The sequence below is a fragment of the Paraburkholderia sp. SIMBA_054 genome, assembly GCF_046534875.1.
Classification (GTDB): Bacteria; Pseudomonadota; Gammaproteobacteria; order Burkholderiales; family Burkholderiaceae; genus Paraburkholderia; species Paraburkholderia hospita.
Window position 1 is genome coordinate 1 of record NZ_JAWRXV010000031.1, and the last position, 56,307, is coordinate 56,307.

Consider the following 56,307-nt stretch of genomic DNA (forward strand, 5'->3'; position numbering starts at 1 on the left):
TTGCCTACTTTTCTTTGCGGCGGCAAAGAAAAGTAGGTGCCGCCCCGCACAGGGGCGACGCATGAAGCACGAAGGCATAACGCGGATGCCAGCGTAAAGAACAAAAACCCAAACGCCACCACAACCCGGAACACACACTCACAGCGAAGTATCGACCCCCATCGCCTCCACAGCCTTCCGCCGATAACCCCCCGTCGCGAGCAGCAGACTGCGCGAATATTCACTCTCAACCTGCTGCGCGCGAACGCGCTCGATATCGAGTTCTTCGACGATCTCGCCATTACGCATAATCGCGACGCGCGAACACAAGAAGCCGACCACGGCCAGATTGTGACTAACAAGAATCATCGTCAGATTGCGCTCTTGATGCAGGCGCTTGAGCAGGTTCAATATTTCGGCCTGCACGGAGACATCGAGCGCCGAGGTCGGCTCGTCTAGCAGCAGCACACGCGGCTCCACGATCAATGCACGCGCAATCGCAACCCGTTGCCTTTGCCCGCCCGACAACTGATGCGGATAGCGAAACCGGAACGACGCATTCAGTCCCACTTCGCGCAGCGCATTGACAATGCGCTCTTCATGCCGATCGATGCCATTGATGCGCAACGGCTCGCGCAACGTCTGATCGACGGTGAAGCGCGGATGCAGCGAGCCATACGGGTCCTGAAACACCATTTGCACATCGCGCTTTTGCGTCGCTTGCTCGTGCTGTGCGATACGCATCGTGCCTTGCGCGATCGGCGTGAGCCCACTCAATGCACGCAAGATCGTCGACTTGCCGGAACCCGACTCGCCGACAAGACCGAACACTTCGCCTTGCGCGACATGAAAGCTCACATTGCGCACCGCGTCGACAGCGCCTGCGGCCGTCTTGAAGCGAACGGTCACTGCATCGACGTCGATCATGCGGATGCTCCTTGCACATCGTTAAGCCATGCGGGATCGCGCGAGAGAACGGGCAACTCGGCGGGCGGATTCGCAAGCGGCGGATTCGCCGCCAACAAGCCGCGCGTATAGGGATGTTGCGCATGAACGAGATCGCGCGCCGCGCAGGTTTCGACGACGCGCCCCGCGTACATCACCACGACGCGGTCGCAGAACGACATCACGAGTGGTAGATCGTGGCTGATGAAGATGAGGCCAGTATCATGTTTCGCGATCATTTCATCGAGCACGGCGAGTACCTGCATCGATACCAGCACGTCGAGCGCGCTGGTCGGTTCGTCGGCGATCAACAGACGTGGCCCCGTCGATACCATCATCGCGATCATCACGCGCTGCCCCATGCCGCCCGAGAGTTCATGCGGATACGAATCAACCACGCGCTCCGGGTTGCGGATATGCACGGCTTCGAGCGCGGCGATGATCTTCTCGCGCATCGCGCGCCGGCCGAGCTTCGGCTCATGCAGCGCGAACGCTTCGCGCATCTGCTGCGCCACGGTCATCACCGGGTTCAGCGAGTATTTCGGGTCTTGCAGGATCATGCCCATCTGCTGGCCACACAACTTCCGGCGCTTGTCGGCGCGCATGTCGAGCAGATCGCTTCCGTCGAAGCGCATCGTCTTTGCCGTGCAATGCGCGGCGGGCGGCAACAATCCCAGCAGAGCGCGACCCGTCAACGATTTACCCGACCCGGACTCGCCGACAATGCCGAGCCGCTCGCCCTTGTTCAGCGTCAGCGAGAGACCACGCACCGCTTCGTTCATCGTGCCGTCGTGCGTGCGGAACGCGATGCGCAGATCGTCGATTTCGCACAATGCAGGCGTCGTGTTGGGCGTGCTCATGTCAGTCTCCATGACGCGGATCGAAAACGTCGCGCAATCCATCGCCGAGCAGATTGAACGCGAGGCTCACGAGCAGAATCGCGAAGCCCGGAATGGTCGCGACCCACCACGAATCGAGTAGCACGTTGCGGCCCGATGCGACCATGAAGCCCCATTCGGGACTCGGCGGTTGTGCGCCGAGTCCGAGAAAGCCGAGGCCCGCGACGGTCAGAATGATGCCCGCCATATCGAGGGTCGCGCGCACGATCACCGACGACGAACAAAGCGGCACGATATAGCGCAGCAGAATGCGCAGGTTAGACGCGCCTTGCAACCGCGCAACGTGAATAAAGTCGGTCTGCACCAGGCGCAATGTCTCGGCGCGCGCGAGCCGCGCGTACGCGGGCCATGCGGTAATCGAAATGGCGATCACGGCATTGAACACACCCGGCCCCAAAGCAGCCGCGAAGGCGAGCGCGAGCACGATCTTCGGAAACGCGAGTGCGATGTCGGTCACGCGCATCAGCACGTTGTCGACCCAGCCGCCGAAGAAGCCCGCCGTCGTGCCGATCAAAAGACCGATGGGCACGACGACCACCACGACGAGTATCGCGATAGAAAGCGTCAGCCGCGACCCGTAAATGACGCGCGAAAGAATATCGCGGCCGAGCTGATCGGTGCCGAACCAGTGAGACGCCGAGCCGGGCGGCAACAGCCGGTCGGACAGCACCTGTATCAACGGGTCGTGCGGCGCGATCCACGGCCCGATGATCGCGACGATCACGAGCAGCACGAGGATCGAGAAGCCGAACACCGACAGCGGATTGCCCCTGAAGCGCCGCCAGCGCCGGTATGCAAGGCCGAGCGCGGCTTGCCGGCGCGATGCGGGCGTGTCCGTCAGCAGCCATTCCTTCCAGGTCGGACGGGGCGCGTTCATCGGCCAGTCCGATGTAGAACGGTCAACAGGAGGTCGCACGTCGAAAGTCTCCGTTGCATCAGCGGGCGCGCGGATCGAACACGCGATAGAGCGCGTCGGTCAGCAGATTCAACGCGATGAAGGTGATACCGATCACGAGCGTGCTGCCAAGCACGGCATTCATGTCGGCGTTGAGCAACGCACCCGTCAGATACGAGCCAATGCCCGGCCACGCAAAGACGATCTCCGTCAAGACCGAGCCTTCGAGCAGAAAGCTGTACGAGAGCGCGATCACCGTGAGCAGCGGCACCGCGATATTGCCGAACGCATGCACCCAGATCACGCGCCGCTCGGACAGACCTTTGGCGCGTGCCGTGGTGATGTACTCCTGATTCAACTGGTCGAGCATGAACGAGCGCGTCATCCGGCTCAGGTACGCGACCGAGTAGTAGCCGAGTATCGCGGCGGGCAAGGCGATATGCGACAGCGCATTGAAGAACACATCCCATTCGCCCGCGATCAGTGAATCGATCAGCAGGCTGCCCGTGCGCGTATCGACCATGCCGTCGAATACCGGGTCGAGCCTGCCCGGTCCCGATACCCAATGCAGCTTCGCATAGAACAGCAGCAGTCCCATCAGGCCGAGCCAGAACACCGGCACCGAACTGCCGATCAAGCCGATGAAGCGCGCCACGTGGTCGATCCAGCGGTTATGCCGGACAGCCGCAATCACGCCGAGCGGCACGCCGACCAGCACGCCGATGATCGTCGACAGTGTCGCGAGTTCGAGCGTCGCGGGGAACACGCGCTTGATATCGTCGATCACCGGGTTGGCTGTCAGCAGCGATACGCCTAGATCGCCGTGCAGCACCGCGCTCACATAGAGGAAGAACTGCTCGGCGAGCGGCTTGTCGAGACCGAGCTGGATGCGCGCGGCCGCATAGGCGCTCGCCGACGCGCGGTCACCGAGTATCGCGAGCACGGGGTCGATCGGCACCTTGCGGCCGATCACGAAAGTCACGGCCAGCAGGCCCGTGAACGTGATGGCGAGCGTGAGCACCCAGCGCAGCACGCGCAACGTCCAGCGCAAGCCCGCGCTGCGCGCGGACGCAGCGCGGATCTGGTCGATGGGAGTGAGCGGTGTCGACATATCGGCCGCGTACCTATTGCTTCTTTACGTGCAGATACGACACGAGATCGTTGATCGGACCGACTTCGAGTCCCGACACCCCCGGACGCATCGCCACTTGCGACACCTGCTGGAACATGATGACGAACGGCGACTTCGCGAGCATTTCCTTCTGCATCGTTTGATAGAGCTGCGCGCGTTTGGCCGGCGACGATTCGGCGAGTGCCGCGTTGGTCTCTTTCGTGAGATCCGGAATGTCCCACGAATTACGCCATGCGAGCATCTTGTACGAAGACTTGTCGGAGTTGTCGGGATTCCACGCATAGCCTTGCGCATTGCTGTGCGGGTCGATGTAATCCGCCGACCATTCGCCGATATAAATATCGTGCTGGCGCGCGCGGTACTTTGCGAGCGTCTGCTTGTTGTCACCGGGAATGATCTCGACCTTGATGCCGCCTTGCGCGAGATTGGCCTGTACGGCCTGCGCAATTTCGTTGTACGGATACGCGCTCCGCACGTCCATCGTCACTTTGAACCCGTTCGGCAAGCCGGCTTTCGCAAGCAGCGCCTTCGCTTTAGCCACGTCCTGATGATACGGATTGGTGTTCAGCGCACCGAGAAAGCCTTCCGGCAGGAACGTCTGATGAACCTGGAAGGTGTTCTTCGTCACGTTCTTCTGGATGCCGTCGTAATCGATCAGCCATTTCATCGCTTCCTGCACTTCGGGCTTCGCGAGATTCGGGTTCTTCACGTTGAGGCCGAGATAGAGCAGCGTGGCCTGCGGCACGGACGTCACGGTCACCTTATTGCCCTTGGTGAGCGTGGCGAGATCGTCGGGGCTGAGATTGCGCGCGACGTCCGCGTCGCCGTTTTCGAGCAGCAGGCGCTGGCTCGAGGCCTCCGGCACATGGCGCATCACGATGCGTTTCATTGCCAGTGGCATGCGGTAGCCGTCGTACTTCTGCAGGATGATGCTGTCGTTCGCCGTCCATTTGACGAGCTTGTATGCGCCGGAGCCGGCCTCGTTCGTGCGCAGCCATTCGTTGCCGAAATCATTGCCTTTCTGGTGCGACAGCAGCAGCTTCTTGTCGAGCACGGATGCAGGCCACGCGCCCAGCACGTTGAGCACGAACGTGGGCGCGTATTTCTGGTCGGTCGTGATACTGACGGTCGAGTCGTCGATCTTCTTGACGTTTTGCAGCGCGTTGTCCTTCGTCAAGCCGATGCCCTGCAGCACCGCGGCCGCGCCCTTGTCGAGCAGCACGCAGCGCTGGATCGACCATGCAACGTCGTCGGCCGTGAGCGGGTTGCCGGAATGGAACTTGAGATCCGGCCGAATCTTGAACGTGAACGTCAAACCGTCCGGGCTGACCGTCCACGACTGCGCGACGTCGCCGTTGAATTTCGACGGGTCTTTCAGATCGACGCGCACGAGGCGGTCGTATGTGTTCGCGACATATTCCTCGGGCACCAGTTCGTACACTTCGCCCGGATCGAGCGTCGAGAACTCGTCGAGTGTGGTGGCGATCACCAGCATGTCTTTCGGCGTGGCCGCCAATGCGGTGCTTGTTGTCGTCATCGTAAGCGTCAGTGCCGAGACGACGGCCACTGCCGCTAGCGCATTGCGCAGAACCAGATTCATACTCGCTCCGTATCGAGAGGGAACATGCGTGGGAAGGCTGCTAAAAAAGCGTGGATTACATCAGCTTCAACGGGCCGCTTTCGCTGTTGTCGATGATGGGCAGCGCGCGCGAGCCGGGTATTTCGTAATGCCACCACTCGCTGGCAATATGCGTGAAGCCGGACGCGTGCATGATGCCGAGCAGCAGCAAGCGGTTGCGCTGCACATGCTGCGGCAGCCCTTTGTGAAAATGCTCGGACTCCTTGACCATCGCGTCGAAGCCGGTGCCCATGTCGAGCGCTTCGCCATGGCTGTCGATCAAGGTCAGATCGAGCGCCGTACCGCGGCTATGATTCGATCCGCGCCCGAGTTCCGCGATATAGGTCGGATCGGGCAAGAAGTCCCACAGAACTTTTTGCGCCTGCGGCGGACGGTACGCATCGAAAATGCGCAGCTTCATGCCGATGCTGGCCGCGAGTTCGACCGCCTTGCGCAAGCCCGTTTCGGCGGGCGCGAGCAAAAGGCAGTGCGCTTCCTTGTAGATCGGCTTGCCGGTGAAGTTATTGGCGGTCGCATAGGCGAGGTCGAGTTCGACGCCATGCGTTTCCGGCGTGACATGTATGAGTTGTGGGGTATCGGTCATGAGAATCAGAGGTCGAATTGATCGAGTTCGCGCTGCAACTCTCGGTTGCGCGCAACACGTTGGTCGATAGCCGGACCCAATCGTTCAACAATCGATGTCAATAGCAGATTGAACAGGCACGTAAGGGGCGCAAGCGAATCCCAGAACTGGCCAACGTCCGTCTTCACCTGAATCAGGTCGCTGGGAAATTCGCGCGCCCACGGGCAATAGAGATCGGTGACGAGTGCAAACGGCAATTCGCGCCGCGTCGCCGCTTCGCAATAGCGCCGCGCGATGCGCGAATAGGCACGCGTGTCGGTGACGATCAGATACGGCGACGCGAACTCCGAATTGAGCGAGTCGACGTACGAGCCGGACATGCCGTCGGAATAGAACACGCGCGGGCGCAGGTACTCCAGGTAGCTGTAGAACGCGTTGGAGATGCCGCGCGTCGATTGAATGCCGAGAATGAAGACGGCATCCGCTTCGGCAATGCGCTGCGCAATGCGCGCGAAGGTCTCGCCTTGCGCCAGTTGATAAACATAACGGATGGCATCGACTTCGAGATCGAGCGAGCGCACGGTGGTGGCGTCGCCCGCATCGCCCGCATTGCCCACGTCGCCCGCATCCACGCCGTTCGCGCTGCTGTCGCTACTGTCATCGCGCTCGCTGCGGTAAGCGTCGAGCCGGTCGGTGATGAACCACGGACGCGATTGTGCGCCGCGCAACTCGCGCTTCAGGTCGTCGAGATTGCGATAGCCGACGCTGCGCAGAAAGCGCCCGACCGATATCCCGCTCGTGCCCGTCTGATGCGCGATCTGGTCCGCCGTTTCGAGGCCGAGGCGTTCGAGATTCGCCAGCATGTAGCTGGCGATGCGCTTGGCCGTGGGCGTGAGCGTCGCGAAGCTTGCTTCGACTGTGTGGGCGAATGCGGTGGACATCGAGTGTCGTTTGGCGTCTTATTCGTTAGTTATCTGTCAAAGTCCGGCAATCTGGTACGTATATGACAGGGACAATAAAGCGAGCGCTAACTTAAAATTTTTATCGGATTCCGCAAACTCATAGCACTTTGACCCGGAGCGCATTGAACGTCATTCATCCGTCATCCGCTTCCGGCAGCACTTCTTGCATGCGCTGCATGTGGTGCAATTCAAGGCTCACCCCTTCTCTGCTCGCTTGTTCGAATGGCGCTAAGATCGCTCCCGCAGCAACCGGTCCGCGCGTTGTGAGCAGTGCGCAGACCGACATGACGACGGCATGACCGTCCCCGATTTCGCCTCCAGAGACAGCGGTTGCCGATCTGCCATGGCGGCTGCAGTCGCTGGAAATCCCACAGTACGATCCGGTGGCGCGTCCCCGGAGCTTTCTATAAGTGTTGGAGGGCTAGACGTGAACAAGCTGACGACTGCTTTTGGCGCACCCGTTGTAGACAATCAGAACACCCAGACGGCGGGCCCGCGCGGCCCGGCATTGCTGCAGGACGTGTGGTTCCTCGAGAAACTCGCGCACTTCGACCGCGAAGTGATTCCCGAGCGCCGCATGCATGCGAAAGGCTCGGGTGCGTTCGGCACATTCACGGTCACGCATGACATTTCGAAGTACACGCGCGCCAAGATCTTTTCGCAGATCGGCAAGAAGACGGAACTGTTCGCGCGTTTCTCGACGGTAGCGGGCGAGCGCGGCGCAGCCGATGCCGAGCGCGATATCCGCGGCTTCGCCGTGAAGTTCTATACGGACGAAGGCAACTGGGATCTCGTCGGCAACAACACGCCCGTGTTCTTCCTGCGCGACCCGCTGAAATTTCCGGACCTGAACCACGCGATCAAGCGCGACCCGCGCTCGGGCCTGCGCAGCGCCGAAAGCAACTGGGACTTCTGGACGCAATTGCCCGAAGCGCTGCATCAGATCACGATCGTGATGAGCGATCGCGGCATTCCGAAGTCGTTCCGTCATATGCACGGTTTCGGCAGTCATACGTTCAGCTTCATCAACGCTGACAAGGAACGCTTCTGGGTGAAGTTCCATCTGCATACGCAGCAGGGCATCGAGAACCTGTCGGATGCGGAAGCCACGGCGCTCGTCGGCGCGGACCGCGAGAGCTCGCATCGCGATCTGTACGAATCGATCGAAGCCAACGAATTCCCGAAGTGGACGATGTACGTGCAGGTGATGCCGGAAGCGGATGCGTCGAAGACCTCGTACAACCCGTTCGATCTGACCAAGATCTGGCCGAAGAAGGATTACCCGCTGATCGAAGTAGGCGTGATGGAATTGAATCGCAACGCGGACAATCATTTCGCCGATGTCGAGCAGTCCGCGTTCAATCCCGCCAACGTGGTGCCGGGCATCAGCTTCTCGCCGGACAAGATGCTGCAAGGGCGCCTCTTCTCGTACGGCGACGCGCAGCGCTACCGCCTGGGCGTGAATCACAGCCTGATTCCCGTGAACGCGCCGAGGTGCCCGGTGCATAGCTATCACCGCGACGGCTCGATGCGCGTCGACGGCAACATGGGCGGCGCGACGCCATATAACCCGAATACGCGCGGCGAATGGCTCGATCAGCCGGACTTCAGCGAGCCGCCGCTGTCGATCGAAGGCGCCGCCGACCACTGGAACCACCGCACCGACGATGACTACTTTTCGCAGCCGGGCAATCTGTTCCGCCTGATGTCGCCGGCGCAGCAGCAGACGTTGTTCGACAACACCGCGCGTGCCCTGACGGGCGTGTCGGAGCCGATCCGGAAGCTGCATATCGAGCACTGCACGAAGGCTGATCCCGCGTATGGGCAAGGCGTGGCGGCTGCGCTCGAATCGGCGGGCAAGGCGCTGTGAGATGCGCTCCGCATAGCATCTGACGGCTGTCGCCGCTCGCGCTGAACCGCCCCGAAGGTCGAACGGCCTTCGGGGTTTTTATTTCGACTGCGCGAGAGAATCGGACGGGGACGCTTCCTGTAAGGCAGATTTCCATTCGATCGCGCATTGATCCACGAACCACGCAATGCGCGACTGACAGAACTCGAGATACGTTCGCACGATGGCGGAAGGATGCCGATGCGACGGATACAGCAGATTGACCTGCTGATCCGGCAACGGATACGACGGCAGAAGCGGGACGAGCCGTCCTTGCCGGATCGGCTCGGCGGCGAGAAAGGGCGGAATCTCAGTGACGAACTCGCTGTTCAGCGCGCGATAACGAAGCTGTGCGTAGTCGTTGGTCGTCAGCACGATGTGCGGTTCGACCGTCGTCTTGCCTAGCTGCCATGTGTTGGCGTCATTGGGCGCGCGGTTCCAGAGCGCGCAGGGCAGACGGGTGAGCGCGGACGGTTCGTGCGGCATGCCGAAGCGCTCGATCAGTTGAGGACTCGCGACCAGCACGTGACGATACGACAGCATGCGCCGCGCGACCATCGCTTCATGCGCAATCGCGCCGACGCGCAACGCCACGTCGATCCCTTCCTCGATCAGATCGACGCGCCGTTCGGTCGTGTACACATGCACGCGGATGTCAGGGTAGCGGCGCTGAAAGTCGTGCAGGAGATCCCACCAGATATCGAACGCGGGCGGCAGCGACAGGCGCAGCCGCCCTTTGAGCATGGCCTGATCGGAGGCGACGGCTTCTTCGCCGTCTTTCAGAATCTCGACGCCGAGACTCGCATGCTGGTAGAGCCGCGCGCCGGCATCGGTGAGCCGGGTGCCGCGCGCCGAACGCTCCAGCAGTTGCACGTTCAGCTCTTTTTCCAGCGCGCGAATGCGCCGGCTGATGGTGGCCAGCGGCACGCCCATCCGACTGGCCGCGTTCATGAGACTGCCAGTCTGGACGACGCTGACAAAGATGCGGACGTCGTTGAGATCCACCGCGTTTCACCCGGAAGAGACGATGTGATCGCGATCTTAGTGCAAATGCTTCATGCTGGGGAAGAGGTGGAACCCGTCAGGTGTCCAGTTTTTCAGCGCAGCGACGCGACGAAAATCCGCGCGACTTCTTCCAGCCCACGGCGGTCTTCGTCGTCGAAGCGCGCCAGCACAGGGCTGTCGATATCGAGCACGCCGAACAGTTCGCCATTCGCCTTTTGCAGCGGAATTACGATCTCGGAGCGCGACGCCGAATCGCACGCGATATGCCCTGGAAACGCATCGACATCCGGCACGACCTGCGTCTCACGCGTTTCGGCTGCGCGGCCGCATACGCCACGGCCCATCGGAATACGCACGCAGGCGGGCTTGCCCTGGAACGGACCGACGACCAGCTCGCCGTCGAGCGCGAAATAAAAACCTGCCCAGTTCAACTCCGGCAGGCTGTGAAAGATCAGCGCCGACAGATTGGCCGCATTGGCGATCTGATTGGATTCGCCTTCGAGCAGCGAGCGCGCTTGCGACGCCAGTTCCTGATAGAACTCGGCCTTGGGCAGCGCGGTATTGATGGTGGCTTCGAACATCGGATGCACTCGTGTTGGCTTCAGGAAACCATGATTTTCGCATCAAAGCGCGAAACGCGACGGCAGCCTGCTTTTCTGCATGCGCTTTCATCGATCGCGGTACGGAATACGGTTTCCGGATCTCCGAAAGTCGTAGCAGTCGTATTGGCAACATGAGCGGCCCGGCGTGGGCCACAAGGAAAGCTGATGCGTACACTGTCGTTCAACTTCATGCCCGCGATGGGGTCGTGACGATTTTCTGCTGATCGTCAGACGCCGATGAACTGCGCGAATTCGTCCAGCGGCGTGCGCTGCGAGCGCCACTGGTTGATCGCGGCATCCGTATCTTCGTAGCCGATCGCCATGCCGCTGAACAGCATGCGGTCGGCGGGCAGGTCGAGAAACGCGCCGATCGTTTGCGGATACTGCGCCCAGCATTCCTGCGGGCAGCTATGCAGCCCTTCTTCGCGCAACAGCAGCATGACCGTCTGCATGAACATACCGAGATCGGCCCATTGCGGCGGGCCCATGCGCCGGTCGACGGTGCAAAAGAGCGCGAGCGGCGCATCGAAGAAAGTGAAGTTGCGCGCGAACTGCGCGAGGCGCGCGGGCCGGTTTTCACGCGCAACACCGATGCTGCGGTAAAGATCTTCGCCCACCTGAAAGCGCCGCTCGCGATACGGCGAGTGAAGGCCAGGCGGATAGACGTCGTACTCCATCTCTTCGCCGCCAGGCGCATCCGTGACGCGTTCGCGCATGATGTGCTTGAGGCGCGCGAGCGCGTCGCCGCCTACCACGTGGATATGCCAGGGCTGCAGATTGCCGCCCGACGGCGAGCGCGCGGCGGTGGCGAGCACGCGGCGGATTGCGTCGGGTGGCACGGGCGTCGAAAGAAACTGGCGGACGGATTTGCGGCTGGTGACGGCTTCACTGACGTTCACGCGGTGCTCCTCGAAGGCATTGCGTTGTGCTCGTGCGGGGTGTCGCAGATCGACACAGGCCGATGATACAGGCGGCGGCCATGCGGCCATCTACCTGTCGCGCTAAAGCTTCTGTAAGACTTTGCCGTTAATGCGGGCGAATCAGAACGACCACATAAAACGGGGAGCCGCATTTGAACACGATGAAGCTGGCCACATCTTTCGCGGCGGTTGCCGCATTCGCGACGTTAGCCGGTTGCGTCACCAGCGAGCAGCAGATCTCCGCAGCGCCCGCGCGGCCAAGGCCGCAGCCCGCTGTCGTTGCCGTTCAGGCGCCGCCGCCACCGCCGCCCGCTGTTGTGGTGCGCGCGCCTGCGCAGCCTGTTTATGTGTCTGCGCCGAGCGATGTCTATATTGCGGGCGTTATCGATCGCGACGTGGTGTTCGTGGGTGGCAGCACGTATTTGTGGGTGGTGGGCCCGGATGGCAAGCGTCATCGACATTTCTATGCGCGCGGCGACCGCCGTGCCGAAGTGTTCCGCCGACGTGAGCATTTGCGCGTCGAGATGGCGCATCGTGGCGGGCGTCCGCCCGTGCATGCGGCAATGCCGCCGCGTCGGGACGAGCATCGTCCGCATTCGCATGGCGAGCGTTCCGCGTATGTGCGTGACACGCATCGGCCGGATCGTCACGATGGTGCGCCTGCGCGGCACGCGGAGCATCGTTCGCAGTCGGGACCGGCAAGGGTGGCCGGGCAGAGTGGACACGACGTGGGCCCGCGCGATCACAAACGTTCGCCGCACGTAGACGAGGCGCAGCAGCCGCCGCATCGGCAGGGGCATGCGGGGTGAGCGAGCGGCGCGGCCGGTTTGGTTGTTCTAGCCTTTGCGCTGGCATCCGCGTTATGCCTCCGTGCTTCATGCGCCGCCGTTCGGTGTTGCCTTTGCGCTGGCATCCGTGTTTTGTCTTCGTGGCGCGGGCGGTTTGGTTTGCTTGTGTTTGCGCTGGCATCCGCGTGATGGTGTTTGCCGTTCAAGCGTCGCCCCTGTGCGGGGCGGCACCTACTTTTCTTTGCCGCCGCAAAGAAAAGTAGGCAAAAGAAAGCGGCTAACACCGTCAGTTCTAGTTCTTGCCTGAGGGCCCCCAAATGGTCCCACGCTTCACACGGCAACCACGTGACGCATGTTCGTTGCCAGCGCTCTTGCGGTGCGCCTCACCCGCTTCACGCTCCTGCATTGCAGCATGCCGTGCCAGATAGTCCACCGCCGCCCAGGTGGCAAACTGTGTGTTGGCCCTAGGTGCTCCGCACGCCTCACTCCGGACCGACAGGGCAAGCGTCCCACCATGTAAGAGCGCCGAGCTATACGCCGCGACAACCTACACACAGTTTGCCACCTGGGCGGCGCAAACCATTCGCTGCCGCTAGCGCTTGTTCGGGTGTTTGAAGTGGGTGAGGCGCTCATTCGAAGCGTTGGCAACGAACGTGAACAAGGACGTTGCCGTGTGAAGCGTAAGACCCTTTGGGGGCCCTCAGGCAAGAAGAAATGTTGGCGGTGTGAGCCGCTTTCTTTTGCCTACTTTTCTTTGCGGCGGCAAAGAAAAGTAGGTGCCGCCCCGCACAGGGGCGACGCATGAACATCAAACACCATCACGCGGATGCCAGCGCAAACACCAAAAAACCAAACCGGCCGCGCTACGAAGGCAAAACGCGGATGCCAGCGCAAAGCCGAACCGCCCACATGGACACAAACTACAACCCCTTCTTAGAACCTTATCGTGCTCACCGCGCCCACGCCGCGGATCGCCGCCGAAGTCATCTTCCCGATCCATACGCACGCACAAAAAACGCAATCGTAATGCAAGCCGTAACGACCAACGTGCCATAGCGTATAACTGGCGCGGACGCACGACGCCCCACCATTGCGCCGCCATATCCCCCAATCAACGCCCCGATCAGCATAACGATCGTCTCCGGCCAATACACCGCCCGCGCGACGATGAAAGCGACGACGGCCATCGTATTGGCCGCACTCACCAGCAGCGTGCGCGGCGCGTTGAGCAGCTTTAGCTCGCGGCTATCGAGCAGTCCCCACACAGCCATCATCATGATGCCGACCGCGCCGCCGAAATAGCCGCCATACACACCCAGCGCAAACTGCACGACGAGCACGGCCGCTCGCCCGATGTGCCAGCGCGCGCGCATCCATTCGCCGAAGCGCCGGCCGAACGCGAGCGCGACGGTCGCGACGAGCAACAGCCACGGCACGACGATATCGAAGGTCTTCGACGGCGTGAGCAGCAACAGCAATGCGCCGCATATCCCGCCGACGAGCGTCGTGAACAGCAGCGCGCGCAACGACACGGCGCCGATCGGCCCGAGCCCATCGCGATACGCCCACGCGCTCGCAAGCCCGCCCGGAAAGAGCGCGACGGTGCTCGATGCGTTCGCCTGAACCGAAGGCACGCCGGCCGCGATCAGCGCCGGCAGCGTGACGAAAGAGCCGCCGCCTGCCAGCGCATTCATGCCGCCCGCAAGCAGCCCGGCGCCCGCTACGAGGAATAGATTGTTCATCCGACGGATCATAGCGGCGCGCGCTTCGCGGATACAATCGGGATTCTCCGATGCCAGAGTTCGCCTTAGACGAAGATGACGACCACGTCGCGTTTCGACCTCACCGACCTGCGGCTATTCCTGATGGTCGTCGAGCATGGCAGCCTCACGCGCGGCGCGCAGGCGATGCATCTCGCACTCGCTTCCGCGAGCGAGCGCATCTCCGGCATGGAGTCCGCGCTGGGCGCGCCGCTGCTCGAACGCATGCGGCGCGGCGTGCGCGCGACGCCCGCCGGCGAGGCGCTTGTGCGTCACGCGCGGCTGATCGTCGGGCAGATCGAGCAGATGCGCGGCGAACTGCGCAACTACGCGAAGGGCCTCAAGGGCCGCGTGCATCTGATGTCGAACACGGCGGCGCTCGCGTCGTTCCTGCCCGAACAGCTTTGCCGCTTCCTCACCGCGCACCCCGATCTTTCCGTCGATATCGACGAGCGTCCGAGCGCGGACATCGTGCGGGCCGTCGCCGAAGGGCGCGCGGATCTCGGCATCGTCGCGGATATCGCCGATCTTGCTGCGCTGCAGACGCATGTGATCGCTGACGATCAACTGGTGGTGGCCGCGAGCCGCGCGCATCGCGTGGCGAACGACGAACGGGTTGCGTTTGCCGATATCGTCGATGAAGCGTTCGTGGGCTTGTCCGATGCGGCGCTGGAGCGTCATCTGGCGGATCGCGCGTCGCGGCTCGGACGACAGCTACAGTACCGCGTGCGCTTGCGCAATGTCGCGGATCTGGGCCGCCTGATCGCGGCGGGCGTGGGCATCGCGATTCTGCCTGCGGCCTGCACGCAGTCGCTGGGCGATGCGGATATCGTCGTGTTGCCCTTGTCGGAGGCGTGGACGACGCGGCGTCTGCATCTGTGTGCGCGGGATTTTTCCGCGCTCACGCCGCACGCGCATGCGCTCGCCCGGCAGTTGATGACGCTGGAGGGGTGAGGTCAGGGTAGCGTGTCCGCGGATACCTTCACGACCGGCTGCGCGTTGCTGCTCAACACCGCACTGAACCGCCGCATATGCACCGCCACACGGCGCGCATACCCTTTCCCGCCGCCGCTATAGCGCCACAGCGCGGCATCGATATCGCCGCCGGCAGCATCCAGATAGCCGCGCAGAATCGACGAGCCGATGCGCACGTTGATGGCGGGATCGTCGAGCTCTTTCACGTTGGAGAACGCACGCGGATGCGCGGCGGGCAGCACCTGCATTAGCCCGCGCGCACCGAGCGTGCTCACGGCGCGCGGATCGAAGCCCGATTCGACCGCCATCACCGACAACAGCAGCACGGGCGACATCGAATAGCGGTTGGCTTCCGTGAGAACGGCTTGCGCGATCGTCAGCGCATCGGCGGCTGAGACGCGGAATTGAGCGCGCAAGGTGGCGACGATATCGGCGGGAGAGGGAAGAACGGGCGTGTCGGCGGCCTGAGGTGCTAGAGGCGCTGGAGACGCTTGAGATACCTGAGACGTGGTTTCCGCTTGCGCATGGCCGAACGGCAGCGCGGTGCATAGCGCGAGGCTCGCCGCCATCAATGCGAGCCTGATAAGCGTGTACCGCCACCGTCCTTTGGCTAGATTGTGTTGTTCCTGCATATCGTCTGGTACGAGCCCGGATGCAAGCACTCTACGGACATCGCCGTCGAGATTTTCAAAAGAAACGCACGGTGCGCGTAAAGACCGCGTAAAGACAGCGCCGTCGCGCAGACTCCGCTATAGCTGCGATTCGATCGGCAAAATGCTCAGAAACCAGATACCCGCCTTGCGCATTGCCGATACTTCCGGCTCGCTATCGAGTACTTTGACGGTGCCATCGGGCGCCGTGTCGATCCAGACGATACTGCTCGTGCCGTTCGCATTCGCGCGCAATTCGAGCCGCCATGCGATGCGATCGAAGTTCGGCTCGAGCGTATCGACAACCTGCGCGGCGGCTGGCGCGCTTTCGCAGTACACGCCGATCTCCGTGTTGAGTTCGACCGAACGCGGATCGAGATTCATCGAGCCGATAAAGATGCTGTTGCGGTCGAACACATAAGTCTTCGCATGCAGCGATGCCTTCGACGAGCCGAACAGATGCTTCTTGTCTTCCGTTTTGTCCGCCGTCTTGTCCGCCGTCTTGTCCGCCGTCTTGTCTTCCGCGACGGGCTTCAGTTCGTAGAGACGCACGCCCGCTTCGAGCAGCGCCTTGCGGTAGCGCTGATAGCCGGCATGGACGGCGGCGACGTCGGTGGCGGCTAGCGAGTTGGTCAGCACGGTGACGCGCACCTGCTTTTGCGTCAGTCCCGAAAGCCACGCGACGCCTTCCTTTCCGGGCACGAAATACGGCGAGACGACGAGCATCTGTTGCGTCGGCTGCAGTTCGAGCGCCTTGAGTTGCGTCATCAGATGCCCCTGCGAGTCGCCCGGCGCGCGCGTGATTTTCGCGGGATCGTCGTAGAGCAAAGTGGCTTTGCCCCATGAAAACACGGCATCCTGCGAATGAATGACCTGCGTGAGCCGTGCGCGCGCGTTCACGACGTAGGGGTTGTTTTCCTCGGAAGCCAGATACGCGTCGAGCTGTTTGCGTACGTCGGCCAGCGCCGCAGGGTCCGCCTTGCGGCCCATCAGCCCGTCGATCGGATACGCAGCCTCGGAGTTCCAGAAAAGGTCGAATGCCGACGACACTTCGTGCACGACAGGCCCATGCACGAGCACATCGAGATCGCCGAAAGCGACATCGTTCGAAGCGCCGAAGTATTCGTCGCCGATATTGCGCCCGCCGAGTATCGCGCCCTGGTTGTCCGCGATCATCGACTTGTTGTGCATGCGCCGGTTCACGCGAAAGAAGTCGGTGGCCATGCTGAGCTTCTTGAAGGTGCGGTTGGCGACGGGGTTGAAGAGGCGAATCTGTACGTTCGGATGCGCGTCGAGCGCGAGCAGCAGATTGTCGTCGGCATTGGTGCCGAGATCGTCGAGCAGGATCCGTACGCGCACGCCGCGATCGGCCGCGCGCATCACGGCAGACGCCAGTGCGCGGCCTGTCAGATCGTCATGCCAGATGTAGTACTGCAAGTCGAGCGTGCGGTCCGCCGCTTCCGCGAGCACAAGGCGCGCGACGAGCGCATCGACGGCATCGGGCAGCAGGTGGAACGCGGTCTCGTCGGGATGTTGCTGTTCCTGCGGTGTGAACGCGATGGCGAGCCGCGTGTTCTGCGTGTCGGTGACGGCATGGGTCTGGATGCGATCTGCCTGCGGCGGCAGACTCGCGCACGAAGTCAGCAGGGCGACGGTGAAAGCCGCGAGAAGACTTCGTAGTGTGATCATGGGCGCGCTCCGCAACGGCGATGCGCGTCAGATTAACGGGACGGAACGCCCCTTACAAGTGGAGTCGCGCGGGAGTCCATCACGAGTGATAGTCGTACCCGCGCTTCAACGCGGGCATGGCCAGCAGCGTCGTGAGGATGCCGACGACCATCAGCGGATCGATAGGCTTCGCGCAGACGCCGTCGAAGCCGCCCGCGCGCAACTCGGCGTAGTTGTCGCCCGCTTCGTAGGCGGTGTAGGCGAGCAGCGGCACGCAAGCCGTCCCGGGCGACTCTCGCAGCGTACGCGCCACCGCAAGCCCCGACACGCCCGGCATCGCGATGTCGAGCACGACGCTGTCGGGGCGCCATTCATTGGCGATCTTCAACGCGTCGCAGCCGTTGTACGCGACACGTGTGTCGAAACCGCTGTTGGCGAGAAACGCGGCGAGTGCATCGGCTGAGTCGATGTAGTCGTCGACGACGAGTACGCGCGGCGGCATCGAATGCGCGGCAAAGCGCGCCGCCGTCCAGACGCGACTTCGGGTTGGTGTGAAGGTTCTGTCGTGCATGTTGTGCCCCCTGTTCGTCTGACGCTGTTATCGGATGTCCTGTCATTGAAGGCAGCAACGGGCATTCCACGCCGGCAAGGTATCCCGTTTGCATTGCGCACGACGGTTGCAACGGCTGAAATGGTGGCCGCTAGCGTGCAATGCAACGCAAAAGGAAAACCGAGCACGCGATTTGCCATGCTACGATTGATTCATCCGCCGGGAGAAACCCAAGCCCGGATTGCATCGCACTTTCTTCGCTACAGGAGGTTTGCCATGCATTTCGACTACAAGGGATTTCACATCGACTGCCGGGCCAGGCACGACGAAGACGGCCACTATGTCGCCCAAGCCAAGCTCACTCGCGGGGCGACGGCGAATACGCCCGCCGAAGTGCATCAATCGGGCGATATTGATTCGTTCGTCGACGAATCCGACGCCATGATTTGCGCACGCACGTGGGCGATCGAATGGATCGACGAAAACTGGGATTGATCCTTCCCTTTCACCAAAACCTACACGGTGTACGTTTTGCTGCCGCAGCCGGTGGCGCATCGGCGCTGCCCACTTCTCCCATCATTTTTTGCGCATTGAGTACATTGGTCGGGAAATCCTGCCGATTGCCACTCGACGACGACCGAATACCTTCGTGAAAACCCGAAAATGTTAAATATTGGTGAGGTGAAAGCCGATATCCAGTAAGTCGAAGCGAATCCGCGCGCAGAACCCGTAGGCAGCGCAGACGCTGCACGAACAACGCCTGAAACCTGAGAGCAGGCGTTTTTTTCGCATAAAAAGATTCATCGCGAATGCAGATTTTCTTGGTAAAACCCGGGGGCCAGTAGTGAAAAAGAACTTGACCATCAAGACGAGGCTGTTCGTCGGTTTCCTGTCGATGGCGGCCATAGCAGTCGTTATTTCCGTTGTTTCGCTTTTCAGTCTTGCCAACACGACGCAAGCGTTCGGCCAGTATGTGCATGGCATCAACGCGCGCGCGCAGGTGGCGGCCGAGCTGCGCGCGGCCGTCGATCGCCGCGCGATCGCTGCGCGCAATCTCGTGCTCGTCACGACCCAGGCGGATCTCGACCTCGAGACGGCTGCGGTGAAGCGCGCACATGAAGATGTCGGCATCAAGCTCAAGCAGCTCAACGACATGATCAACAGCGCGAGCGACACAAGCGAAACCGCTCGTTCGCTGGTGGCCGAGATGAATCGCGTCGAAGGGCTCTATGGGCCTGTTGCGCTCAACATCGTGGGCCTCGCGCTCAGCAACCATCACGACGAGGCCATCAAGGAAATGGACGACCATTGCCGTCCGCTGCTGGCCGCGCTCGTCAAGGCAACCGACGACTACGCGACCTACACGAAGACGCGCCAGGGCGAGATCGTGCAGAACTTCGAGGAACGTTATGCGATGTTGCGCAACGCCATTCTCGGCGTGAGCGTGCTGGCGATACTCGCATCGCTCGTGCTGGCCGTGCGCATGGTGCGCTCGATCACGCAACCTATCACGCGTGCCGTCGAAGTCGCACGCACCGTTGCGACGGGCGATCTGACCAGCCATATCGTCGTCGATCGCGATGACGAAGCGGGCGAACTGCTGAAGGCGCTGCGCGACATGAACGACCGGCTCACCGAAACGGTCGGCCGTGTGCGATCGAGCAGCGCGAACGTCTCCACGGCGACGAATGAGATCGCCACGGGCAACAGCGACCTGAGCCGCCGCACGGAAGCGCAGGCTGCATCGTTGCAGGAAACGGCGGCGAGCATGGAGCAGCTGACTTCGACCGTGAAGCAGAACGCCGATAGCGCGCAGCTTGCGAAGTCGCTGGCATCGAATGCGTCGGAGATTTCCCAGCGCGGCAGCCACACCGTCGAACGCGTGGTGACGACGATGGAAGCAATCAGTTCTAGCTCGGGCAAGATCGCCGAGATCACCGGGATCATCGAAGGCATTTCGTTCCAGACGAACATTCTCGCGCTGAACGCCGCAGTCGAGGCGGCGCGCGCAGGCGAGGAAGGCCGCGGCTTCGCGGTGGTCGCGGGCGAAGTGCGCAGTCTCGCGCAGCGCTCGGCGCAAGCGGCGAAGGAGATCAAGGAGCTGATTGCGCGCTCGGTGCAAGAGATCCAGAGCGGTACTTCTCTCGCCGATGACGCGGGCCGTACTATGGCCGATGTGAACCAGGCCGTCGCGCGCGTTTCCGAAATCATCGAGGAGATCGCTGCGGCTTCCGAAGAGCAGGGGCGCGGCATCGAACAGATCAACCAGGCGATCTCGCAGATGGACACGGTGACGCAGCAGAACGCGGCGCTGGTCGAACAGGCTTCGGCTGCCTCGCAATCGCTGCGGCATCAGGGCCGCGAGCTGGACGATACCGTTTCTTCGTTCAAGCTCGCTGCGGCCTGAACGCGGCCTGAACGTGGCTTGAGAGCGACCTGTGCGCGACGTTGCAAGCGGCGTGATTCATTCGCGCCGCGTTGCGTATTCGCGCACGTATCGCATCGCTAAACGACGAATGATTTTCCGGCTTTATTTTTGTGCCCACGCGACAACCGGTAAATCATTAAGTCATATATGCACTTCGCTTTTCATTTGATGTGAAAACGAAATGACCAGCGTATCTGCATTGCAAACAGGTTGCAGTGCGGTATAAACCTACTATGATAAGAAGAACGCGCGGGTCTTGATCCCAATGATCGTGAATGCCTTGTATTGCGGCGTTTCAAGCGGTTTTGCGTTGTTAAGGCCCGCGTGTCAAAGGCTGTTGGGCCGCATCATGTGTGTGGCTTATCGGCGAATCAAGCGGCATTATCCTGGCGTAGACATTGCGCGATGAAAATCGCGTTGTCATATTTTGCGTCGAGAAAACATGCGCGGCCGTTTGATGCACTCAATTCAATCGCGCTTAACAGATGTGCACGGATGCACCGCTTTGCAGTGCAATCCGATTGCACGCGGAACCTGAGAGAGCAAACGCCGCAGCGGCGTGGTCGAGCCATGGCGTTTAAGTGGAGAGGGCACGATGAACGCGGCATTGACTATTGAATCGTTCTGGAAAGCATTTTGCGCGCGTCAGATTTCGCGTGGCGTGTCGCAGGCGCAGCTTCGCGAGTCGGAGACGGCGTTCTATTCGGGCGCGGTGACCATGTACGACATCATGATGATCGTCACCGATCCCAACCTCGATCCCATGGAAGCACACTCGATACTCGCCACGCTTTACGACGAGCGGGAAGACTTCCTGCGCATTCACGATATGGCGGCCATCGACCGCTAGCCGTCAGGCATGCCGCGCGGCATCGCGCCGCGCAATGATGGAAAGCACTATTGCGCCGTTTGCTGGCGCTGGTACTCGTTCTTCTTCATCTGCAGGTACTCTTGCCGGTCGAGTTCGTGCAACTGACGCGAATATTGCTCGGTCGCATCGAACCATGTGGCGAAACGCTGATCGACGCGCTTGTCGGCGGGAAGCGCAAGCGAAGCAAGGTACGCGTCGATGGCGAGGTAATAGCGCATCGTGTTGCGTTCCACCAGCCCGCGCACACCACCTACATAGTCGCCCGACGCTTTGGTGAATCCCACTTTCGCACTGCCTATCGTCGCGAGATACGTCTTCATCGCGATGCGGCCTGCCGTGCCGAATCCATATGAATATGTGAGATGCAGGAACGTGTGTCCTTTGCCGATATCGACGGCTTCGAGCACGATGCGATAGTCCTTCGTGCTGAGCGGTCCCGTTGCTGCGCTCAGATCGACCTGGAAATAATCCGGGTTCGTCGCCACGGAGCGGTAATTGAATTGCACGCGGTATGTGTCGCTGAGTTCCTGCTCTGTCTTTTTTCCCACGTTCATGCTGATGGTCGCACCGTTGCCGCCGGCGGACGCACGGCAGTACTTCGTGTTCAGATGCAGGATCAGTACTTCGCACCAGTTCGCAGGGCCTTGCTGCGGGTCGTTGAACGCGCGGTTGACAGTGGCGAACGGATAATCGACGACGGCATAGATGTCGCCTTTCAACGTGTTCGACGTCTCTTCCGAATCCAGATGGATCGGCCGGTTGAATACGTTCGACTTGAGCTGCGGCGCGAGCGCGTCGTATTTGTCCTTGAGGGCCGCCGCGTTGTCGTCGGCCCAGCTCAGGGCGCCGAGCGTGAGACCCAATAGCGCGAACACAACCAGTACGAATCGTTTTGTTATCCGCATGATCCCGTGAGTGCTCATGGCACGCGCTCCCGCTGACGGCGCTGTTATTGGGCAAACGTCGCACGAATATAGCAGAGACAGCGCACCACGCCGATCAGCCGATGAGCCGTTCGAGCATAAACGTGATTTGAACCAGCATTCACCGTAGCAACGCGCGTTCCTAGAATGACTTCCATGCGCTGACCCAGTCGCGCAACGCAAAGATCTCATCAACATATGGAGAACATCATGGAACGTCTGAATCGCCAACCCGTCAGCGAAGCCACCGGCCAGGCAGCGGAACTCTTTACAGGCATCAAGCGCGCGGTCGGCATGGTGCCGAATGCTTATGCGGCCATCGGCTCGAACAGTCCGGCTGCGCTGCAGATCGTGCTCGCAACGGGCGATGCGCTTGGCAAGGGCGCGCTGTCGCGCAAGGAAGTCGAAGCGATCAAGCTCGCGATCAGCGGCGTCGCGGAGTGTGACTACTGTCTTGCGGCTCACTCGCTGGCAGCGAAGAAAGTGGGCATCGCGGCTGACGACCTCGTCGCGTTGCGTGAAGGGCGCGATTCGGCCGACGCGCATCTGAATGCGATCGCCACCTTCGCGCGGACCGTGTTCGCGTCGCGCGGCACGGTGCCCGCGGCAGTCGTGGATGCTGTGAAGGCGGCGGGTTATAGCGACCAGCAGATTACGGAGACGCTGCTCGCGATCGCCGATATCACGTTCACCAACCTGTTCAATCGGGTCAACGACACGGTCGTCGATTTTCCGAAGATCTGAACGGGCAGCACATGGGCCGCTTCGAATGGCGGCTTTTTCCCGCGGCGGGTCTTGGCCCGTCGCGGGCGTAGCCGTTCCAGGTGCACAGCGACTGGAACCGCGCAATGGCGTAACGCGCGCGTATTTGTAGCAAGTTGATTCAGGTCTCCTGCCGCGAACGGGCGATCCGCTAGAATGAGGGTCGCCATTCACACCAAGGAGATACGCGTGAAATCAGTTGTTGCCCTGCTCGCTGCGGCCGCGCTCGCATCGGTGTCGCTCACCGCAAACGCTGCATCGACGGAGAAATTGCCCTCCGGCGTCGTCGTCGAACACCTGACGCAGGGAAGCGGCCCGCAACCCACGGCGTCCGACGTCGTGCGCGTCAACTACCGCGGCACGCTCGCGAACGGCACTGAGTTCGACAACTCGGCCAAGCATGGCGGCGCCGCAGAGTTTCCGCTCGGCCGTGTGATCCCCTGCTGGACGCAAGGCGTCGCGACGATGAAAGTGGGCGAGAAAGCCAAGCTGACCTGCCCGGCTGCGACCGCGTATGGTTCGCGTGGCGTCGGCGTGATCCCGCCGAACAGCGATCTGACGTTCGAAGTCGAACTGCTCGCGATCGTCAAGTAACGCTTCAAAAAAGCCGGTCTTTCAGACCGCGTAACCCCACGGGCAACCCGGCCTCCGAACGGCCGGGTTGCCCCGCCCAGCGCGCCACACCCGGCGCCCGTCATGCTCGCCCAACCCGACAATTGGGATTTTGCGCTTCACTATCGTTAACGCTGGCTGGCTGAACGCAAATTGGCGTGATACCTAAACGGTCTTGCGGCGAATCGGTTGGATGATTGGGATTCTGTCACCAATATGAAAAACTGTGCGCTCAGAATCCCGCAAAAAATAAAATCTGCATGACGGGGTGTAGGGTGACCAGAAAACAAAGAGTGCTGTTCCTTTGCAGGGACAACGCGGCGCTTAGCATTTTGGCGGAAGCCTTGCTACGCGAGCTGGACGGATTGCATTTCGACGCATTTAGCGCAGGTCTCGAACCCGCCGACAAGGTTCACACGGCGGCCATGGGAGAGTTGCGCCATGGCTTTTCCAGTCTGGAACTGCTGAATCCGAAGAGCTGGCTGGAATTCACGAGCGAATGGGCGCCGCAGATGGATTTCGTAGTGACGTTGTGCGACGAGTCGGCGCGCGTCGACATGCGCGCGTTCCATGGCGCGCCCACGCTTCGTCATTGGACGCTCACGCCGTCCGCGTATGCCGCTGCGGGTGCCGTCGAAAACGCGTTCTGGCAGATATTGAAGCGCGTCGAAGACTTCATCGCGGCCGAGCGCCGCCCGTGGCCGTCGCTGAAGCTGCCCGCCGTGGCGAGCTGCACATCGGACGCCTGCGACCTGCTGCTCAGCGGTCAGTGAGTCGCCAATGAGTGGCAACGCCCGTGCAGCATCGTGCGCCGCAACGGACGTGACGTGCGGAATGCAGGAACCTGAATTGCTTACTCGATCATTACAGACACACCGGGTCAGCAACCCATTCAGGGAGCACCATGAAAGACGACACACCGACCGCGCTGCCGCACGATGGCAACGCGCAAGCCCATTTCTCGCACTATGCCGCGCCGCTGATCGACAATGCGCTCGCGTGCGCAGCCGCATTGCGCGCGGATCCCGACGCCGAAGTCCTGCACAAGCTGCGCGTCTCGCTGCGGCGCCTGCGCACGTTGCTGTGGGCGTATCGGCCGCTGCTGAACGAACAGTTCGACAACCAGCAACGCGCGCTTTTCAAGTTCTACGCGAGCGCTGCGGGCAAGACGCGCGACTGGGACATCCTGATCGCGTTGCTCGATGAAACGAAAGACGCCGCGGAGCAACCGCGCGATGCGATGCGCGCCGCCCGCTCGAAGTCGCTCGATTCGAGCCGCGAGACCCTCGAACAGGCCGACGTGAAAGGCGCGTTGCGTGACACGCTCAAGGAAGCGAACCGCGAGCTGAACACCGCGCACGTACGCACGCCGCTGCCGAAATTCGCGCGCAAGCGTCTCGGGGAGGCGCAAAAGTCGATGGCGAAGCGCATGAAGCGTGCCGCACGAGCCCGGCGCTCGGACTATGCGTCGTATCACGAGGTCCGCAAGGCGGGCAAGAAACTGCGCTACCTGACCGAGTTCTTCGAGCCGATGCTGGCCAAAAAACAGCTGAAGGCCATCAAGCCGCTCAAGAAACTACAGAAGCGCTTCGGCGCGTTGAACGATGTCGTCGCGAGCGAGCAGTTGCTGCGCGATAACCAGGCGCTGTTCGCCGACGAGGCGGCAGCCGGGCACGCACTCGATGCGCTTGCGAAAGAACGCAAGCGCCGCGTGCGCGCCGCCGCGAAGCTGTTGTGACGCGAATGGATTGCGGATGGGGTTGCTACGGCTTCGTCACCGCCGTGATGCGGTCCGCGAGCGCAACGTTTCGCGCACGCGCTTCGCCGCGAAGAGCGGCACATAGTCGAGAATGCGCGCGTCGCGTTGATACGCCTGCACGGCATCGGTGTACATCTGCGAGACGACTTCTTCCGGGGCATCGGTGGATTCTGCGATTTCGTGCACGATCTTCTGCGAATCTTCCGTCTTCATGCAAGGCTCCTTGGCGTCAGTCGGTAATCACTCGGTAGTCGGAACCCTGAATTGAAGGACATGCGATGCGTGCGCGCCAATAGAACTTCGCAATCGGTGGACCCGCGCGGCGGGCGCACCGGGGTCACGCGCGAGGAAAGCCTGTTTGATCAGACAGATAGCGCGCGCGCCCCGGACTTTTCCGCAGGTCTTTCAACAGAAATTGTGGATAACATGAGCGCAAATCGGCCTCGACCCACGCACGGCTATTGAAGCCACTTGCGTACGTCTTTTTCCCAATCGGGGTCGCCGCAGCCCTTCGGATTTTCCGGGCCGAGCACGGTGATATAGCCTTTGCTCTTCATGCAGGACTCGTAGGCGCGCACCTTCGTGCACTGCCCCGGCCCTGCATTGCGCGAGACCGTCTTGCACTGCGCGATGCTTTGGTCCATCGGGCCGAAGTCCATGTCGTTCGCGTTGTTGGTCATCGGCGCGTCCGCGCCTGACAGCGAGAACTCGACGGGGCCGGTGTGAGTGCAGGCTGCGGTCAGCATCGCGACCGAGGCCGCCGCGACAAGAATAGGCGCGCGCAAAATCATGATTCACTTCCTTGGTGGTGTTGTGCGTTGAAATGTCATTCGCCGATCAGATGCAGCACGATATCGCGCTCCTGCGGCCGCGCGCGATGCTCGAACAGATAAATGCCTTGCCACGTGCCCAGTGTCATGCGGCCATATTCGACGGGTATCGACAGTTGGACCTGCGTCAGCGCGGTGCGCAGATGCGCTGGCATGTCGTCGGGACCTTCCGTGTCGTGCTCGTAGCGCGTGGGATCTTCAGGCGCGAGCATCGCAAAGTGCCGTTCGAGGTCGCGCTGCACCGAAGGGTCCGCATTCTCCTGAATCAGCAGCGACGCCGACGTGTGCCGGCAGAACACGGTCAGGACGCCCGTTTCGATCGACGCGTCGCGTACGAACGCGGCGATCTCGGCGGTGAAATCGAACAGTCCGCGAGCGCGCGCCCGCACGTTCAGATGGCGAATGGCCTGGCGCATGAATCGTTCTCCGTTGTGCGACATGAAATGACGACTGCTGCAGAGTTTACCGCGAGCCGCGCGGCCGATCCCTTAATGCAAAACCGGCTATGCTGATGCTTCAGCGTCATCGCACATACGAGGAAGGGAGGCCATCATCATGGAACGCGACGAATTCATCAATGCATTGAAGCGCGAAGGCTACGCGGAAATCGCGACCGTCACGCGCGATGCGCATGGCACGGTCGACGATCACGTGCACCCGTTCGAAGCGAAGGCACTGATCCTGCACGGCGAACTGGCGATACGCATCGGCACAGCGGAGCAGGTCTATGGAACGGGCGACGTATTCCATCTGCAAGCCGATGAAAGCCATTCGGAACGCGTCGGGTCCGAAGGGGTTCAATATCTGGTCGGCCGCAAGTAAGCACGATGAAATGAGCGTAAAAAAATCGGGCAGACCGCCAGCAAGTTTCTCGTCTACCGGCTACCATTTTTTCCGGAGCATCGACGCGATGTGTGTGCGTCGATGCCTGATCGCTCATTCCATCATCGAGGAGGTTTTGAATGCCCACGTCCACGACGCCCGTCTGGTTCATCACTGGCTGTTCAACCGGCTTCGGCAAGGAACTGGTCCGCGCAGTGCTCGAACGGGGCTGGCGCTGCGTGGCGACGGCGCGTAACGTCGCGTCGCTCGCCGATCTGGCCGAGCCCGGCAGCGACGCCGATGCACGTCTCGCCCGCGTGAAGCTCGACGTGACGGATGCCGCGCAGATCGCCGCTGCCGTCGAGACCGCGCAACAGCGCTTCGGCGCGATCGACGTGCTGGTGAACAACGCGGGCTATGGCTATCAGTCGTCGGTCGAAGAGGGCGACGAAGCGGAGATACGCGCGCAGTTCGACGCGAACGTGTTCGGCCTCTTCGCGATGACACGCGCGGTGCTGCCGGGCATGCGCGAACGGCGCAAGGGGCACGTGCTGAACATCACGTCGGTGGCGGGCATCGCGGGCTTTCCTGGCTCGGGCTATTACGCGGCGAGCAAGCATGCCGTCGAAGGCTGGTCCGATTCGCTCGCGACGGAAGCCGGGCCGCTCGGCATCCGCGTGACCTGCGTCGAGCCAGGCCCGTTCCGCACCGACTGGGCAGGCCGCTCGCTCAGGCAAACGCCCAACCGTATCGCCGACTATGCGGACACGGCGGGCAAGCGCATGCAGGCGACGGCGCAAAACAGCGGCCATCAGGCCGGCGATCCGGTGCGTGCCGCGCAGGCGATGATCCGCATCACGGAGACCGACCAACCGCCGCGTCATCTGGTGCTGGGCGCGTTCGGCGTCGATGCCGTCTCGAAGCGCCTGCATTCGGCACTCGCCGATATCGAAGCGTGGCGCGACACGAGTGTCGGCGCGGACTTTCCGGACAGCGGGAAATAAGCTTCAGGCAGGCCGCGCAGCGTCCGGATAGTATTGCGGCGCTTCGCGGCGGTCGAACATGCCGTAGTCGCGCACCACGCGCACGCTGCGCAGCCGTGCGCCATCGGGCAACGCGAGCGCGTTTGCAAAGGCCTCGGCGGCGCGCGCATCGCGCCATGCAGTGAGCAGAATGACGACGCCCGGCGTCAACACAGCGTCGAACACATCCCACGCTACGAGGCCCGTTGCGTCTTCGTGCAAGCCCAGCTTGCCCGCGACTTCGCGCGCGCCCGCGTGTTTCACCCAGTCAGGGTCGCGCCGCGCGTCGATCAGCACGATCGTGGTCGCGTCGCCCGTCTCCGTTTCGTCGAGTCGTTGCTCGTGCAACGTGTGGCCAGCGGGCAGACGCGTGTCGCGCGTCACCTGCCCCACACGCAGCCGATAGTCGCTGAACGTCTGCGTGCGGCCTTTTTCCTGCACGCCATGATGCGTCGCCTGCGTGCGCCATCGCACCAGCGCCTTTTCGTCACGCCAGCCGGACAGCGACAGCAGCACGCCGTCGCGCGTGAGACTGCCGTAACGGACGTTATCGACGAAGCCGTCGATCTGCTCCAGTTCCGGCTTCAGCATCTTCGCGAAGCCGAGATACGCGTCCCATCGGTCGGTGCGCGGTTGCACTTCGAACAGCACTGAAAACATCGTGTTCTCCACTTATGCGAACGCGGTTCAAACCGCCGCAATGCAATCGATTTCGATGTCGAAGCGCCCCGGCCACGCGGGCACGCAGACAAAGATACGCGCAGGCGGATCGTTCGGAAAATAGCGCGCGTAAATCGCGTTGACGGCCGCGAACTGCTCGACCGACGTGCAATAGACATTGCACTTGAGCACATTCTCAAGCGACGAACCCGCCGCCTCGACGCACAGCTTCAGCTGTTCGAGCACGAGCTCGGTCTGCCGTTCGAGCGGCGCGTCGACGATTTCGCCCGTTTCCGGATCAAACGGCGGCAGGCCCGACACGTAGACCGTGTCGCCGTGCCGCGTGACGACGGAAGTCGGCGCCTTCCAGCGTTCGAGCCAGCCCGACAGCGGCTCCACCCGGATGATCTCGCGTTTCATGGCAGCACTCCGTTTGCATGATCTGGCCGCTATCGTAGCGCCGGGCGCCGCGCCGACGTTTCAGGCTGAGACGAAATGACGGGTGCGAACGCGCAAATGCGCGCCTCATTTTCCTCTCATTCTTCGAGCTTACGATTCACACATCGAAAGAACCTGCAGCGCCCCAACCGACCTGGCGCGCTGCTCATAGAGGGGAACATCATGAACAGGTCATTCGTTACAGCATGTGCATCGGCGCTCGTCGTCTCGCTCGCATTGAGCGGCTGCGCAACCTTCGACGGCTCCGCCAACGTCTACAGCGCGTCGCAGGCGCAGCGCGAGGAAACGGTCCGCTTCGGCACCATCGAAAGCGTGCGCCCCGTCACCATCGACACGAGCAACGGCCAGCCCGGCTTTCTGGGCGCCCTCGGCGGCGGCGCGATTGGCGGCATCGCCGGCAGCGCGATCGGCGGCGGACGCGGCTCGATCCTGACGGGCATCATCGGCGGCATTGCGGGCGCGGTGGCGGGCAACGAGGTGCAGAACCACTTCGAGAAGAAGCAGGGCGTCGAAATCACCGTGCGGCTCGACGACGGCTCGCTGCGCGCCATCACCCAAAGCACCGACGGCCCGATGTTCTACGCGGGCGAACGCGTACGGCTGCTGTCGGAAGGCGGCGTGACGCGCGTGACGCTGTAAAGCGACGCAGCGCAAGCGTAAAGGAAGAAGGAGACCATCATGTTCATGCGCGACGACGTAATCTACGAGTTTCACCACATCGGCATTCCGACCAGCGAAGTGCGCGAAGGCGAACGCTACAGCCCGCAGTACCGGATGTACACGAGCGACAGCGATTGCAAGCTCGCGCGCATCCAGTACCACCGCTTCGAAGCCGATAGCCCGCTACACGAACTGATGCGCCGCATGCCGCATCTGGCGTTCAAGGTCGACGATCTCGACCGCGCGATCGACGGCAAAGAGGTCGTGCTCGGTCCATATGAACCGATCGACGGGTTTCGCGTGGCCGCGATCATCGACGGCGGCATGCCCGTCGAGCTGATCCAGACCGTCCTCGACGACGAAGAGATCTGGACCCGCTCGGTGACGGGCAGGCACGCGCGGCTTTACGCGGCGCAGTACGAGGCTTGAGTTTCAGGTAGCGCGTTTTAGCCAGGCGCGCCAGCCGCCGTATTGCGTGATATCGACGGCGCCTTCAAGACCGTACGCCTCGCAGACGAAGCCGGTTTCCCAGCGTCCGTCCGCAAGCTCGACCTTGCCGAGCGCGAGCGGCGCCGGAATGCCCGTGAGGAACGAACCAGCTTCACTGCTCGGCAACTCCCATATTTCGACTTCGATTGCCGCGCCATTCGTCGCATCTCGCGTCATGCCAGGCCGTTGCGTCGCGCCGCCACCCGCCAGCGCATACAGCCGATAGCGCGGCGCGCTGGCGGTCTTCTCGACGAGCCGTGCGCCACGCGCAATCAACTGTCCATTGAGCGCCAAGCCTTCGAGATGCGCGCCGCACACGACGAGCTTCATCCTGTCATTGCGTGCCGCGCGCGCGGGCGTGTCCGCACTCTGCTGCGCGCCGCCGATCAACGGCACGGCGAGCTTGCGATGCAGCGCATCGGCGACGCTCAGCAAATATTGATCGGTGAACGCGCGGCCGAACAGCGTCACGCCCCACGGCAGCCCATTGCGCATGAAGCCCGCAGGCGTCGCGATGGCGGCGTAATCGAGCAGGTTCATGAAGTTCGTGTAGTAGCCGAGCAGCGAGTTCGGGCCGATGGGATCGCGCTCCAGCTCATCGAGCGTGACCGCGCGCGGAATGGACGGCGTCAGCACGCAATCGAGTTCCGCGAGCACCGCGTCGCAACGCTGCTTCAGCGCCTGAAGCCGGTACTGCGCGCGAAATGCATCGACGGCGGTCGTGCCTGGCGCCTTCGCGAGCACGTCGCGAATCACGGGCAGCACGGCGTCGGGTTGCGATTCCATCAGCGCGCCTGCCACGCTATAGCGCTCGGCGACCCACGGTCCTTCGTAGAGTAGTCGCGCCGCTTCGACGAAGGGCGCGAAGTCGATCTCGACGGCCTCGCCGCCGATCGCTTCGAGCGCCGCGCGCGCCTGCGCGAACAGCACGGGGCTTTCTTCGCAGCCGGCAAATTCGAGCTGACGCGGCACCCCGAAGCGGAAGCGCGCGACGGCGCCGAACGCCGCTGCGTCGTTCCATTGCGGATTCGCGCGGCTATAGGCGTCGGCGGGATCGTGGCGGGAGGTGAGCGCGAGCAGCTCGCTCGCCTCGCTGGCCGTCGCGGTGAAGTACGTCACGCAGTCGAGCGTGCGGCAGGCGGGCACGACGCCCGCCGTCGACAGCAGGCCCTTTGTGCCTTTCGTGCCGACGAGGTTGTTCAGCGCGGCGGGCACGCGGCCCGAGCCGGCCGTATCGGTGCCGAGCGCGAAGCTCGCGACGCCGAGCGCCACCGCCAGCGACGACCCAGCGCTCGATCCGCCCGAAGGATACGCGGGGTGCACGCTGTTGCGGCACTTGCCATACGGCGAGCGCGTGCCGTTGAGGCCCGTCGCGAACTGGTCGAGATTCGTCTTGCCGATGGGCACCGCGCCGAGTGCGATCAGTTGCGCGATGAGCGTCGCCGACTCTTGAGGCGCATACGCGAAAGCGGGGCACGCGGCTGTCGTCGGAATGCCGGCGAGATCGATGTTGTCCTTCAATGCGAACGGCACGCCGTAGAGCGGCAGCGAATCGACATCACGCCCGTCGAGCGCCGCGAGATAAGGCTCGATTTCCGCGTCGGACAGCAGATGAATGAACAGGTGATAGTCCGGGTTCAGCGCCGCGGCGCGCTCGCGCAATGCGCCAATCAGCGCGCGCGGCGTGACGCGGCCTTCGCGATACGCGGCGCGCACAGCGGGAAGACGCAGATCGAATGAATCCATGTCCGATGGTTCCTTAATGCGTTGAATTGAAGTGTCAAATGAGGTGTCTCATGCGTGCTGGTCGATCACGACGACGCGCTGCCCCGCGCGAACGGGCGAACCCGGCGCGACGTGAATCTCGCCGACAGTGCCCGCGCAAGGCGCGATGACGGATATCTCCATCTTCATCGACTCGATCACGAGCAGCACGTCGCCCGCTTCGACGGTCGCGCCGGGCTCGACGCGCACTTGCCACAGATTGCCGGCAATTTCGCTATCGACGGCGATCTGCCCGTCGGTGAGCGGCGCGATTTCGGCGTCGGCGGTGACGGGCGGCTCCAGCGTGTCTTCGTTGCTGCCCGCTTCGTGCCAACGCTGGCGCTCGGCCTGAAACGCGGCTTGCTGACGCGTGCGGAATTGCGCGATGTCATCCGCCTCGCGTTCGAGAAACGCCTGATAGTCGGCCAGCGACAACTCAGTCTCTTCGATCTTCAGCGGATAACGGCCGAGCGGAAACGCTTCGCGGATGCGCAGCAGTTCGTCGGCGGAGACTTCGTAGAAGCGGATCTGATCGAAGAAGCGCAACAGGTACGGACGTCCAGCGAAATCCGCGACTTCGCGATAGCGGTTCCACATCTGCAGCGTGCGCCCGACGAACTGATAGCCGCCCGGCCCTTCCATGCCATACACACACAGATACGCGCCGCCGATGCCGACGGAATTCTCGGCTGTCCAGGTACGCGCCGGGTTGTACTTCGTCGTCACAAGGCGGTGACGCGGATCGAGCGGCGTGGCGACGGGCGCGCCGAGATAGACGTCGCCGAGACCCATCACCAGATAGCTCGCGTCGAACACGATGCGCTTCACGGCATCGATCGAATCGAGATCGTTGATGCGGCGGATGAACTCCAGATTGCTCGGGCACCACGGCGCATCCTTGCGCACGGTGGTCATGTACTTGTCGATGGCAAGCTGACACGCGGGGTCGTCCCACGACAGCGGCAGATGCACGATACGCGACGGCGCGCGCAGATCCTTTTGCAGCAGCACGCGTTGCCATGTCGCCGCGACATGCTCGAGCAGCGTCGCGAGCGGCAATTGCTCCGGCTGATAGTGAACCTGCAGCGAACGGATGCCGGGCGTCAGATCGATCACGCCGGGCAACTGCAACGCTTCGAGCGATTGCATCAACGCATGGCCACGAAAGCGCAGCACGAGATCGAGTTCGGACGGCCCGATTTCGAGCAGCAGATGCGTGTCGCCGGACAGTCGCGCGACGAGCCGGTCATCGCCTTCGCCAACGTTCAGCACGATGGGCGATTGCAAGTCCGCGCGTTGTTCTTCGGTATGCAGTGACGTTGCGTTTGCTGCGAGCGTGTCCACTTCTTCGATACGTGTGCGTGCCGCCGCGCGGGCCGTCGCGACATCGACGGGCACGAAGCGCACCTTGTCGCCCGCCTTCAGCTGGCCGATCTGCCAGAGGTCTGCTTCGATCACCGTGACGGGACACACGAAGCCGCCGAGACTCGGACCGTCCGGGCCGAGAATGACGGGCATATCGCCCGTGAAATCGACTGCGCCGACGGCATACGGATTGTCGTGAATGTTCGACGGATGCAGTCCCGCTTCGCCGCCATCCGCGCGCGTCCATTCGGGCTTCGGACCGATCAGCCGCACACCCGTGCGGCTCGAATTGAAATGGATCTCCCAGTCGGTGTCGAGAAACTGCTCGATATAACGCGCGCTGAAGTATTCGGGCGCGCCATGCGGACCGTAGATCACGCGCAGCACGCGCACATCGTCGAGGCGATGCGCGAGCGCGGCGGGCATTAATGCGCCCGCATCGCGATCAGAGAGCGGATGAAGATGCAGCACGTCGCCCGCGCGTAGCGCGCGTCCGCCGTGGCCGCCGAACTGCCCGAGCGTGAACGTGCTGCGGCTGCCCAGATACTGCGCGACATCCAGCCCACCGCGCACGCACAGATAGGCGCGCGCGCCTGCGCCGCGGATTGTGCCGAGCGCGAGCGTCGAACCGGCTGTGACGAGGAACGTCGTGTTCATCGGCTGCGGAATCTCGTCGAGCGTGACGGGCAGCGTTGCGCCCGTTACCGTGACGACGGCATCCGTGTTGAAGCGCAGCGTCGGCCCGCTCATCGTGATTTCGAGCGCGGCCGCTTGCGCGTCGTTGCCGAGCAGACGGTTGCCGAGGCGCAGCGCGCGATCGTCCATCGGTCCCGAGGGCGGCACGCCCACGGCCCAGTAGCCCGGACGGCCCGGATAGTCCTGCACGGTAGTCTGCGTGCCGCCGCCGAGCACTTCGAATGTCGATGCGCGATAACGCAAGCCTTCGAGGCAACGCGTCCACGGATGGCCGCTCGCGAACGGCGTGTCGGCGAGAATCTGCCGCAGATAGTCGCGGTTCGTCTCGACGCCATAGATGCGCGACGCTTCGAGCGCGGCGTCGAGCGCGTCGCGCGCCTCGTCGCGGGTCGGTTGCCACGCGATCAGTTTGGCGAGCATCGGATCGAACCACGGCGGCACTTCGCAACCAGCTTCGATCCATGTGTCGATGCGCAGTGCGTGGCCATCGGCATGCGGAAACGACACATCGGTCAGCAGCCCAGGGCAGGGTTTGAAATCGCGGCCCGGGTCTTCCGCATAGAGACGCGCCTGGATCGCATGGCCTTGCGGCTTCAGATCGCGCGACAACACATCGAGCGGCGCCAGCGTGCCCGCTGCCAGCTCGATCATCCAGCGCACCAGGTCCACGCCCCACACTTGCTCGGTCACGCCGTGCTCGACCTGCAAACGCGTGTTCACTTCGAGAAAGTAGAAGCGTGCGGCATCGCTGTCGTAGACGAATTCGACGGTGCCCGCCGAGCGATACGACACCGCTTGCGCAAGCCGGATCGCCGCGCCGCATAGCGCGGCTTCGACGCCGTCGGGCAGATTCGGCGCAGGCGTTTCTTCGAGCACCTTCTGGTTGCGCCGCTGCACGGAACAGTCGCGCACGCCGAGCGCAATGGCAGCGCCCTTGCCGTCGCCGAACACCTGTACTTCGAGATGCCGCGCTTTCTCGATGTACTTTTCGAGGAACACGCCGGCATCGCTGAAATTGTTCTGCCCGAGGCGCTTTACGTTGTCGAACTGTGCCGCCAGTTCATCCGCCGAACGGCACACGCGCATGCCGATGCCGCCGCCGCCCGCGGTGCTTTTCAGCATCACCGGATAGCGGATGCGTTGCGCCGCTTCGAGCGCGGCGTCGAGGCTATCGAGCAGGCCCGTGCCTTCGAGCATCGGCACGCCCTGTTCAGCGGCGATCGCGCGGGCCGTGTGCTTGAGGCCGAACTCGCGCAATTGCGCGGGCGTCGGTCCGATGAACGCGATGCCTGCAGCCTCGCAAGCTTCGGCAAAGGCCGCGTTCTCCGACAGGAAACCGTAGCCCGGATGAATCGCCTGCGCGCCTTGCGCACGCGCGATCTCCAGAATCTTCGCGATGTCGAGATAGGTGACGCTCGCCGCGCCGTCGCCGAGACTGCATGCCGTATCGGCGAGACTGACGTGACGGCTCGCGCGGTCCGCCTCGCTATAGACGGCGATGCCTTCGACGTTCAGTTCGCGCAGCGTGCGCAGAATGCGGCAGGCAATCGCGCCGCGATTCGCAATGAGGACTTTATCGAACATGAGTGGATGTTCAATGCGTGGGCGGGTCGTCCCGCCACGTGGGCATGCATGCCGAGGTCGTCCACGGCAGGTCGCTTCGTTTCAGGTTTTAAAAGCGGGCTTAGTGCTTCGTGTATTCCGTAGAGCCGTCGATGCGCATCAAACGCCCGGCGCGCACTTTCATCACCGTGTAGAGCCATACACGCAGCGTGCTCAGTTCCATATCGTCAGCTCCGCGGGAGTGGGGTTGTACGCATTGCACGGATTGTTCAGTTGCGGGCAGTTCGAGATCAGCACGATCACGTCCATTTCCGCGCGCACTTCGACGTATTTGCCGGGCGCGGAAATGCCGTCCTCGAATGTGAGGCCGCCCTCGGATGTGACGGGCACGTTCATGAAGAAATTGATGTTGGCGGCGATGTCGTGCTTCGACAGACGGCCGTCATGCGCGCAGGCGCGCAGGTAGTTGTCGCGGCAGCTATGCATGTAGCGCTTTTCGAGCGCATAGCGCACGGTGTTGCTCTCCTGCGCGCACGCGCCACCGAGCGTGTCGTGACGTCCGCAGGTATCGGCGACGATGGTCAGCATGGGATTGCCGAGGTTCGAATAGAGCACGGTGCCCGTGGTCAGATAGAGGCTTTGCTGACGGCGCAGCGTGCGTTGCGCGTCGTAGCGTTCGCGCGGATCGGCAACGCTGTAGAACAGCGTGTCGATCGCCTGATTGCCTTCTACGTCGCGAATGCGCAGCGTCTGGCCCGCTTTCAGTTCCTTGAGCCATGGCTCGCCCGCGGGCAAGGTTTCGCGAAAGATCGCGTCGGCGGGGTCGAGCGTGCTGGTCGTGAGGATGGATGTCGTCATGGCGCGCGTTCCGCTCAGAGAAAGAATCGTTCGGTGTTGATAAAGCCGCGCGCGTTTTCATCGCATGACGTGCGGCAGATTTCGGCGACCTGGCTGTCGGCGGCGCGCAGCGTGAGCTTCACGGGTTTCGGCGCGTATTCCGGGTTCGGGTCGAGCGGATGCTGGATCGCCGTCAGCACGACAAGCGTGTTCATCGGTGCATATAGTTCGATGTAGTCGCCCGTTTTCGAATTGCCTTCGACGAAGCTGAGCGCGCCCGCATCCGTCACATCGATGCGGCTGAAGAGATTGAGCGTCATCAGCAGATCGGAAATGCCGAGTCCCCATTTGCCGAGTTCGACGAGCAGATTGTCGGTGCCGTTGCGATAGAACGCGTTGCGCAGTTCCTGATAGCGGCCTTGCCCGTACTTCTCGAACACTTCGGCTGCATTCGACACACCCGCGAGACTGTCGTGCCATCCACACGTATCCGCGACAATCGCGGCGAGCACGCGGCCCATGTCGGAATAGAGGCAATGGCCCTTGGTCAGCTTGGCCGTGTGCTGGCACTTGAGCGTATCGGGCAGATTCAGCCGCTCGCTTTTTTCGGCGGCATTGAAGAGCAGCATCGCGACGTTCGCGCCGCCGCGCGGATCGGTGATACGCAGCAACTGGCCGCGCTTGACGATCAGCGATGCATGTCCGCCGCCGGGCACGGTTTCTTCGAGCAATGTTTCGTTCATGTGTTTTGTCCTTTCGATCATGCGGGTACGGCGAGCAGCGGCGGAATCGTCATCGCCGCATGCGCTTCGCGCACACCGTTGCGTTCGAGGGGAATGTCATAAGTGATGCGCGCACCGTACGCCTGCGGCGCTTGCGGATCGACGCGCACCTTGTCGAACACGAGCACGCGGCTGCCGAGCGTGAAGCCTTCCTTCAGGTCGTGCGTGACCATGAAGACCGTCAGCTTCGCTTCGCGCCACAGCCCGGTCAGCAGTTCGTGCATGTCGCGGCGGATGCCTGGGTCGAGCGCGCCGAACGGCTCGTCGAGCAGCAGCACGCGCGGTTTCATCACCAGCGCCTGCGCCAGTGCGAGACGTTGCTGCATGCCGCCCGACAGTTGATGCGGATACTTGTCGAGCGAATCGGCGAGGCCGACGCGCGTGAGCATCGCGACGGCTTCATCGCGTGCGAGGCGGCGGCGCGCGCCGAACAGACGGCCCGTGAGCGGCGCATGCGGAAGTTCGAGGCCGAGCATCACGTTGCGCAGCACGGTGAGATGCGGAAACACCGAGTAGCGTTGGAACACCACGCCGCGATGCGGGTCCGGCTCCGGCGGTAACGGTTCGCCGTCGAGCAGGATTGCACCGCGCGTCGGGCGTTCCTGGCCAAGCAGCAGGCGCAGGAACGTCGACTTGCCGCAGCCCGACGCGCCGACCATCGAACAGAACTCGCCTTCCGCGATGCGCAGATTGAGCCGCTCCAGCACGACCTGATCGCCGTACTGTTTCCACAGGTTGCGGATCTCGATCATGCGCGGCCTCCGTTGTACCAGGGGAAAGCCCATTGCGTGAGACGGCGCAGCGCTGCGTCGATCAGCCACGCGAGCAGCGTGATCCACGCGACGTACGGCAGGATCACATCCATCGCGAGATAGCGGCGCACCAGAAAGATGCGATAGCCGAGTCCATCCGTCGAGGCGATCGCTTCCGCTGCGATCAAAAACAGCCACGCCGATGTCAGCGCAAGACGCAATGCAATCAACAGACGCGGCAGCAGTTGCGGCACGATCACCCGCAGAATCAGCGTCCAGCTCGATGCGCCGAGCGTTTGTGCCTTGATCCACAATTCCTCGGGAATTTCGCGCGTGCGCTGTTGAAGATCGCGGATCATCATCGGCGTGATGCCGATCACGATCAGCACGACTTTCGACAGCTCATCGAGACCGAACACGATGAAGAGAATCGGCAACACCGCGAGCGGCGGAATCATCGATATCACCGTGATGAACGGCGACAGCGTCGTGCCCGCGAGCGGGATGCTGCCCGTCACGATGCCGAACACGAGCGCGATCGCCGCGCTCGCGACCAGCCCGATGCCGAGCCGCCGCATGCTCGACACCGTGTCGTCCCACATCATGTATTCGCCCGTGCGCTTGTCCTCGGTGAACGCGTATTCGTGCAGCGCGTCCTTCATCTGCGTGGCGCTCGGCAGCAGCTTGTCGTCGGGATTGGCCTGCAGCCGCAGCGACGAGCCGGTGAGGTACACCGCGATCAGCACGATGAAGGGCAGCAGCAACAGCATGAGACTGCCGGTGCGGCCTGGATGTCGGTTGATGAGCCGCATGGGCCTCTCCTGCTCAGATTGAAGCCGCGCTCACAGCTTGCCTTGCGCGGCCAGGCGCACGTATGTCGGATCGAAACGCAGCTTCAGGTTGCCCTTGCTGCCGACCACCACGTTGTTGTCGAACGCCATGCCGACGGCACCCGCGTTCGGCGCGCCCTTGCCGAGCAGACCGTGATCGAACGAGAACTGCGCGACGCGCGTCATGATCTTCGGCATGTTCGGGCTGGTGGCGAAATCGAGCGCCTGTTGCGGCGTGTAGAAGAGCGCCGTGGTGGAGAGTTGCGCCTTGTAGCCGGCGAGGTCGGTGCCCGATGCTTTGGCCATCGACGTGAGCGCGGCCTCCGTGTCAGGCGACGTGCCGTGCATGGTCTGCATGATTTCGAACCATGCGCCCGTCAGCGCCTTGCCGAGCGCCGGGTTGTCATGCAACGTCTTCGTGTTGACGACCATCATGTCCATGATCTCGCCCGGAATGCGGCTCGAATCGAACACTTCCGTGACGTTCGGCTTCGCCTTCAGATCGGCGAGCATCGGGTTCCACGTGACGGCGTTGTGCACGGTGGGCGTCGCGAACGCGCCGGAGATATCCGCGTCGGACGTGTTGACGGTCTTGATGTCGCGCTCGCTCATGCCCGCCGATTCGAGTGCACGCGCGAGCAGATAGTGCGAGACGGAGAGTTCGACGAGATTGACGGGCTGGCCTTTCAGGTCAGCGACCTTTTTGCCTGCGCCCTTGATGAGCACGCCGTCGTTGCCGTTCGAGTAATCGCTGACGATCAATGCCGTACTGTCCACGCCACCCGTTGCAGGGATGGTCAGCGCGTCCATGTTGGTCATCGCACAGCCGTCGAACTTGCCGGCCGTGTACTGGTTGATCGATTCGATGTAATCGTTCAGTTGCACGACATCGACATTGATGCCGTACTTCTTCGCCCATTTGGACATGATGCCTTGGGTCTTCGCATAACCCCACGGCATCCAGCCGGCGTAGATGGTCCAGCAGACCTTGAAGTCCTTACGGGCCTGAGCGAATGAAGGCGTGGAAAAACACAGGGAGAGAGCGACGGCGGCAGCGGCTGCAAAACGAAGCTTGCGCATGAGGTTGACCTCGCAGGGACGGTTATCGACGGCAGGAGCGGCGCGACGCATCGCGTTCTCTCCCGGGCTTTTATCCCGCCGTGTAACCTCATCGAGGTCGACAACTCTCGGACCAGCGTCGCGTATCGAATGCATGTGTTTGCATCGATGCGGACCGGAACCCTAGTCATCCATTTGCCAGATTGTGACTGCTAAACCGGATGCTGCACCGGCTCCTGCACGTTACTAAGCGATAAGCATGCCATTGCCGTCTTTACTTGGGTTCAGCGCTTTTCGCATGCGGTTCGTGCACAAGGTTGAAGCGTGATCGCGATCTGCGCGCGCGTGTTCGCACCAGTCGGGTGCTTCACACGGAAGTCATTTACCCAGCCGTTCCGCCAGCGCATAGCGGCGCATGCAGCGCTCCATGCTGTCGAGAAACGCGTGATCCGCCGCATTCATCTTGCGGTCGCGATGCCACAGCAGATGCACGTCGACATCGACGAGTCCTTCTTCGGGCGGCAGGCGCCACAGGCGCTGCTGCGCGATGTCGTCGCGCACGATGTGCTCGGGCAGGCAGCCGATGCCGAAGCCCGCGAAGATCAGCCGCCGCACTTCGTCGAGACTCGGCGACGACGCGACGATGCGCCCCGTGAAGCCCTTCTGGTCGCGAAACACCGTGAGCGGTGAAAGACTGTCACCGATCTGGTCGCTCGTGAACGACACGAAGTTTTCGGCGAGCAGGTCTTCCATCGTCAGTGGCGATTTGCCGTACAGCCGGTGATGACGCCCGCAGAAAATCGCATAGCGTTGCCGCAGGAAGCAGCGCATTTCCAGCTTGTCGTGCGGTGAGCGGCACAGGCCGAGTCCTGCAGTCGCGGTCTTTTGCAGCAGCGACGAGATGATGTCGGACGAGCGCATCACCTCGATCTGCAAGTCGATGCGCGGATACGCGCGATGAAAGTCCGCAAGAAACTCGTCGTACACGGGCGACTCGATGCGGCTGATGGTCAACAGGCGAATCGAACCGCTGATGTCCTCGGTGCGGTCGTCGATCTCGGTTTCGAGCCGCGAGATATTGCCGTAGATATCGCTCGCAATGCGATAGACCTCTTCGCCCGCCTGGGTCGGCGCGAAGTACGGGCCGCGGCGGTCGATCAGCTTGCGCTCCAGCGTTTCCTCGAGCCGCCGCAACGCCTGGCTCACGGCCGGTTGCGTGACGTGCAGGCGCGCGGCGGCGCGGCTCAGGCTGCGCTCCTGCATGATCACGAGGTACGTGCGCAACAGATTCCAGTCGAGCCGGTCATTCAGAAAGCGGGCGATGTCGGTGCGCATCGAAGGCAACTATAAGTTGAATTTATGCGGCGAATAATAACTCGAAATTTGACTAATGTTTTCTGGCCGCCGATAAATGACACATGCCGTGGCGCGCGCCCGCTCTGAGAAACGAGCGGCACACTCATCCCAACACCGCGCGCAATGCCACGGGTTCAACCCACGTCAGACGTGCATCAGGAGCCAGCATGACCCAAACCATCAGTACCACCCGTCAGCCGGGACGCGCCGCAACGGCCGCGTTCATCGGCACGATGATCGAGTGGTACGACTTCTATATCTACGCGACGGCCGCCGCGCTCGTATTCGGCGAGCTGTACTTTCCGTCGAACGACCGCTTCGTCAGCACGATGGCGTCGTTTGCGACGTTTGCCGTGGGCTTTTTCGCGCGGCCGCTGGGCGGCATCGTGTTCGGCCATCTCGGCGACCGCATCGGCCGCAAGAAAGCGCTGATGACGACGCTGATGATGATGGGCGTCGCGACCGTGTGCGTCGGCCTGCTGCCTGACTATTCGAAGGTCGGCATGCTCGCGCCTGTTTTGCTCGTGCTGCTGCGCGTCGTGCAGGGCATTGCCGTCGGCGGCGAGTGGGGCGGTGCGGTGCTGATGGCGGGCGAACATGCGCCGCAAGGGCGCCGCACGTTCTTCGCGTCGTTTGCGCAACTCGGCAGTCCGGCGGGGCTGATCCTGTCGCTGATCGCGTTTCGCGCGGTGACCTCGATGGACAAGGCGGACTTCGTGTCGTGGGGCTGGCGTCTGCCGTTTCTCGCGAGTTCCGTGCTGCTGATCGTCGGTATCGTGATCCGTCTCGGCGTGAACGAATCGCCGGAATTCCAGCGCGTGAAGGAATCGAACCGCACGGCGAAGCTGCCCATCGCCGAAGTGGTCAGTTCGGCGTGGGGCCTCGTGCTGCTGTGCATCGGCGCGAATACGATCGGCATTGCGGGCGTGTACTTCACCAACACCTTCATGATCGCGTACACGACGCAATATGTCGGCGTGACGCGCTCGCTGATTCTCGACTGCCTGTTCGCCGTCGCGATCATCCAGTTCGTGTCGCAGCCGCTCGCTGCGTGGACGGCCGAACGCATCGGCGGCGCGCGCTTCCTGAAGATCGCTGCGTTGCTCGCGATGATCTCGCCGTATCCGATGTTCATGCTCGTGCAAAGCGGTTCGGCCGTGCCGATGGTGATCGGCATCGCGATCGCCGTGATCTGCATGGCGAGCTTCTACTCGGTGATCGCGGGCTTCGTCAGCGGCATATTCCCGACGCGCGTGCGCTACTCGGGCATCTCGCTCGCGTATCAGGTGTGCGGCGCGGTGGCGGGCGGTCTCACGCCGCTGGTCGGCACGTGGCTCGCGCATCGCTATACGGGCCAATGGTGGCCGCTCGCCGTGTTCTATACGTGCCTCGCAGGGATCTCGCTGGTGTGCATCGTCGCACTCGATGCACGGCGCGCGACCCACGCGGAACAGACTGAAGCCGTCGGCGCGCACTGAACCGAACTCACGTTGAACGACCCGGAAGACTCATGAAAGACCTGTTGCAAATCGACGGCGCGCGCCTTTGGCGAAGCCTGATGGACATGGCGCAAATCGGCGCGACACCGAAGGGCGGCGTGCGGCGTCTCGCACTCACCGATGAAGACGTGCGTGGCCGCGATCTGTTCGCGACGTGGTGCCGCGACGCGGGCATGACGGTGAGCGTCGACGAAATTGGCAATCTGTTCGCGCGCCGCGAAGGCGTGCAGAAGGATGCGGCGCCCGTGCTGATCGGCAGCCATCTCGACACGCAGCCCGAAGGCGGGCGCTTCGATGGCGTCTATGGCGTGCTCGCCGCGCTCGAACTGGTGCGCGCGCTGAACGACGCGAACATCGTGACGGAGAAGCCGATCGAAATCGTTTCGTGGACCAACGAGGAAGGCGCTCGCTTCACGCCTGCGATGCTCGGCTCGGCGGTGTTCACGGGCATTACTGCGCTCGACGAGGCGCTTGCGAAGAAAGACGCGGACAACATCACGTTGGCGGATGCGTTGACACACAGCGGTTATCGCGGCGCGCGCGCCGTCAATGGCCAGGCCGTCGATGCGTATTTCGAAGCGCACATCGAACAGGGCCCTGTGCTCGAAGCGAACGGAACGACGATCGGCGTGGTGACGGGCGGCCAGGCGATCCGCTGGCTCGACGTGACGGTGACGGGCATGGCCGCGCATGCGGGCACGACGCCGATGCCGTATCGCAAGGATGCTTACTTCGCGAGCGCGCAGATGGCGTCGGAGCTGGAACGCATCGTCGAACGATACGCGCCGCGCGGACTCGTAACGATTGGGCAAGTCGGCATCAGGAACGCATCGCGCAACACGATTGCAGGCGAAGTGTCGTTCACCGTCGATCTGCGTCATCACGAAGACAGCGAAGTCGATGCGATGGAGCGCGATCTGCGCGCGGCATTCGAGCGTGTTGCGCAAGCGCGCGGCGTGCAGCTTCGCGTCGAAACATATTGGCGCAGCCCCGCGACGCCGTTCGATACCGCGTGCGTTGATTTGGTCGCGCAAGCGGTCGAAGCACTCGGCTATTCGAACGAGCGCATCGTCAGCGGCGCGGGTCACGATGCGATCCATCTTGCGCGCTATTGCCCGACGGCGATGGTGTTCATTCCGTGCGTCGACGGCCTGTCGCACAACGAAGCCGAAGACGCACTGCCCGACGACGTCACGCGCGGCGCGAACGTGCTGCTCAATGCGGTGCTCGCGCGCGCGGGCGTGATGGCGACTGCGGACGCGCAATAAGAAAGGACCAGCAATGAAGACGTTTTTCCACCCCGAACAACTGCTGCATCATCCGCGCTCTTATCTGTCGCGCGGACAGATGCGCGAGCCGCAGGAAGTGCCCGAGCGCGCTGCGCGGCTCGTCGCTGCTGCGAAATCGCTGGACTTCGATGTCGTCGAACCGGCCGATCACGGTACGGCCGCGATCGCCGCCGTACACGACATGAACTATCTGCGCTTTCTCGAAGAGGCGCATCGCGACTGGAAAAAGATGCCCGACGATTGGGGCGACGAAGTGATGTCGAACATCTACGTGCGCGATCCGAATCCGTTGCGCGGCGTGCTCGCGAAGGCGGCGCGCTATCTCGCCGACGGCAGTTGCCCTGTTGGCGCGAATACCTGGCGTGCCGCGTACTGGTCGGCGCAAAGCGCGTTGGCGGCGTCGTCGGCCGTCAACGCGGGCGCGCGCGAAACGTATGCGCTGTGCCGGCCGCCGGGCCATCACGCGCGTGCAGATGCCGCGGGCGGCTTCTGCTATCTGAACAACGCCGCGATTGCTGCGCAGTCGTTGCGCAGCCGCTTCAAACGCATCGCGATTCTCGACACCGACATGCATCACGGCCAGGGCGTGCAGGAGATCTTCTACGGACGCGATGACGTGCTGTACATCTCCATTCACGGCGATCCGACCAACTTTTATCCCGTTGTCGCGGGTTATGAGGAAGAGCGCGGCGCGGGTTCGGGCGACGGCTTCAACGTCAATCTGCCGATGCCGCACGGTTCGTCGGAAGCGGTGTTCTTCGACAAGCTCGACGATGCGCTGCGCGTGTTAAAGCGCTTCGAGCCCGACGCGCTGGTGCTCGCATTGGGCTTCGATATCTACAAGGATGATCCGCAGTCGCAGGTGGCCGTGACGACGGAAGGCTTTGGGCGGCTCGGCGAAGCGATCGGCTCGCTGAAGTTGCCTTCCGTGATCGTGCAGGAAGGCGGCTATCACCTGGAAAGCCTCGAAGCGAATGCGCGCGCGTTCTTCGGCGGCTTTATGGAGAAGCGCGGCGGGTAAGTGCCGATTTTCAGGCGCGACATGCAAACGGCCTCGCAGCAATGCGAGGCCGTTTTTCGTTGCTTCAGCCATAGCCTGTGCAGAAACGGTGCCGCAAACCGACCGTGACGATCGTCTGCGATTGCGCCGAGGAGTGGCGGTTGCCCTGGTCAGACGCTTTGACAGGTTTGCCCGCCGTGCTGGGCGAAACGGATCGAGTGACGCGCATGCCGCATCAAGCGACGACGGGCCTGTGACCGTTGCGAACGAACGGTCAGCGCGAATGCGCCAGCGCAAATGCGCCAGCGCAAATGAAAACGGGCGTCCAATGGACGCCCGTCAAATGCTAGCGGTTGAAGCAGATCAGCCCGGCAGACGCGACGAAACAGCCGCCGGCCGGTTGTTCGACGCGACGCCCGTGTCCGTCGGCAGCGCGGAGCCTTGTGCTTGCGCAACCAGGTTTTCCGTGGCCGGACCGATCGCGTCGGTGAACGTCTTCGGACGCACGCCGATAGCCAGCACCAGCACGGCCATCGCACCGAGCAGCACGAACTCGCGGCGGCCCAGATCGCGCAGGCTCGACACGCGCGTGTTCTTGATCGCGCCGAACATCACGCGCTTGTACATCCACAGCGTGTACGCGGCGCTCAGGATCAGCGTCAGCGCAGCCGTCGCGCCAACCCAGAAGTTGAAGCGGATCGCGCCCATCAGCACCAGAAACTCGCCGACGAAACCCGACGTGCCCGGCAGGCCGACGTTTGCCATCGAGAACAGCATCGCGAACGTAGCGAGCTTGGGCATCGAGTTGGCGACGCCACCGTAGGCGTCGATCGAGCCGTTCTTCGTGCGGTCGAACAGCATGCCCGTGCACAGCAGCATCGCGCCCGACACGATGCCGTACGACAGCATCTGCACGACGGCGCCTTCCGTGCCCATGCGGTCGAACGTGAACAGGCCGAGCGTGACGAGGCCCATGTGCGCGACGGCGGAATAGGCGAGCAGCTTGCGCATGTCGGTCTGCGCGAGCGCGAGCAGGCTGCCGTAGATCACCGCGACCAGCGACAGCGCGATCATCGCCGGTGCGAAGAAGTGACAGGCGTCCGGCACGATGGGCAGCGCGAAGCGCAGCAGGCCGTAGCCGCCCATCTTCAGCATGCCGAGCAGCACGGCGGCGCCCGTCGGGCCGTCCGAGTGGACGTCGGGCAGCCACGTGTGCACGGGCCACATCGGCACCTTCACCGAGAAAGCCGCGATGAAGCCGATGAACACCATGATCTGCGGCATGAAGTCGAGCTTCAGCGTGCGCCACGTGGCGATGTCGAACGTGTGCGAGTGCGCCCAGAGGTAGATCAGCGCGGCGAGCATCGCCAGCGAGCCGACCAGCGAAAAGAAGAAGAAACGCACCGCCGCGTAGACGCGGCGCTTTTCGCCCCACGTGCCGATCAGCAGATACAGCGGAATCAGCGACGCTTCGAAGAACACGAAGAACAGCATGCCGTCGAGCGACGTGAACACGCCTTGCATGCAGCCGGACAGCAGCAGGAACGCGCCGTAGTACTGCGCAACACGCGTGGTGATCGATTCCCACGACGCGATCACGATGATCAACGTCGTCACGGCCGTCAGCACGGTGAACCACAGCGAAATGCCGTCGACCCCGAGGTGATACGAGATGCCGAACTCGGGCAGCCACGCGGACTGCTGCTCGAACTGCATCGTCGACAGCGACGAATCGAAACCCGCTACCAGCGGAATGACGGGCAGGATGCTGACGGCTGCGCCGATCAGCGCAAGCCAGCGCGTGCGGCTCTGCGCGCTGTCAGAGCCGCCGAGCAGCACGACGATACCGGCGACGATGGGGACCCAGATCAGGAGGTCGAGGACTGATGGGAGGTGCATTTGCTCTTTGATGAAACGCCTGAACGCGAATAGCAGGCCCTCGCCCGTGGGGCGAAGGATCAAAAAACCTTACATGGACATTTCGACGGACGGCCCCGAAGGGCGCGGGACGGCGCGCAGCTTGCGCACACGCGTAACCAAAACGCATGACGGTCAGGGTTAACGAGGATAACTCAAAATAATAATGTTGCGCTGCCACAAGTGCGTTTTTTATTTATTGCGAAAGTCGGCATTGACATTGATGGGTGGTCCTGCGCAGGTGAAGTGCGCTGCACAAAGAAGCAGCACTGGAAGCGCTTCCACACGATGAGGCGCAATGGCGGCTTACAGGGCTTGCCCTAGATTTAAGCGACCGTTGTTCGCTGTACGCTTAAGTCGCGAGGAGACGAACCCATGAGAAAAGTTTTCCACATCGCTGTTATCGCCGTTTTGGCCTACCTGGTTGCCGATCGGGCGCTGCTGCATGCACAGGCTCAGGAAGCCAGCACGTTCGCTTGCGCGCAAGGTGCCGAACAGGTGAAGCTGGATGCGCTGGGCAGAGGGTTTGGCGACGCCGCCGCGAGCAGTCAGGGCGATGCGTTCAGGTCGGGATGTCTGGTGACAGGACGTGGCCGTCCGACAGAGATGCTGGCGCGCAACTGATGCGCAGATGAAGCAGGGCAGGGAAGCCGCGCCGGCCGCACGCTAAGGCATGTGCAACCGGCGCGAAGATGTGCGCTTAACGCAAGGTTAGCGCGACATCATGTTCATGCTGACGTTATGCATGACCCACAGCGTTCCGCCGATCACGATAACAGCCGTCAGCACCGTGAACGCGAACGCGGTCACGTTCCAGCGCTGACCCGACGACGTGTTCATGTGCAGGAAGTACACCAGGTGCACGACGATCTGCACGAGGCCGAGGCCGGCAATCGCGTAGAGCGCCTGCGTGCCCGTCGCCCAGCCCGCCAGCACCACGCCGAATGCGGCTGCCGTCAGGATGACGGACAGCACGAATCCGATCATGTAGCTGCCGAAGCTGCCATGGCTTTCGTCACCGTGCGCCGAATGTGATGAGTGAGAATGGCTGCTCATTTAGATCACGCTCGCAAGATAGACAAACGAAAAAACACCGATCCACACGATGTCCAAGAAGTGCCAGAAGAGGCTCAGGCACGTCAGACGGCGCAGTTCGCGCTCGCCCAGAGCGGGCGCGCGCACGACCTGAATCATCATCACCAGCATCCACACCAGACCCGACGTGACGTGCAGGCCGTGCGTGCCGACCAGCGTGAAGAACGCCGACAGGAACGCGCTGCGGTCAGGACCCGCGCCGTCCGCGATCATGTGCGAGAACTCGCGGATTTCCAGCGCGACGAACGACGCGCCCAGCACGAACGTCACAGCCAGCCAGAACAACGTGGTGCTCTTGTTGTTCTTGTGCGCGCCGAGCATCGCGAAACCGTACGTGATACTCGAGAACAGCAGGATCGCCGTTTCGATCGCCACGCCCTGGATCTCGAACAGATCCTTGCCGCTCGGACCGCCCGCGAACTGATGGCTCATCACCGCAAACGTCGCGAACAGCGCCGCGAACAGAATGCAGTCGGTCATCAGATACAGCCAGAAGCCGAACACCGAATTGGACGGTGCGTGTTCCGCGTCGTGATGATGCGGGTCCGCAACAATAGCTTTTTGTAGCATCAGGCAATCTCCTCAGCTTCGGGCAGTTGCTTGGCGATCGCCGCGCCCGAACCAGCGCCGTTACGTTCTTCCATCAGGCGAACGGTTTCAGCGGGGATGTAGTAGTCGGTGTCGTTATCGAAGCTGCGTGCGATCCACGTACCGATCGCGCCGATAAAGGCCGCGATAGCCAGCCACCAGATGTGCCACGTCAACGCGAAGCCCAGCGCAAGGCTGAACACGCCGATGAAGAAACCAGCGCTCGTGTTCGACGGCATGTGGATGTCGCGGTACACCGGCTTCTCGACATTGCCGCGTGCCTTCATGTCGTGGAATGCATCCAGCTCATGCACGACAGGGACGGTGGCGAAGTTGTAGATCTGCGGCGGCGAAGTCGTCGCCCATTCGAGCGTACGGCCATTCCACGGATCGCCCGTGAGGTCGCGGTTTTCCGGCTTGTTGCGATCGCGGATCGACACGACGATTTGCAGCAGCTGGCAGCCGATACCGATCGCGACCAGCACGGCGCCGAGTTCGGCGACCAGCAGCCACGGATGCCATGCCGGGTTGTCGTAGTGGTTCAGACGGCGCGTCATGCCCATGAAGCCGAGCACGTACAGCGGCGTGAACGCAACCCAGAAGCCGATCTGCCAGAACCAGAACGCAGCCTTGCCGAGCTTCTCGTTCAGCTTGAAGCCGAACGCCTTCGGGAACCAGAAGTTCATGCCAGCGAGGTAGCCGAACAGCACGCCGCCGATGATCACGTTGTGGAAGTGAGCGATCAGGAACAGCGAGTTGTGCAGCACGAAGTCCGCGCCGGGAATCGCCATCATCACGCCCGTCATACCGCCGATCGTGAACGTGACCATGAAGCCGAGCGTCCACAGCACCGGCGTCGTGAACTCGATGCGGCCCTTGTACATCGTGAACAGCCAGTTGAACACCTTCACGCCCGTCGGGATGGCGATGACCATCGTCGCAATGCCGAAGAACGCGTTGACGTCGGCGCCCGAACCCATCGTGAAGAAGTGGTGCAGCCACACGAGGAACGACAGCACCATGATCGCGCAGGTTGCGTAGACCATCGTCTTGTAGCCGAACAGCGGCTTGCGCGCGAACGTCGAGATGACTTCCGAGAAGATGCCGAACGCAGGCAGGATCAGGATGTAGACCTCAGGGTGGCCCCATGCCCAGATCAGGTTCAGGTACAGCATGGCGTTGCCGCCGCCGTCATTCGTGAAGAAGTGCATGCCGAGGTAACGGTCGAGACCAAGCAGCGCGAGCGTGACGGTCAGGATCGGGAATGCCGCCATGATCAGCACGTTCGTGCACAGGGCTGTCCACGTGAACACGGGCATCTTCATCAGCGTCATGCCGGGCGCGCGCATCTTGATGATCGTGGCGAAGAAGTTCACGCCCGTCAGCAAGGTGCCGATACCCGAGAGCTGCAAGCTCCACAGGTAGTAGTCGACCCCGACGCCCGGGCTGAACTGCAGCTCCGACAGCGGCGGATAGGCGAGCCAGCCCGTCTGCGCGAATTCGCCGATCAGCAGCGAGATGTTGATCAGGATCGCGCTGATCGCCGTCATCCAGAAGCTCAACGAATTGAGGAACGGGAACGCGACGTCGCGTGCGCCGATCTGCAGCGGCACGATCAGGTTCATCAGGCCGACCATGAAGGCCATCGCCATGAAGAAGATCATGATGACGCCGTGCGCCGTGAAGACCTGATCGTAGTGGTGCGGCGGCAGATAGCCGGGCGAGTGATACGCGAGCGCGAGCTGCGTACGCATCATGATCGCGTCGGCGAAGCCGCGCAGCAGCATGATGAGCGCAACGACGATGTACATCACGCCGAGCTTCTTGTGGTCGACCGACGTGAGCCATTCGGTCCACAGGTAGCGCCACTTGCCGAAATACGTGATCGCGCCGAGCACAGCCAGCGCGCCGAAAATCATCCCGATACCGGCGACGACGATGATCGGCTCGTGATACGGAATGTCCGCCAGGGTTAATTTACCGAACATGCTTACCCCTTGGTCCCGTTAGGTGCACAGTTCACGTCCTTCATGTTGTCGATGACGTGACCGTTGTTGTAGCGGGCAACAATGTTGTTGAAGAGCTTGGGATCGACCGACGAGAAGTACGACACAGACGCCTTCTCTTCCGGCTTCGCCACTGCGTAGTAGCGGTCCATGGAGAGGTGATCCGTCGATGCGCGTGCTTTCGCGACCCATGCGTCGAAGTCTTGCTGCGACTCAGCGAGCGTGCGGAACTTCATGTCCGAGAAGCCCTTGCCGCTGAAGTTGGCAGAAGTGCCGGCGTAGTCGCCCGCTTCTTCAGCCAGCAGATGCAGACGCGTCTGCATGCCTGCCATCGCGTAGATCTGGCCGCCCAGTTGCGGGATGAAGAACGAGTTCATCACCGTGTCCGACGTGATGCGGAAATTCACCGGGGTGCCCACGGGAATCGCCAGCTGGTTCACGGAAGCGATGCCGAGATCCGGATAGATGAACAGCCACTTCCAGTCGAGCGCGACGACTTCGACGTTGATCGGCTTCACGTTCGATTCGAGCGGCTTGTACGGGTCGAGCTCATGCGTGCTCTTCCACGTCAGGACGGCGAGGAACAGAATGATCAGTGCGGGAATCGTCCAGACGGCGATTTCGATTGCCGTCGAATGCGACCAGTTCGGACGGTATTCGGCGGACTTGTTCGTTGCGCGATAGCGCCATGCGAACAGCAGCGTCAGGAAGATGACAGGAACCACGACGATCAGCATCGCCCACGTCGAGGTCGCGATCAGCGACTTCTCAGCGGCACCGATGGGGCCTTTCGGCGCGAGCAGCTCGAGGTTGTTGCACCCCGAAAGCAGGAGGGCTGGGGCAATTGAGACGAGACCGGCTAGCCGGCCCGCGATTTTTTTCGTCATCGCGGCCCTCTACAAAAACAAACGAACGAACGCATGCATTTCCTTGCTCCTTTTATAAGCGCTCGCATAATACGAAAGACACGTGTTGCAGTACAGCACTTTGACGCGAACGAACTATTGCGCGATCAGAGGTGAGACATAGTGTCGCAATGCCGCATCGGAGACCCTTTTGCGGCGTGCTGACGGTCCCAAGGACCGGTTTGAAAGGTTTTCGTAGGGAGCTGGCGGGCATGCCGGATGCATTTGCTGCGGCACGCAACAGAACTGCGGAGGACGGGATGGACGATAAATTCGACCTTCGACGCTTCGTCGATGCTCAGGCACCTATTTATGGGCGGGCGCTAGCGGAATTGCGCAACGGGCGCAAGCAAAGCCACTGGATGTGGTACGTCTTTCCCCAGTTTCAGGGCCTCGGAACGAGTCAAATGGCCCAAAAATTTGCCATCAACTCACTACCCGAAGCTGTCGCGTATTTGCAACATCCGGTGCTCGGTCCCCGTTTAAAGGAGGTCACGCGAGCCGTCAACGAAGTCGAGGGCCGGTCTATCGAGACCATCTTCGGCTACCCGGATTACCTGAAGTTCCACTCGTCGATGACGCTGTTTTCGAAAGCCGCGCCCGACGAGCCGGTGTTCACCGATGCGCTTGCCAGATACTTCGGCGGCAAGCCGGACGAGCGGACCCTGGAGCTCCTCTGAGCGCCGCACGCAAAGCGCGCCGAAGCGCACCAGGACGCGCGCTGCGCGCGCTTCACAAGCCCCGATAAGCGATTCTTAAGGATCGCACGGCCAGAATGGCCCGTTGCGAAGCCCGACAGAGGCTTTGCGTTACCGGACGGGGCTCCACATGATTGCGATCTACGCTGCGCTAAAAGCGGCCGGCCTGCGCCCGACGACGAGCCGGGCATCCGTGCTGAGGCTTTTCCACGAGCTCCCGCACGAGCACTTCACCGCCGATCAGGTGTACCGCAAGCTGTCGCGCGAGCCGGAGCCTTGCAGCCTGGCGAGCGTCTACCGCGCGCTCTCGCAGCTGCATGAGGCGGACCTCATTTCGAGCGCGACATTGGGCGATGCACGCATCATCTACGAACTCAATCGCGGGCAGCGCCACTATCACCTCGTCTGCAATCGCTGCGGCCGCATTCAGGACGCGTACGATCCGGGCCTCGAACAGCAGCAGGCAAAGATCGCCGCCGATCAGCACTTTCACTACGTGACGTCGAGCCTCGTGATCTTCGGCCGATGCGAAGCCTGCGAGGGCCTGCCTGCAATACCGAGGCGCCTCGGCGCGAGCGGATGAACGCTTTCCCGATGAAGAGGCGCTTAAGGGCGCGCTAAGCTACGGGTTCGGAGAATGGAGGCGATCGACGGAGAGAATGCGCGATGCGTTTGCTGCTGGTGGAAGATGACGACATGATTGGCGAGCCCGTCGTGGATACGATGCGCGGCGCGGGCTATGCCATCGATTGGGCGCACGACGGGCGCGAAGCCGAGCTGTCGCTGGCTCACGATGTCTACGATCTGGTGCTGCTCGATCTCGGCCTGCCGAAGGCAGACGGCATCGACGTGCTCAACCGCTACCGGCGGAGCGGCGGCAGCGCGCCCGTGATGATTCTCACCGCGCGCGACGCTGTCGAGAACCGCATTGCGGGGCTCGACGCGGGCGCCGACGACTATCTCGTCAAACCCTTCGATCTCGACGAACTCGCGGCGCGTGTGCGCGCGTTGCTGCGCCGTCGCACGGGGCACGCCCATCCTGAGTACACGCACGGCGATCTGAGCTTGAACCCGGCCGCACACGAAGCGACGCTGAAGGGCGAATTGCTGTCGCTCGTGCCGCGCGAATTCAGCCTGCTGCAGGCGCTGATCGAAGAGCCGACGCGCGTATTCACCCGCTCCGAACTCGAAGACAAGTTGTATGGCTGGGGCGAGGAAGTGGGCAGCAACACGATCGAAGTGCATGTGCATAGCCTGCGGCGCAAGATCGGCGCCGACCAGATCGTGACGGTGCGTGGCGTCGGCTATCGGCTCAAGCGCCCCGTATGACGTCGATCCGGCGCTGGTTGCTCGGCTGGCTGATCGCCGGCCTCGCGCTCGCTGCGCTGACCGCGGCGTACGGCATCTTCTATACGGCGCGGATTGAAGCGACCGAACTGTTCGACTACGAATTGCGCACGGTAGCGCTTTCCGTGCCGGCGACGGTCGGTAGCAGCAACGCGCTCGCGCGGCGCACGCCGGATTTCGCGGGCCTCGCCGACGATCGCCTGTTCATCGAAGTGTGGGACGACGCGGGGCAGAGCGTGTACAAGTCGCTCGAAGGCCTCGACGTGCCGCGTTATCCAGCCGGCCTGCGCACCATCGAGCGCGACGAGTATCACTGGCGGGTCTTCGGCGTTCAGGAAGGCGACCGTTTCGTGCAGGTCGCGCAACCCGTGTCCGTGCGCGAAGATCTCGCGCGGCATCTCGCATTGCGCACGCTGTGGCCGCTCGCGTTGTTTCTTCCCGTCATCGTGCTGATCGTGCTGTTCGTGGTCGGCCGCGGTCTTGCGCCGATCGGGAGCATCTCTCGCGCGCTCGCGACCCGCTCGTTCGATTCGCTCGATCCGTTGCGCCTGGACGGACGCATGCCCGTCGAACTGAAGCCGCTCGTCGATGCGCTCAATGATCTGCTGCATCGCCTGAACGTCGCGTCGCAATCGCAACGCACCTTTGTCGGCGACGCCGCGCATGAACTGCGCTCGCCGCTTGCCGCATTGAAGCTGCAATTGCAGGCGGCGGAGCGCGACGGCTCGCTGGTCGGCAGCAAACAGACTTTCGAGCGCATCGAAGGGCGCCTGAACCGGCTGATCCATCTCGTGCATCAACTGCTGACGATGGCGCGCGAAGACGCGCAGCGCAGCGCGCATTTCGAGCCGGTGAGCTTGCGCCGTCTGTGCGAGCGCGCCGTAGGCGACTTTTCGATGCTCGCCGAAGCGAGGCAGATCGACCTCGGCCTGGAGTTCAATCCTTCTCGCGATGCCGACGACGCATACAAGGTCAGCGCGGAGCCCGCGGGCATCGAGGTGCTGCTCAACAATCTGATCGACAACGCGATCCGCTATACGCCACGCGGCGGCAAGGTGGATGTGATCCTGAAGCGCACCGGCGACGGCATCGGTCTATGCGTGTCGGACAGCGGGCCCGGCATTCCGGACGCGGAGCGCGAACGCGTGTTCGACCGCTTCTATCGCAGCGCGGGCAACAAGGAACATGGCAGCGGGCTGGGCCTCGCGATTGCGCTGAAAATCGCGCAACGCCATCAGGCGACGCTCAGCATCGACAACAACGAAGGCAGTCCGGGACTTCGCGTCACGCTGTCGGGACTGCGGGCGCAATAGCGCCTGAATAGCGGCCGGGTTGGCGCGCGCACTCAACGAAACGTCAGCACGAAGCGCGTGCTGCGCGCATCGCTTTCCGCGTGAACGGTTCCGCCATGCAGCTCCATGATCGTGCGCACGATCGCGAGGCCCAGCCCCGTCGATCCCGGCGACCCTTGCGACGAACCGGACGAAGGCAACGAACTGCGCGACGGATCGACGCGATAGAAGCGGTCGAAAATCCGTTCGAGATGTTCGTGTGCAATCGGCTCGCCTTCGTTCGACACCGTGATGCGCACGCCGCCATCGATCTCATGCGCGTCGAGCACGATCTCCTTGTCGCGCGGCGTATAGCGCAGCGCGTTCGCGAGCAGGTTGCCGATGGCGCGGCGGAAGAGTTCGAGATCGGCGGTGAGCATCGCGGCGCCAGTCACGCGAACGCGCACGCCGGCGTCTTCCGCGACGCCTTCGAAATACTCGCCGATGCGCGTCAATTCCTGCACGGCATCGAACACGCGCATGTGCTTGACGAACTGTGGATGCTCCGCGCGCGCGAGAAACAGCACGTTCTCGATCATGCGCGACAGACGTTCGCACTCTTCGAGGTTCGATGCGAGCAGCGCTTCGTACTCGTCGGCGGAGCGTGTGCGTGCGAGCGCCACTTCCGTTGCGCCGCGCATGTTGCTGAGCGGCGTGCGCATGTCGTGCGCGAGATCGGCGGTGAAGCGCGACATCTGTTTGAAGCCGTGGTCCATGCGTTCGAGCATGGCGTTGAGCGTCGTCACCAGCGCTTCGAGTTCGCGCGGCACGCGTTTAACGGCAATGCGCGTATTCAGGCGGTTCACGGTGACTTGCGCGGCGCTCGCGGCGATATCGTTTACGGGCCGCATCGCCGCGCGAATCAGCAGATAGCTGAGCACCGTGGTCAGCAGCACGCCGATGATGCCGTAGATCTTGAGCTGGTCGCGGTATTGATCGAGCAGTTCGTAGCGGTCGCTCAGGTTGCGCGCGATCAGGATGCTGACCATTTCGCCGTCGCGCAAGGTCACGTCGGTGGCGACGCCGCGAATCGGCGCGCCCGTCTTGTTGCGCCACGCGGCGATGTCGTCTTCCGTGATGCGCGCCGTTGGCGGCACGCGCTGAATGGAGCGGCCGGTGGCGAGAATCGAAGTGTCGCTGGCGGGTACGGGCATGCCGAGCGTGCTCGTCAGATTGTGCTCGATGGCGAGTTGCCCATTGGGATCGAACACTTCCATCGACATGCCCGGATTGCCCAGCACGATGCTCGTGATCCGGTCGCCATGCTCGCGAATGCCATTCGATGCATCGATCTCCTGCGCGAGGCGCCGCGCGTGACGCGCAGCGAGCACGATGCTCATGTCGTCCTGCGAACTGATCTCCCGTTCGAGCGCGCGATACAGAAAGTTGCCGACCAGCACGAACACGGCGAGCGTCGTCGCGCCGAATGCGAGCGCGAGCGTGGTGGTGATCGAACGGCCGCGCATCAATCCGCTTCCTTGATTTCGAGCACATAGCCGACACCGCGAACCG

Annotated in this window: 57 protein-coding genes and 1 riboswitch (1 of these 58 only partly in view); of the genes, 22 read left to right on the forward strand and 35 right to left on the reverse strand. The window is 62.5% G+C overall.

The genetic code is table 11. The annotated features are described in order from the left end of the window. Positions 1-138 precede the first annotated feature (138 nt). From SB822_RS31640 to sapR, 7 genes are read right to left on the reverse strand one after another with little or no spacing between them, the layout of a single operon-like run. Positions 139-906, reverse strand: a complete 768-nt coding sequence (locus SB822_RS31640) for an ABC transporter ATP-binding protein (protein ID WP_007586405.1) — start codon at positions 904-906, stop codon at positions 139-141. Then, complete coding sequence (locus SB822_RS31645) at positions 903-1,784, reverse strand: ABC transporter ATP-binding protein (protein WP_079487472.1); 882 nt, start codon at positions 1,782-1,784, stop codon at positions 903-905. Before SB822_RS31645 ends, SB822_RS31640 begins: the two co-directional genes overlap by 4 nt. Position 1,785: 1 nt before the next feature. Beyond that, positions 1,786-2,700, reverse strand: a complete 915-nt coding sequence (gene nikC / locus SB822_RS31650) for a nickel transporter permease (RefSeq protein WP_410856405.1) — start codon at positions 2,698-2,700, stop codon at positions 1,786-1,788. 58 nt (positions 2,701-2,758) lie between these two features. Beyond that, positions 2,759-3,829 (reverse strand): ABC transporter permease, encoded by a 1,071-nt coding sequence (locus SB822_RS31655; protein ID WP_410856406.1) that lies wholly within the window; start codon positions 3,827-3,829, stop codon positions 2,759-2,761. A 13-nt stretch (positions 3,830-3,842) separates the two neighbouring features. Beyond that, complete coding sequence (locus SB822_RS31660) at positions 3,843-5,450, reverse strand: ABC transporter substrate-binding protein (RefSeq protein WP_410856407.1); 1,608 nt, start codon at positions 5,448-5,450, stop codon at positions 3,843-3,845. Between the two features lie 55 nt (positions 5,451-5,505). Then, positions 5,506-6,072 (reverse strand): D-alanyl-D-alanine dipeptidase, encoded by a 567-nt coding sequence (ddpX, locus tag SB822_RS31665; RefSeq protein ID WP_007744464.1) that lies wholly within the window; start codon positions 6,070-6,072, stop codon positions 5,506-5,508. 5 nt (positions 6,073-6,077) lie between these two features. Continuing rightward, a complete protein-coding gene (sapR, locus tag SB822_RS31670) occupies positions 6,078-6,992 on the reverse strand; it encodes a sap1 transcriptional regulator SapR (protein WP_410856408.1) in 915 nt (304 codons plus the stop codon). A gap of 448 nt (positions 6,993-7,440) precedes the next feature. On the opposite strand from sapR, the gene SB822_RS31675 reads away from it, so the two are divergent. Beyond that, the gene (locus SB822_RS31675; RefSeq protein ID WP_410856409.1) at positions 7,441-8,883 is read left to right on the forward strand and encodes a catalase; all 1,443 of its coding nucleotides are present in this window, start codon (positions 7,441-7,443) and stop codon (positions 8,881-8,883) included. Positions 8,884-8,961: 78 nt separating this feature from the next. Here the strand turns inward: SB822_RS31675 and SB822_RS31680 are convergent, their stop codons facing one another. The 3 genes from SB822_RS31680 to SB822_RS31690 all read right to left on the reverse strand — a co-directional run bounded on the left by SB822_RS31680 (position 8,962) and on the right by SB822_RS31690 (position 11,407). Further along, complete coding sequence (locus tag SB822_RS31680; RefSeq protein ID WP_410856410.1) at positions 8,962-9,906, reverse strand: LysR family transcriptional regulator; 945 nt, start codon at positions 9,904-9,906, stop codon at positions 8,962-8,964. 92 nt (positions 9,907-9,998) lie between these two features. Then, on the reverse strand, positions 9,999-10,487 hold the full coding sequence (locus tag SB822_RS31685) for a GAF domain-containing protein (protein WP_007586426.1): 489 nt from the start codon (positions 10,485-10,487) through the stop codon (positions 9,999-10,001). A 248-nt stretch (positions 10,488-10,735) separates the two neighbouring features. Further along, a complete protein-coding gene (locus SB822_RS31690) occupies positions 10,736-11,407 on the reverse strand; it encodes a nitroreductase (RefSeq protein ID WP_007744456.1) in 672 nt (223 codons plus the stop codon). Between the two features lie 182 nt (positions 11,408-11,589). Between SB822_RS31690 and SB822_RS31695 the strand changes: the two genes are divergently transcribed. Beyond that, positions 11,590-12,237: a hypothetical protein gene (locus SB822_RS31695; RefSeq protein ID WP_244208010.1), complete on the forward strand. Its 648-nt coding sequence runs from the start codon at positions 11,590-11,592 to the stop codon at positions 12,235-12,237. 962 nt (positions 12,238-13,199) lie between these two features. Here SB822_RS31695 and SB822_RS31700 read toward each other — a convergent pair. Further along, positions 13,200-13,958, reverse strand: coding sequence for a sulfite exporter TauE/SafE family protein (locus tag SB822_RS31700; RefSeq protein ID WP_410856411.1), 759 nt, complete (start codon positions 13,956-13,958; stop codon positions 13,200-13,202). Between the two features lie 75 nt (positions 13,959-14,033). Here SB822_RS31700 and SB822_RS31705 point away from each other — a divergent pair, with 75 nt between their 5' ends. After that, the gene (locus tag SB822_RS31705; protein WP_410856412.1) at positions 14,034-14,930 is read left to right on the forward strand and encodes a LysR family transcriptional regulator; all 897 of its coding nucleotides are present in this window, start codon (positions 14,034-14,036) and stop codon (positions 14,928-14,930) included. 2 nt (positions 14,931-14,932) lie between these two features. Here SB822_RS31705 and SB822_RS31710 read toward each other — a convergent pair whose 3' ends face one another. From SB822_RS31710 to SB822_RS31720, 3 genes are all read right to left on the reverse strand, one after another. Next, positions 14,933-15,583 (reverse strand): lytic transglycosylase domain-containing protein, encoded by a 651-nt coding sequence (locus SB822_RS31710; RefSeq protein ID WP_410856413.1) that lies wholly within the window; start codon positions 15,581-15,583, stop codon positions 14,933-14,935. A gap of 117 nt (positions 15,584-15,700) precedes the next feature. Further along, positions 15,701-17,290, reverse strand: a complete 1,590-nt coding sequence (locus SB822_RS31715; RefSeq protein WP_410856414.1) for a phospholipase D family protein — start codon at positions 17,288-17,290, stop codon at positions 15,701-15,703. 79 nt (positions 17,291-17,369) lie between these two features. After that, the gene (locus SB822_RS31720) at positions 17,370-17,840 is read right to left on the reverse strand and encodes a response regulator (protein WP_410856415.1); all 471 of its coding nucleotides are present in this window, start codon (positions 17,838-17,840) and stop codon (positions 17,370-17,372) included. Between the two features lie 255 nt (positions 17,841-18,095). On the opposite strand from SB822_RS31720, the gene SB822_RS31725 reads away from it, so the two are divergent. The 3 genes from SB822_RS31725 (at position 18,096) to SB822_RS31735 (ending at position 21,097) form a co-directional block, all read left to right on the forward strand. Further along, positions 18,096-18,314: a hypothetical protein gene (locus tag SB822_RS31725; protein ID WP_007586771.1), complete on the forward strand. Its 219-nt coding sequence runs from the start codon at positions 18,096-18,098 to the stop codon at positions 18,312-18,314. Positions 18,315-18,663: 349 nt separating this feature from the next. Then, positions 18,664-20,226 (forward strand): methyl-accepting chemotaxis protein, encoded by a 1,563-nt coding sequence (locus tag SB822_RS31730; protein ID WP_410856416.1) that lies wholly within the window; start codon positions 18,664-18,666, stop codon positions 20,224-20,226. 616 nt (positions 20,227-20,842) lie between these two features. Next, complete coding sequence (locus SB822_RS31735; RefSeq protein WP_410856417.1) at positions 20,843-21,097, forward strand: hypothetical protein; 255 nt, start codon at positions 20,843-20,845, stop codon at positions 21,095-21,097. 47 nt (positions 21,098-21,144) lie between these two features. Here SB822_RS31735 and SB822_RS31740 read toward each other — a convergent pair whose 3' ends face one another. Beyond that, the gene (locus tag SB822_RS31740) at positions 21,145-22,041 is read right to left on the reverse strand and encodes a hypothetical protein (RefSeq protein WP_114222186.1); all 897 of its coding nucleotides are present in this window, start codon (positions 22,039-22,041) and stop codon (positions 21,145-21,147) included. Positions 22,042-22,251: 210 nt separating this feature from the next. Here SB822_RS31740 and SB822_RS31745 point away from each other — a divergent pair, with 210 nt between their 5' ends. From SB822_RS31745 to SB822_RS31760, 4 genes are all read left to right on the forward strand, one after another. Further along, entirely contained in the window at positions 22,252-22,785 is a 534-nt protein-coding gene (locus SB822_RS31745) for a carboxymuconolactone decarboxylase family protein (RefSeq protein ID WP_007745126.1), read from the forward strand. A 207-nt stretch (positions 22,786-22,992) separates the two neighbouring features. Continuing rightward, on the forward strand, positions 22,993-23,397 hold the full coding sequence (locus SB822_RS31750; protein WP_007586755.1) for an FKBP-type peptidyl-prolyl cis-trans isomerase: 405 nt from the start codon (positions 22,993-22,995) through the stop codon (positions 23,395-23,397). Positions 23,398-23,675: 278 nt separating this feature from the next. After that, positions 23,676-24,188: a low molecular weight phosphatase family protein gene (locus SB822_RS31755; protein ID WP_114222187.1), complete on the forward strand. Its 513-nt coding sequence runs from the start codon at positions 23,676-23,678 to the stop codon at positions 24,186-24,188. A gap of 131 nt (positions 24,189-24,319) precedes the next feature. Then, the gene (locus SB822_RS31760; RefSeq protein ID WP_410856418.1) at positions 24,320-25,153 is read left to right on the forward strand and encodes a CHAD domain-containing protein; all 834 of its coding nucleotides are present in this window, start codon (positions 24,320-24,322) and stop codon (positions 25,151-25,153) included. A gap of 36 nt (positions 25,154-25,189) precedes the next feature. Here SB822_RS31760 and SB822_RS31765 read toward each other — a convergent pair whose 3' ends face one another. From SB822_RS31765 to SB822_RS31775, 3 genes are all read right to left on the reverse strand, one after another. Next, positions 25,190-25,387, reverse strand: a complete 198-nt coding sequence (locus SB822_RS31765) for a DUF3562 domain-containing protein (protein WP_007586750.1) — start codon at positions 25,385-25,387, stop codon at positions 25,190-25,192. Between the two features lie 245 nt (positions 25,388-25,632). After that, complete coding sequence (locus SB822_RS31770) at positions 25,633-25,965, reverse strand: hypothetical protein (RefSeq protein ID WP_079487454.1); 333 nt, start codon at positions 25,963-25,965, stop codon at positions 25,633-25,635. Between the two features lie 35 nt (positions 25,966-26,000). Further along, positions 26,001-26,420, reverse strand: coding sequence for a secondary thiamine-phosphate synthase enzyme YjbQ (locus SB822_RS31775; RefSeq protein ID WP_410856419.1), 420 nt, complete (start codon positions 26,418-26,420; stop codon positions 26,001-26,003). 139 nt (positions 26,421-26,559) lie between these two features. Here SB822_RS31775 and SB822_RS31780 point away from each other — a divergent pair, with 139 nt between their 5' ends. Continuing rightward, positions 26,560-26,826, forward strand: a complete 267-nt coding sequence (locus tag SB822_RS31780; protein ID WP_007586745.1) for a cupin domain-containing protein — start codon at positions 26,560-26,562, stop codon at positions 26,824-26,826. A gap of 140 nt (positions 26,827-26,966) precedes the next feature. Continuing rightward, positions 26,967-27,830: an oxidoreductase gene (locus SB822_RS31785; RefSeq protein ID WP_007586744.1), complete on the forward strand. Its 864-nt coding sequence runs from the start codon at positions 26,967-26,969 to the stop codon at positions 27,828-27,830. Between the two features lie 3 nt (positions 27,831-27,833). On the opposite strand, the gene SB822_RS31790 is transcribed toward SB822_RS31785, so the two are convergent. Next, a complete protein-coding gene (locus SB822_RS31790) occupies positions 27,834-28,508 on the reverse strand; it encodes an antibiotic biosynthesis monooxygenase family protein (RefSeq protein ID WP_410856420.1) in 675 nt (224 codons plus the stop codon). Positions 28,509-28,535: 27 nt separating this feature from the next. Beyond that, the gene (locus SB822_RS31795; protein ID WP_410856421.1) at positions 28,536-28,928 is read right to left on the reverse strand and encodes a RidA family protein; all 393 of its coding nucleotides are present in this window, start codon (positions 28,926-28,928) and stop codon (positions 28,536-28,538) included. Between the two features lie 201 nt (positions 28,929-29,129). Here SB822_RS31795 and SB822_RS31800 point away from each other — a divergent pair, with 201 nt between their 5' ends. Continuing rightward, positions 29,130-29,606: a glycine zipper 2TM domain-containing protein gene (locus SB822_RS31800; protein ID WP_035999886.1), complete on the forward strand. Its 477-nt coding sequence runs from the start codon at positions 29,130-29,132 to the stop codon at positions 29,604-29,606. Positions 29,607-29,645: 39 nt separating this feature from the next. Then, the gene (locus SB822_RS31805; protein ID WP_007586740.1) at positions 29,646-30,056 is read left to right on the forward strand and encodes a VOC family protein; all 411 of its coding nucleotides are present in this window, start codon (positions 29,646-29,648) and stop codon (positions 30,054-30,056) included. A gap of 3 nt (positions 30,057-30,059) precedes the next feature. Here SB822_RS31805 and atzF read toward each other — a convergent pair whose 3' ends face one another. The 8 genes from atzF to SB822_RS31845 form a co-directional block, all read right to left on the reverse strand. Further along, the gene (gene atzF, locus SB822_RS31810) at positions 30,060-31,862 is read right to left on the reverse strand and encodes an allophanate hydrolase (protein ID WP_410856422.1); all 1,803 of its coding nucleotides are present in this window, start codon (positions 31,860-31,862) and stop codon (positions 30,060-30,062) included. A gap of 48 nt (positions 31,863-31,910) precedes the next feature. Then, on the reverse strand, positions 31,911-35,525 hold the full coding sequence (gene uca, locus SB822_RS31815; RefSeq protein WP_410856423.1) for an urea carboxylase: 3,615 nt from the start codon (positions 35,523-35,525) through the stop codon (positions 31,911-31,913). 192 nt (positions 35,526-35,717) lie between these two features. Next, complete coding sequence (locus SB822_RS31820; protein WP_079500676.1) at positions 35,718-36,362, reverse strand: urea amidolyase associated protein UAAP2; 645 nt, start codon at positions 36,360-36,362, stop codon at positions 35,718-35,720. Between the two features lie 14 nt (positions 36,363-36,376). Further along, entirely contained in the window at positions 36,377-37,084 is a 708-nt protein-coding gene (locus tag SB822_RS31825) for an urea amidolyase associated protein UAAP1 (RefSeq protein WP_079487450.1), read from the reverse strand. A 17-nt stretch (positions 37,085-37,101) separates the two neighbouring features. Continuing rightward, complete coding sequence (locus SB822_RS31830) at positions 37,102-37,875, reverse strand: ABC transporter ATP-binding protein (protein ID WP_007586732.1); 774 nt, start codon at positions 37,873-37,875, stop codon at positions 37,102-37,104. Continuing rightward, positions 37,872-38,687: an ABC transporter permease gene (locus SB822_RS31835; RefSeq protein ID WP_007586730.1), complete on the reverse strand. Its 816-nt coding sequence runs from the start codon at positions 38,685-38,687 to the stop codon at positions 37,872-37,874. Before SB822_RS31835 ends, SB822_RS31830 begins: the two co-directional genes overlap by 4 nt. Positions 38,688-38,717: 30 nt before the next feature. After that, on the reverse strand, positions 38,718-39,785 hold the full coding sequence (locus SB822_RS31840; protein WP_179142752.1) for a putative urea ABC transporter substrate-binding protein: 1,068 nt from the start codon (positions 39,783-39,785) through the stop codon (positions 38,718-38,720). A gap of 57 nt (positions 39,786-39,842) precedes the next feature. Beyond that, positions 39,843-39,962: riboswitch (guanidine-I (ykkC/yxkD leader) on the reverse strand. A gap of 180 nt (positions 39,963-40,142) precedes the next feature. Continuing rightward, positions 40,143-41,099, reverse strand: a complete 957-nt coding sequence (locus SB822_RS31845; RefSeq protein WP_007586726.1) for a LysR family transcriptional regulator — start codon at positions 41,097-41,099, stop codon at positions 40,143-40,145. A 188-nt stretch (positions 41,100-41,287) separates the two neighbouring features. Between SB822_RS31845 and SB822_RS31850 the strand changes: the two genes are divergently transcribed. Genes SB822_RS31850 through SB822_RS31860 form a run of 3 tightly spaced genes read left to right on the forward strand, consistent with a single transcriptional unit; the run spans position 41,288 to position 44,929 of the window. Next, positions 41,288-42,598, forward strand: a complete 1,311-nt coding sequence (locus SB822_RS31850; RefSeq protein ID WP_410856424.1) for an MFS transporter — start codon at positions 41,288-41,290, stop codon at positions 42,596-42,598. Between the two features lie 32 nt (positions 42,599-42,630). Continuing rightward, a complete protein-coding gene (locus tag SB822_RS31855) occupies positions 42,631-43,887 on the forward strand; it encodes a Zn-dependent hydrolase (protein ID WP_410856425.1) in 1,257 nt (418 codons plus the stop codon). A 13-nt stretch (positions 43,888-43,900) separates the two neighbouring features. After that, positions 43,901-44,929, forward strand: a complete 1,029-nt coding sequence (locus SB822_RS31860; RefSeq protein ID WP_410856426.1) for a histone deacetylase family protein — start codon at positions 43,901-43,903, stop codon at positions 44,927-44,929. A gap of 342 nt (positions 44,930-45,271) precedes the next feature. Here SB822_RS31860 and SB822_RS31865 read toward each other — a convergent pair whose 3' ends face one another. Beyond that, positions 45,272-46,807, reverse strand: coding sequence for a NuoM family protein (locus tag SB822_RS31865; RefSeq protein ID WP_007586720.1), 1,536 nt, complete (start codon positions 46,805-46,807; stop codon positions 45,272-45,274). A 393-nt stretch (positions 46,808-47,200) separates the two neighbouring features. Here SB822_RS31865 and SB822_RS31870 point away from each other — a divergent pair, with 393 nt between their 5' ends. Next, positions 47,201-47,449 carry a hypothetical protein gene (locus tag SB822_RS31870; protein ID WP_007586719.1) on the forward strand — a complete coding sequence of 83 codons (249 nt, stop codon included), beginning with the start codon at positions 47,201-47,203 and terminating at the stop codon, positions 47,447-47,449. Between the two features lie 87 nt (positions 47,450-47,536). On the opposite strand, the gene cyoD is transcribed toward SB822_RS31870, so the two are convergent. From cyoD to cyoA, 4 genes are read right to left on the reverse strand one after another with little or no spacing between them, the layout of a single operon-like run. Next, the gene (gene cyoD, locus SB822_RS31875) at positions 47,537-47,881 is read right to left on the reverse strand and encodes a cytochrome o ubiquinol oxidase subunit IV (protein WP_007743997.1); all 345 of its coding nucleotides are present in this window, start codon (positions 47,879-47,881) and stop codon (positions 47,537-47,539) included. Further along, positions 47,882-48,490: a cytochrome o ubiquinol oxidase subunit III gene (gene cyoC, locus SB822_RS31880; protein ID WP_007743998.1), complete on the reverse strand. Its 609-nt coding sequence runs from the start codon at positions 48,488-48,490 to the stop codon at positions 47,882-47,884. Further along, complete coding sequence (gene cyoB / locus SB822_RS31885; protein ID WP_007743999.1) at positions 48,490-50,496, reverse strand: cytochrome o ubiquinol oxidase subunit I; 2,007 nt, start codon at positions 50,494-50,496, stop codon at positions 48,490-48,492. The genes cyoC and cyoB overlap by 1 nt, the downstream gene beginning before the upstream one ends. Before the next feature lie 2 nt (positions 50,497-50,498). Continuing rightward, positions 50,499-51,401: a ubiquinol oxidase subunit II gene (gene cyoA, locus SB822_RS31890; protein ID WP_007744000.1), complete on the reverse strand. Its 903-nt coding sequence runs from the start codon at positions 51,399-51,401 to the stop codon at positions 50,499-50,501. 278 nt (positions 51,402-51,679) lie between these two features. Here cyoA and SB822_RS31895 point away from each other — a divergent pair, with 278 nt between their 5' ends. From SB822_RS31895 to SB822_RS31910, 4 genes are all read left to right on the forward strand, one after another. Continuing rightward, a complete protein-coding gene (locus SB822_RS31895; protein ID WP_410856454.1) occupies positions 51,680-52,099 on the forward strand; it encodes a DUF1810 domain-containing protein in 420 nt (139 codons plus the stop codon). Positions 52,100-52,247: 148 nt separating this feature from the next. Next, positions 52,248-52,700, forward strand: a complete 453-nt coding sequence (locus SB822_RS31900) for a Fur family transcriptional regulator (RefSeq protein ID WP_007744002.1) — start codon at positions 52,248-52,250, stop codon at positions 52,698-52,700. 83 nt (positions 52,701-52,783) lie between these two features. Beyond that, on the forward strand, positions 52,784-53,446 hold the full coding sequence (locus SB822_RS31905; RefSeq protein ID WP_007744003.1) for a response regulator: 663 nt from the start codon (positions 52,784-52,786) through the stop codon (positions 53,444-53,446). Further along, positions 53,443-54,777 carry a sensor histidine kinase gene (locus tag SB822_RS31910; protein ID WP_094298074.1) on the forward strand — a complete coding sequence of 445 codons (1,335 nt, stop codon included), beginning with the start codon at positions 53,443-53,445 and terminating at the stop codon, positions 54,775-54,777. Before SB822_RS31905 ends, SB822_RS31910 begins: the two co-directional genes overlap by 4 nt. Before the next feature lie 32 nt (positions 54,778-54,809). Here the strand turns inward: SB822_RS31910 and SB822_RS31915 are convergent, their stop codons facing one another. Together SB822_RS31915 and SB822_RS31920 are read right to left on the reverse strand one after the other, a co-directional pair. Then, complete coding sequence (locus tag SB822_RS31915) at positions 54,810-56,261, reverse strand: heavy metal sensor histidine kinase (protein WP_410856427.1); 1,452 nt, start codon at positions 56,259-56,261, stop codon at positions 54,810-54,812. Beyond that, positions 56,261-56,307, reverse strand: partial view of a heavy metal response regulator transcription factor gene (locus SB822_RS31920; protein ID WP_007586698.1) — the 3' end only. Its footprint extends 631 nt past the window's final position; only the last 47 of its 678 coding nucleotides appear in the window; its start codon lies off the right edge, out of view; the stop codon is at positions 56,261-56,263. Before SB822_RS31920 ends, SB822_RS31915 begins: the two co-directional genes overlap by 1 nt.

Bases quoted from the DNA above. Each gene is read 5' to 3' on its own strand.
- SB822_RS31705 (WP_410856412.1), top strand. From the start codon at position 14,034: ATGACGACCACGTCGCGTTTCGACCTCACCGACCTGCGGCTATTCCTG.
- SB822_RS31860 (WP_410856426.1), top strand. From the start codon at position 43,901: ATGAAGACGTTTTTCCACCCCGAACAACTGCTGCATCATCCGCGCTCT.
- SB822_RS31910 (WP_094298074.1), top strand. From the start codon at position 53,443: ATGACGTCGATCCGGCGCTGGTTGCTCGGCTGGCTGATCGCCGGCCTC.
- cyoC (WP_007743998.1), bottom strand. From the start codon at position 48,490: ATGCTACAAAAAGCTATTGTTGCGGACCCGCATCATCACGACGCGGAA.
- SB822_RS31745 (WP_007745126.1), top strand. From the start codon at position 22,252: ATGGAACGTCTGAATCGCCAACCCGTCAGCGAAGCCACCGGCCAGGCA.
- cyoA (WP_007744000.1), bottom strand. From the start codon at position 51,401: ATGACGAAAAAAATCGCGGGCCGGCTAGCCGGTCTCGTCTCAATTGCC.
- SB822_RS31760 (WP_410856418.1), top strand. From the start codon at position 24,320: ATGAAAGACGACACACCGACCGCGCTGCCGCACGATGGCAACGCGCAA.
- SB822_RS31895 (WP_410856454.1), top strand. From the start codon at position 51,680: ATGGACGATAAATTCGACCTTCGACGCTTCGTCGATGCTCAGGCACCT.
- SB822_RS31765 (WP_007586750.1), bottom strand. From the start codon at position 25,387: ATGAAGACGGAAGATTCGCAGAAGATCGTGCACGAAATCGCAGAATCC.
- atzF (WP_410856422.1), bottom strand. From the start codon at position 31,862: ATGGATTCATTCGATCTGCGTCTTCCCGCTGTGCGCGCCGCGTATCGC.
- SB822_RS31700 (WP_410856411.1), bottom strand. From the start codon at position 13,958: ATGAACAATCTATTCCTCGTAGCGGGCGCCGGGCTGCTTGCGGGCGGC.
- SB822_RS31640 (WP_007586405.1), bottom strand. From the start codon at position 906: ATGATCGACGTCGATGCAGTGACCGTTCGCTTCAAGACGGCCGCAGGC.
- ddpX (WP_007744464.1), bottom strand. From the start codon at position 6,072: ATGACCGATACCCCACAACTCATACATGTCACGCCGGAAACGCATGGC.
- SB822_RS31755 (WP_114222187.1), top strand. From the start codon at position 23,676: ATGACGGGGTGTAGGGTGACCAGAAAACAAAGAGTGCTGTTCCTTTGC.
- SB822_RS31780 (WP_007586745.1), top strand. From the start codon at position 26,560: ATGGAACGCGACGAATTCATCAATGCATTGAAGCGCGAAGGCTACGCG.
- SB822_RS31720 (WP_410856415.1), bottom strand. From the start codon at position 17,840: ATGCACGACAGAACCTTCACACCAACCCGAAGTCGCGTCTGGACGGCG.
- SB822_RS31850 (WP_410856424.1), top strand. From the start codon at position 41,288: ATGACCCAAACCATCAGTACCACCCGTCAGCCGGGACGCGCCGCAACG.
- SB822_RS31710 (WP_410856413.1), bottom strand. From the start codon at position 15,583: ATGCAGGAACAACACAATCTAGCCAAAGGACGGTGGCGGTACACGCTT.
- SB822_RS31865 (WP_007586720.1), bottom strand. From the start codon at position 46,807: ATGCACCTCCCATCAGTCCTCGACCTCCTGATCTGGGTCCCCATCGTC.
- SB822_RS31800 (WP_035999886.1), top strand. From the start codon at position 29,130: ATGAACAGGTCATTCGTTACAGCATGTGCATCGGCGCTCGTCGTCTCG.
- SB822_RS31655 (WP_410856406.1), bottom strand. From the start codon at position 3,829: ATGTCGACACCGCTCACTCCCATCGACCAGATCCGCGCTGCGTCCGCG.
- SB822_RS31905 (WP_007744003.1), top strand. From the start codon at position 52,784: ATGCGTTTGCTGCTGGTGGAAGATGACGACATGATTGGCGAGCCCGTC.
- SB822_RS31795 (WP_410856421.1), bottom strand. From the start codon at position 28,928: ATGAAACGCGAGATCATCCGGGTGGAGCCGCTGTCGGGCTGGCTCGAA.
- SB822_RS31830 (WP_007586732.1), bottom strand. From the start codon at position 37,875: ATGATCGAGATCCGCAACCTGTGGAAACAGTACGGCGATCAGGTCGTG.
- SB822_RS31855 (WP_410856425.1), top strand. From the start codon at position 42,631: ATGAAAGACCTGTTGCAAATCGACGGCGCGCGCCTTTGGCGAAGCCTG.
- SB822_RS31790 (WP_410856420.1), bottom strand. From the start codon at position 28,508: ATGTTTTCAGTGCTGTTCGAAGTGCAACCGCGCACCGACCGATGGGAC.
- SB822_RS31770 (WP_079487454.1), bottom strand. From the start codon at position 25,965: ATGATTTTGCGCGCGCCTATTCTTGTCGCGGCGGCCTCGGTCGCGATG.
- cyoD (WP_007743997.1), bottom strand. From the start codon at position 47,881: ATGAGCAGCCATTCTCACTCATCACATTCGGCGCACGGTGACGAAAGC.
- SB822_RS31740 (WP_114222186.1), bottom strand. From the start codon at position 22,041: ATGAGCACTCACGGGATCATGCGGATAACAAAACGATTCGTACTGGTT.
- nikC (WP_410856405.1), bottom strand. From the start codon at position 2,700: ATGAACGCGCCCCGTCCGACCTGGAAGGAATGGCTGCTGACGGACACG.
- SB822_RS31775 (WP_410856419.1), bottom strand. From the start codon at position 26,420: ATGCGCCAGGCCATTCGCCATCTGAACGTGCGGGCGCGCGCTCGCGGA.
- SB822_RS31835 (WP_007586730.1), bottom strand. From the start codon at position 38,687: ATGCGGCTCATCAACCGACATCCAGGCCGCACCGGCAGTCTCATGCTG.
- SB822_RS31825 (WP_079487450.1), bottom strand. From the start codon at position 37,084: ATGAACGAAACATTGCTCGAAGAAACCGTGCCCGGCGGCGGACATGCA.
- SB822_RS31715 (WP_410856414.1), bottom strand. From the start codon at position 17,290: ATGATCACACTACGAAGTCTTCTCGCGGCTTTCACCGTCGCCCTGCTG.
- SB822_RS31735 (WP_410856417.1), top strand. From the start codon at position 20,843: ATGAACGCGGCATTGACTATTGAATCGTTCTGGAAAGCATTTTGCGCG.
- SB822_RS31805 (WP_007586740.1), top strand. From the start codon at position 29,646: ATGTTCATGCGCGACGACGTAATCTACGAGTTTCACCACATCGGCATT.
- SB822_RS31645 (WP_079487472.1), bottom strand. From the start codon at position 1,784: ATGAGCACGCCCAACACGACGCCTGCATTGTGCGAAATCGACGATCTG.
- sapR (WP_410856408.1), bottom strand. From the start codon at position 6,992: ATGTCCACCGCATTCGCCCACACAGTCGAAGCAAGCTTCGCGACGCTC.
- SB822_RS31660 (WP_410856407.1), bottom strand. From the start codon at position 5,450: ATGAATCTGGTTCTGCGCAATGCGCTAGCGGCAGTGGCCGTCGTCTCG.
- SB822_RS31900 (WP_007744002.1), top strand. From the start codon at position 52,248: ATGATTGCGATCTACGCTGCGCTAAAAGCGGCCGGCCTGCGCCCGACG.
- uca (WP_410856423.1), bottom strand. From the start codon at position 35,525: ATGTTCGATAAAGTCCTCATTGCGAATCGCGGCGCGATTGCCTGCCGC.
- SB822_RS31915 (WP_410856427.1), bottom strand. From the start codon at position 56,261: ATGCGCGGCCGTTCGATCACCACCACGCTCGCGCTCGCATTCGGCGCG.
- SB822_RS31695 (WP_244208010.1), top strand. From the start codon at position 11,590: ATGAAGCTGGCCACATCTTTCGCGGCGGTTGCCGCATTCGCGACGTTA.
- cyoB (WP_007743999.1), bottom strand. From the start codon at position 50,496: ATGTTCGGTAAATTAACCCTGGCGGACATTCCGTATCACGAGCCGATC.
- SB822_RS31820 (WP_079500676.1), bottom strand. From the start codon at position 36,362: ATGACGACATCCATCCTCACGACCAGCACGCTCGACCCCGCCGACGCG.
- SB822_RS31845 (WP_007586726.1), bottom strand. From the start codon at position 41,099: ATGCGCACCGACATCGCCCGCTTTCTGAATGACCGGCTCGACTGGAAT.
- SB822_RS31840 (WP_179142752.1), bottom strand. From the start codon at position 39,785: ATGCGCAAGCTTCGTTTTGCAGCCGCTGCCGCCGTCGCTCTCTCCCTG.
- SB822_RS31785 (WP_007586744.1), top strand. From the start codon at position 26,967: ATGCCCACGTCCACGACGCCCGTCTGGTTCATCACTGGCTGTTCAACC.
- SB822_RS31725 (WP_007586771.1), top strand. From the start codon at position 18,096: ATGCATTTCGACTACAAGGGATTTCACATCGACTGCCGGGCCAGGCAC.
- SB822_RS31685 (WP_007586426.1), bottom strand. From the start codon at position 10,487: ATGTTCGAAGCCACCATCAATACCGCGCTGCCCAAGGCCGAGTTCTAT.
- SB822_RS31870 (WP_007586719.1), top strand. From the start codon at position 47,201: ATGAGAAAAGTTTTCCACATCGCTGTTATCGCCGTTTTGGCCTACCTG.